Consider the following 40536-nt stretch of genomic DNA (forward strand, 5'->3'; position numbering starts at 1 on the left):
TTGAACCGAAAATATGGCGGCATTCGCTTCGAGCAGATCCTTGCGCTCCATGCCCGGGCCGCGAGGGCGGGCGCCGACAAGTAAGGCATAATCAGTGTCTTTGAAGCCGGCGTTCGGGTCGTCGGTGCACTCGACGCCCGCGAGTAGAGGAAAGGCACAGTCTTCTAATTCCATACGCACACCCTCCAGCGCTTCAAGTGCTGGTGTGATGTCCAGAAGCTTTAAAATCACGGGCTGGTCGTCGCCCAACATGGCGCCAGAAGCGATTCTAAAGAGCAGAGCGTAACCGATTTGACCGGCGGCTCCCGTTACCGTAACGCGTACAGGTTGTTTCATGCTGATTTCCTTTACAAGGTGAATGGAGTTAACGGCCGTTATTGTCTTGTTTTGGGGGCGAAATTACAAGGCGCAACATCCTTTTGGCTAGACCTTGGATGGACCAAATGCGTAAAATAGCGCCCGCGTCTGAATAAGGAGTCGTGCAGCCCATGTCTGCCAAGCCAAAAACTCAGTATGACTTTAATAAGTTGCAAAAACGTTTGCGGCGTCTAGCGGGAGAAGCCATCGTCGATTACAACATGATTGAAGACGGCGATCGGGTTATGGTCTGTCTGTCTGGTGGCAAAGACTCTTACACGATGCTCGAGTTATTGATGAGCCTGCAGAAAAGCGCTCCGATATCATTTGAGTTAGTGGCGGTAAACTTAGACCAAAAACAGCCAGGCTTTCCTGAACATATCCTGCCGCAGTACCTCGATGCCTTGGGCATTGAATATTACATCCTTGAGCGCGACACCTACAGTGTGGTGAAGCGGGTGATTCCCGAGGGCAAGACCACCTGTGGGCTTTGCTCACGATTGCGGCGTGGTACCCTGTACGGTTTTGCCGAGGAGATCGGGGCGCAAAAGATTGCGCTTGGGCACCATCGAGATGACATCGTTGAAACCCTGTTTTTGAATATGTTTTTTCAAGGTAGTTTAAAAGCCATGCCGCCGAAACTTCTGAGTGATGACGGTAAAAACGTTATTATTCGGCCATTGGCGTACTGCAAAGAATCCGATATTGAACGCTTCGCACAAGCCCGAGCCTTTCCGATTATTCCTTGCAATTTATGCGGTTCCCAAGATCACCTGCAGCGGGTTCAAGTGAAGGAAATGCTGGCTCAATGGGAACGCGACTACCCGGGCCGCGTCGAAACCATTTTTAAAGCGGTGGGCAACATCAGCCCCTCGCAGTTAGCTGACCGTGACTTATTTGATTTTGCCTCACTCAAAGGCACTAACACCATTAAGCCGCTGAGTGATATCCGTATGGTGAATCTCTAAATGTCTAAAGCGTACCTATTGCGATGTACGGATCTCGCCGTCATTCGAGGTACGCGATGCTTGTTGTCGCAGCTAAATTGGCAGGTAAAAGCGGGGGAGCTCTGGCAAATAAGAGGCGATAACGGTGCGGGTAAAACGAGTTTAATGCGAGCGATTGCCGGTCTTGCGCCACAGAGTCTCGAGGGCTCTCTCGATTTGCCCAGCGATTTTTTATTTTTGGGTCACAAAACGGGCGTCAAAAGCGATTTTACCGCACTCGAGAATCTACGTTTGCATCTCGGGCATACGCAGAATTACGATGACCAAAGTCTTCATCATGCTTTGGATGAGGTGGGCTTGGGCGATTATCACGACGAGTACGCCTATCGACTGTCGGCGGGGCAGCAAAGACGTATCGCGCTGGCGCAATTGTTCTTGTCGAAGTCGTCTCTGTGGTTTCTGGATGAACCTCTCACGGCGATCGATGTTGATGGCGTGGCGGTAATCGAAGCTTGTATCGAGAGACAGGTACGTAGCGGAGGCAGTGTGGTGTATACCTCGCATCAATCTCTTAAGCTTGAGCTAAGCACGCGTACTTTACACTTGCGTGGTAGAGGACAAGTTCCCGATGTATCGTAGTGTGTTTGGCAAAGTCTTGGCTCGGCAGTTATTGTTGGCCTATCGACGTCCGGCAGCGGTATTTAATCCGCTGTTTTTTTATGGTGTTGTTGTTTTGCTAATGCCGTTAGGATTAGGCCCAGAACAGCGTGTCTTGGGTGAGTTCGCCCCCGGATTGTTGTGGATTACAGCTCTGTTGGCGGCATTGTTATCGTCCGAGACTTTGTTCCGAAGCGACTACGATGACGGTGGTTTGGAGCAGTTGGTGGTATCGGGCGACTCGCTGTATCTAGCTTCACTCGGTTATGTTGTCGCTCATTGGTGCCTAACCGGATTGCCGCTGGCGATTTTTTCCCCGGCCTTTGGACAGCTACTTTCCTTGCCAACGCAGGGTTTAGGGACGCTTGCCCTGAGTTTGGCTTTGGGAACGCTCATACTCAGTGCATTTGGATGCATAGGTGCGGCTTTAACGATGGCCTTACGGCGTGGCGGGATGCTGTTAAGTCTTCTATTATTACCCCTCGAGGTTCCTGTATTAATTCTGGGTGCCGGTGTGGTGGAACGAGCCGTGAGCGGTATGCCGATTGATTCTTTGATCAGTATTTTGAGTGGCTTGGCTCTATTGGCTTTGGCACTTACACCGCTCGCGATAGGGGCATCGATCAAAATTAGTTTGGAGGTGTAGTCCAGTGTATGTTGTGCGCCGAAGGAGAACTACCTAATGGCTTGGACATGGTTTCACCGTTTGGGGTCGTCCCCGTGGATTTATCGATTCTCGGGTCAGCTGTTAAGATACCTACTGCCTCTGGCCGTCCTTTTAGTCATCGCTGGCTCCGCTTGGGGCTTGGCTTTTGCGCCTCCAGACTTTCGTCAAGGAAACAGTTACCGAATCATTTACATTCATGTACCGGTCAGCGTTGTTTCGCTGGCGGGTTATTATGTGATGGCCATCGCTGGCGCGATCAGCTTGATCTGGCGCCTCAAGGTGGCGGACATGGCGATGCGAGTGGCTGCACCCGTCGGCGCAGCGATGACATTTTTGGCGTTGCTAACCGGTGCCGTGTGGGGTAAACCGACATGGGGTACCTATTGGGTGTGGGATGCTCGTATTACGTCTATGGTCGTCTTGTTGTTTTTGTACTTGGGTGTTTTCGCCCTATATGAAGCTTACGATAATAAAGCCTTAGCATCGAAAGCTTGCGCTATCTTGGCTCTGGTCGGCACCGTCAACATCCCGATTATCTACAAATCCGTCGATTGGTGGTACAGCCTGCATCAACCCGCCTCGATCAAGTTCACAGGTGGTTCGACGATCGACCCCAGTATGTTTTATCCATTACTTCTTATGATCGTCGCGGTGTATTGTTTGTATACCTGTCTGTTGCTGATGGGTTTGCGACTAGCACTGTTAGAAACCGAGTCCAAAACGGCGTGGGCCCGAAAAGAAATCATGGGAGGTCGGTAATGTATTTCGATTCATGGTCTGACTTGTGGGAAATGGCTGGCCACGGACCCTTTGTCTGGTTTAGCTACGCCGCATTTTTTGTTGTTATTAGTCTGCTCGTCATCATGCCTTTGTGGCGTTTAGCAAGCCTGAAACGTCGATTGCGGCAGCGATATCTAGCACTTGAAAAGACCCAATCCGCAGAGGAGTAGTGTTATGCATCCAAAACGAAAAAAACGGTTGATTGTTGTTTTAGCCGTGGTCGTTTTATCCAGTCTTGGCGTTGGTTTGGTCACTTATGGTTTGCGCGGCAACATCAATTTATTTTATCCCCCTGCAGATGTGATTGCGGGTAAGGCGCCGGTGGGGCAACCGATTCGCGTGGGAGGAATGGTGGTGGAAGGCAGTATCGTGCGCTCGGAGAGTTCTCTCGATGTCCGCTTCGAAGTGACCGATTATGCGGGCACGGTGCCGGTCATGTATTCGGGGATTTTACCCGACTTGTTTGACGAGGGGCAGGGTGTCGTCGCTGCCGGTAAATTAGATGAGCGAGGTCTTTTTGTGGCACATGAAGTGCTCGCCAAACACGATGAGAATTACATGCCGCCAGAAGTCGCCGAAGCATTGGAAGCCGCAGGTAAAAAGATATGATCGCTGAGTATGGTGTTTTTGCACTTATAATGGCGCTGATTAGCGCGTGTGGATTAACTGTGTTGCCCATGTGGGGAAGCTTTTCGGGTAACGGCTCCGCAATGAATTCTGCCAAGCCACTTGCCGCCGCACTGTTCCTATTCGGTGCCATCAGTTTTGGATTTTTAACAGCCGCTTTCTTGCAAGATGACTTCTCTTTGGTCGTAGTTGCCAATAACAGCAACTCCTTGCTACCGATGTTCTATAAGTTTTCAGCTGTGTGGGGCAATCACGAGGGATCGATGCTGCTGTGGGTCCTCGTGCTCTGCGCCTGGACTTTTGCGGTCGCTTTGTTTAGCTCCGATTTACCGCAGATTCTCTATGCCAGAGTGCTTTCTGTGATGGGCATCATAAGTGTCGGTTTTATTGCATTTTCGCTCTTTACGTCTAATCCATTCGCACGAAATTTGCCCGATATTCCTGCTGACGGTCGAGATCTTAACCCTCTGTTACAAGACCCGGGCTTGATTATTCATCCGCCTATTTTATACATGGGGTACGTCGGGTTTTCGGTCGCTTTTGCATTCGCCATCGCCGCCTTATTAGGTGGGCGATTAGATGCGGCTTGGGCGCGCTGGTCAAGACCTTGGACCAATGCCGCATGGGCATTTTTGACACTGGGAATCATGCTTGGTAGCTGGTGGGCTTACTACGAGCTTGGATGGGGCGGATGGTGGTTCTGGGACCCTGTCGAGAATGCCTCATTTATGCCTTGGCTTGCAGGTACGGCGCTAGTTCATTCGCTGGCGGTTACCGAGAAACGAGGCGTGTTTAAAAGCTGGACGGTACTACTTGCGATCGCCAGTTTCTCTCTGTCTTTGCTGGGCACGTTTTTGGTGCGCTCAGGGGTGTTGACGTCAGTTCACGCATTTGCGGCAGACCCCGAGCGCGGTATGTTTATTTTAGTGTTTTTGCTGATCGTGGTCGGCGGTTCTCTGATCCTTTATGCCTTGAGGGCACCTGCCGTAAACAGCGGTATTCGCAATGCTTGGCTGTCCCGAGAGACCTTGCTCTTGTTTAACAACGTGGTGTTTTTGGTGGCGACGTTGACGGTGTTGTTCGGCACGCTGTTCCCTTTGTTAATGGACGCCTTGGGGCAGGGTAAATACTCGGTGGGTCCACCGTATTTTAATGCAGTGTTTGTTCCACTTATGGCCCTGCTTATTCCTGTTATGGGTATCGGGCCTTTCACGCGCTGGCGCCAAGACCACGCTGACCGCTGGTCCAAGCATGTGTCAGTCAGCGCTGTCAGTGCGCTTATCGCAGGCATTGCTCTACCTTTTCTGGGGCAGGGTTTCAATCTTTGGGTGGCCTTGTCGGTTCTTCTGGCGGCTTGGATTGTAGGAGGCCTTGTCATAGATTTGCGCTTGAAGAAGGGTGGGTCACAATCGTGGGCACAGGTCGTGGGCCGACAGACGCCGAGTTATTGGGGTATGGTGCTGGCCCACTTCGGGTTTGCAATGTGCGTGATCAGTGTTGTCGTCGTAACTCAATGGAATGTTGAGAAGGATCTCAGGATGGCGCCTGGCGACAGCGCGGAGCTTGCCGGATACCGCTTTGAATTTCACGGCAGTGGCCCGGTAACTGGCCCTAACTACAAAGGCGATGAGGGCGTGTTTAGCGTTTACTATGAGGGCCGTCGACTGGCTGAGTTACGTCCCCAAAAACGACAGTATGTTGCGTCCGGGCAAGTCATGACCGAAGCGGCGATTGACGCCGGTTTTACTCGAGATCTATATGTTGCGATGGGCGAAGCTTTGGGCAAAGAGGGTGCTTGGTCAGTGCGTTTGCACTACAAACCGCTCGTCCGTTGGATGTGGATCGGCGCAACGCTTATGGGTTTGGGGGCGTTCATTACCTTGACTGATCGCCGTTATCGTCGCGTCAAGGCGTGTGCGACGCAAGGCCGCGAGGCGCTAACCCATGCGTAGACTGCTTCTGTTCATCCCTGCGGCTGTCTTCGTCGGTCTGGCTGCCTTGCTGTACCGAGGGTTGTCGCTGGATCCGACGGATCTTCCTTCCGCTTTGATCGATCGCAGCTTGCCGGAGTTCCGCTTGCGAGCACTCGGGACCGAAGAGTACCTTGAGCGAGACGACATTGTTGGTCGCGCGAGCTTGTTAAATGTGTGGGGTACGTGGTGCCCGACCTGTGTCGCCGAGCACCCCTACCTAATGAAACTCGCGGAGGAGGGAGTGCCTATTATTGGGCTGAACTATAAAGATGAAGACAGCAAAGCGCTCTCGTGGTTAGCGCGTCTGGGTGATCCTTACAGCGTGAACATTACCGACCCTCAGGGTGATTTTGGCTTAGATTTAGGCGTCTATGGCGCTCCGGAGACCTATGTGATTGATGCCCAGGGCATTATTCGTTATCGCCACGTCGGAGAGGTGAACGAGCGAACGTGGTCCGGGGCCTTAGGTCAGGCATACAGAGAGGTGAGCAAGTGAGGCTCTGTATCTATATTGTTACCCTGTTATTGTCGCTACCGGTATCGGCTGTCATCGAAACGTATGAATTTAGTCGACCAGAGCTAGAGGCACGTTATCATCGCCTAGTCGACGAACTGCGTTGTCCTAAGTGTCAAAATCAAACGATCGCGGATTCTAATGCGCCCATTTCGGAAGACTTGCGACGTCGTCTGTATGAGGAGCTAGAAGCTGGTCTCACTGACGAAGAAATAATCGACGGCATGGTGGATCGATATGGCGAGTTTGTGCGCTACAACCCGGCCTCCGATGGTGCAACACGTTGGCTCTGGTTGGCGCCTTGGATATTTCTCGGCATAGGTGGTGTGGTGTGGGCGGCGGTTACCTCAGGTCGCAGCAAAGTTAACGCAACCTCGAATGAACACGCTAACGACATTGCTGAGCTGTTACAGGAAAAATCCAAATGAATTTTATTATTGCCGTATTGGCGGCTGCGTGCGTCATGCTCCTGTCGTTTTTGTTGTTTGGTCGCAGGCCCAGACCCGTAGTGGGGACGAAGCAGGCCAACCTTGAATGGCTGGAAATGCGCAAGCAAGAGCTCTTGGCGGACGATCCAACACTCTCCCAAGAAGCGGCCCTAAGATTGCTAGAGGAAGGCTTGAAAGAACTGCCCGAACAAGACGCCAAAACAGGAATGGCGGGCATAAAAACGGTGCTTTTGGGTGTCTTATCGGCCTGCGCTATCGGTTATGTGGTCTACACTCAGGTCGGTGCGTACGAGGACCTAACGATTGCCGAACGTTTGCAGACGCTCACAGAAAACAGCTCTGATGCAGACGTGCAAGAGTTGGTTGCGCAAATCGAGGCGCGACTAGAACATCGCCCCGACAATGCCACCTATCTTGGACTGCTTGGCAGTTATTACATGGGACAAGCTGCATATCCGAAAGCGGCCCAAATTTACGCCCATATGGCTGAATTGATGCCCGAAGCGCCCCAAATACTAGCCTATGCGGCGCAAGCGCGATATTTAAGTCGCAACCGTCAGTTAGATGAGCGTGGTCGTTTGTGGGCGGAGCAAGCGGTGAGCTTAAACCCAAGACAGGCCACTGCCCTCGGCTTGCTGGGGATGGTCGCGTTTGAGCAAGGCGCGTACGCCGATGCGGTTAAGCACTGGCGCGCGCTGCGTGCGATGAATGGTAGTGGCAGTTCGGAAGCTGCTGTGTTGGATGACCTGTTGAGGCAAGCTGAGCAAGCACTGGGTATTGACCATACCACGTCGGCACCCAGCGACTCTGGCTCGTTGGTGCTGACCGTGGAATTTACCGAAGAGCCACAACAGACCTCAGGAACCGTTTTCGTCGTGGTGAGGCCTGAAGGAATGGATAAAGGCATGCCCCTTGCCGTAAGACGCATGGCGGTTTCCGATTTACCCGCGACAATCACTCTAACCGATTCGGATTCGATGGCTGGGCAACAGCTGTCGGCGCAAACCGCGGTATCAGTATCAGCTCATTTGTCGCTAAGCGGAAGCGCTTCAAGCGTGGATGCCCCCTACAAAGCTCAAAGCGTGCTGTCGGTCCCGATTGGCGCACAAGAGCCTATTGCAGTGCGGTTAGCACCAACCCAATAAATCGCGGGGTTCAAGCCATAGGCGAACTGCTAGAAAGCGGGTACACTAAACGCTTTTCATAAATAGTTTGGTGTACCGGTGAACCGGTAGCGATAAGTGCGAGAAGCATGCGATTAAAGTCTATAAAATTGGCGGGATTTAAATCTTTTGTGGATCCCACCACCGTGCAGTTTCCACATAATATGAGTGCGGTCGTTGGCCCCAACGGGTGCGGCAAGTCCAACATTATTGACGCTGTGCGCTGGGTCATGGGGGAGAGTTCCGCCAAAAACCTGCGCGGCGAGTCAATGACCGACGTCATTTTTAACGGCTCTGGTGGGCGTCAGCCTGTCGGCCAAGCGTCTATTGAATTGGTGTTCGACAATCAGGACGGTACGGTCGGCGGCGAGTACGCCCGTTTTTCTGAGATAGCCATCAAACGCTTGGTCACTCGAGCGGGTCAATCGGACTATTTTTTGAATGGCGCTCGATGTCGCCGTCGCGATATCACCGATATTTTCTTGGGTACCGGGCTTGGGCCAAGAAGTTACGCCATTATCGAACAGGGTATGATTTCCCGTTTGATTGAATCGAAGCCAGAAGAACTGCGGGTCTTTATTGAAGAAGCCGCGGGGATATCGAAGTACAAGGAGCGGCGCCGTGAGACTGAAAGTCGAATGCGCCGCACGATGGAAAACCTTGAGCGTTTGCAGGATATCCGCGACGAGCTGGGGCGACAGATCTATCACTTAGAACGCCAGGCTCAGGCCGCCGAAAAGTACCGCGAATTTAAGCAACAAGAACGCGAGTCGAAAGCCTTGCTCGCCGGCATGCAGTGGCGGGAGTTGTCACAGCAGGTTGAGAAATTGGCCTTCTCTATTAATGATATCGAGGTCCAACGCGAAGGAATAATCGCAGAATACAGAGCACTCGAGGCCGATCTGGAAGAGAAACGCGTAGCTCAAACTGAGGCGGCAGAGCATTGTAACCGCGTGCAAGCGGACTATTACGCGATTGGTGCAGAGGTGACGCGTTTCGAACAAGCGATCAACTTTCAAAATCAGCGCCATAGTCAATTACTACAGCGCTTAGCGCAAACTGACGCATCGATGGGGCTCGCTACCGAATCTTTACAAAGCGACTTAGAGTCGCTTGCCGAGGCAAAAGAAACACTCGAGACGGTTTTGCCCAACCGTGTTGAGGCAGAGGCCCGCGTAGAGCAGTCTGCCGAAGAACTTGCGATGGCTGAGGAAGCCATGCAACTTTGGCAACAATCATGGGATGGTTTTAACCAATCGGCGTCTTCAGCTCGACAGCAAAGCGAGGTTCAGCAGTCTCGCATCAAACATTTAGAACAGGTCCTTTCGAGATTAGCTCGGCGTTCTGAGGCCCTGAAAGCGGAGCTCGCGGCGCTTGCGCCAAGCTCAGATTTGGGCGATCAGCAAGCCATGCAGGCTCAATTGGAGGCTTTGCGAGAGCGCCAGGCAGGCCTTGAAGACGCTCGACAACAGGCGTTACAGAAGCGCGATGACGCGAGAACTGAAGTTGGGGCTCTGAGGCAAAGGCTCAGTGAAATGCAGACGCTCGCGCGTGAGAAGCGGGGGCGAGCTTCATCCTTAAACGCGCTGCAAGAAGCCGCCCAAAATCAATCGCAAGTACAAATCGATGACTGGGTTTCCACTCTGCAGAATATTAAGCTGCGCCCGCTGTTGGAAGAGCTGTCTGTAGAACAGCAATGGCAGGTTGCGGTAGAGCGTGTTTTGGCGGAAGACATTCATGGTTTTGTGACGGATTCAGCCTCTTTAACCCCTGAGCAGATTCAATGCTTCCCGGCTGCTAAGTTTTATCTTCAAGGGCGGAATGAGCTTCACAAGCCTGTCGGGAGTCTGGCGGAACAAGTGAACACATCTTGGGTGCCCAGTGTGTTAACGACAGTACGCGTCGCTCAAACGTTGGACGAGGCTTTGGATTTGCGCTCTAGCTTACAGCCCGGGGAGTCGGTTATCACGCCCGAGGGTGTTTGGATGGGGCTGGATTGGGTGCGCCTGTCTCAATCCATACGTGGCGAAGACAGTGTGCTGTTCCGCCAGCAGGAGATAGACCTTTTAGAATCGGAAATTGCGGAAATCGATGAATCGGTTGCCGCTGCCGAAAACGCACTGAACGAGTTGGAAGGCGATGTTCAGTCGCAGGATCGGTTAGCGGAAGACGCTCGGGTGTCAATTCAAGCATTGAGTGCCGATGAAAGTCGCATCAATGCGCAAATATCGGCGAATACAGCAAAATTTGCGAAAGAACACGAGCGCAAAGAACAGATTTTAGTCGAGCTCGAGGACGTCAAAACCGAGTACGAACAAGAGCAAGAGAGTATCGCCCAGGCTCGTCGCGAGTTAACCGAGGCGATCGAAACTATGGAGGCCGACGCTATACAGCGAGAGGCCTTAATCTCGGATCGAGACAGCATACGCGTCAGGCTGGATGAGTTGCGTCAGTCGGCTCGAGAACAGCGCGACGCCCTGTACAGTGTGACTCTGCAAGAACAACAATTGCTCGCGCAAGTAACTTCGACGGAACAAGCCATAGAACGATTGCGCCAACAGACGCAAGAATTGGCCGAGCAGCGCGAGCAAATTATGGAAGAGCTTGCCGCCAACGACGACAGCGCCATTCAAACGTTACAGGCTCAGCTGGATGAGCAGCTCGAATTGCGTTTGCAAACGGAAGAAAAGCTCAGTCAAGCCCGAGACGCTCTCGGCGCGTTAGAGCAGGCCATGCGAGCGGCTGAGCAGACGCGCTTAAGTATTGAGCGTCGCCGCGATGAATGTTCGACAAAGCTTGAATATGAACGCCTGCAGCGCCAAACGTTAACCGTGCAGCAGCAGGCGCTCGTCGATAGACTAAAAGAGGACGAGTGGACGGTTGATGCGGCGCTTGAACTCATTCGTGATGAGCATACGATTGGGCAGGTGCAGCTATTACTGGAGGAGTTAGGTCGCAAGATTGGGCGTTTAGGTGCCATTAACCTCGCAGCGATCGATGAATTTGCCTCTCAGTCAGAGCGCAAAACCTATCTCGATGCGCAGCATGAAGATTTGACCTCTGCGCTGGAAACGCTTGAATCCGCGATTCGCAAAATTGATAAGGAAACGAGGAGTCGCTTCCGCGATACATTCGAAGAGGTGAATGCTGGCTTGCAAGCTTTGTTCCCGAGAGTCTTTGGCGGAGGCTCTGCGCATTTGGAAATGACTGGGGAGGATTTGCTCGATACAGGCATTGCGATTATCGCGAGGCCTCCCGGCAAGAAAAACAGTACGATTCATCTTTTATCGGGTGGTGAGAAAGCGCTGACTGCGATAGCTTTGGTGTTCTCGATCTTTCAGCTCAACCCCGCGCCGTTCTGTATGTTGGATGAGGTCGACGCTCCGCTTGATGACGCTAACGTGGGACGATATGCGCGCATGGTAAAAGAGATGTCCGAGAAAGTGCAGTTCATTTACATTACCCACAACAAAATTTCGATGGAAGTCGCCGATCAACTTCTCGGTGTCACTATGCACGAGCCAGGCGTATCGCGCTTGGTGTCCGTAGACGTTGAAGAAGCAGCAGAGCTTGCAGCCAACTAGCGAAGTAAGGGAGATCAGAGGCCTATGGGCTTGGAATTAGGCATGAGAGAGTGGATGTTGCTTGCGGGCATCGCTCTGGTCGTGGTGATTTTATTGGATGCTATACGCCGAGCGCTCAAACAGCGGGCTGAAAATGAGCGTTTGATGCGTGCGAAAAAAACCGCTCGCCAAGAACCCCATGCTGACTTCGATTGGTTGAAAGAATTGCCCAACGGCGGCGCGCGAGTCGTTTATCGTGCGGATGAAACAGACGACAACGCTACGCAACGGCAAGCGATAGACATTGATGAACTTGTCCCAGACGCAGCGCATAATGAGCTGACTGAAGCGAAAGAAGATCCGGGTCAAGCGGTTGAGCACCGAGAGCCCCCCAGTACCGCTGTTGAAGACCATTCGGAACGAGCGTTAGACCCGGTTATGGAAGAAGCCCTCGAGAGTACCTCAACGGGCAGTGAATCGACCGTCGCAGCAACTCGAGCAACTTCAGCCTCCGCTGGGCAGACCGTAGATTGGCTAGAAACCCTGGACACGGAAGAGGAGCCTGTAGAAGAGGCACAAACTCTAATTGAGGATACACCGCCAGAGCATGTGCTGCTTATCCACCTAAAGGCGGATGAACACAAGCCCTATCAGGGTGACACATTGCTGCAACTGTTATTGGCCTGCGATTTGCGTTTCGGTGATTTGGGTTTTTTTCATCGACACGAGCAGAGCGGTGGACGCGGTCCGATTCAATTCAGTGTAGCGAATCTTCTGAAACCGGGCGTATTTGATATCGATTCAATGAGCACCCTTCAAACGGCGGGGGTCGTATTTTTTATGCGCGTCCCAGGCCCCAAAGATTTACTGACAGCCTATGAAGCGATGCTGGAAACTGCGCGCGCGGTGGTGCAGCATTTAGGCGGCACTCTTCTCGATCATTCCCACAGCGTTTTAACCAAGCAGGCGATCGAGCACGATAAGACGCTGTTGCGCGAGTATGCCAGAAAACAGCTGCTACAAAAGCGTTCGTGAGTCTGATGCCTGTAGATCCAGCCAAGCGTATTGCTGAACTTATTGCTCTAATCGAGCGTTACAGTCGAGAGTATTACGAGCAGGACGCGCCCACAATTTCTGACGCTGAGTACGATCAGCTGTTCCGAGAATTGCAAGCATTAGAAGTTGAAAATCCTCAGTGCGCTCGAAGAGATTCACCGACTCAAAGGGTTGGTGGGAAACCGGCAGAGGGCTTTGCGCCAGTGACGCACGTCATACCAATGCTGTCGCTTGACAACGCTTTTTCCAATGACGAGCTGCTCGATTTCGATCGCAGAGCGCGCGAACGACTCGGGTTGCTTGAGATGGCGACTATCGACTATGTCTGTGAGCCTAAACTCGATGGCATTGCGGTTGCTATCCGTTACGAACGAGGGATGCTCGTTCAGGCAGCGACCCGAGGTGACGGTCAAACGGGTGAGGATATCACCCACAATGTCAAGACCGTTAAAAATATACCGCTACGGTTGCATGGCGCTGACTCGATTGACGTCCTTGAAGTGCGAGGCGAAATTTTTATGCCAAAGCGGGGTTTCACGCGTCTTAATCAACGCGCCGAGGCTCAGGGTGAAAAAACATTTGCTAATCCGCGTAACGCTGCTGCAGGTAGTTTGCGCCAGCTAGATCCCACGATCACAGCCAAAAGGCCGCTCGCGTTTTACTGTTATGGCGTTGGTGTGACCCAAGGTGTGGATATCCCCGATAGCCAGTATGGGTTGCTACGGTGGTACGAATCGCTCGGGCTACCCGTTAACGATGAAGTGCAAGCCGTCTCGGGCATTCAGGCCTGCATTGATTACTACGAGCAACTGTCTCGGCGCCGGAGCGGCTTAGACTACGACATTGATGGTATTGTATACAAAGTGAATTCATTGGCCGAGCAGGCCGAGCTGGGCTTTGTGTCGCGGGCACCACGTTGGGCAATCGCTAGGAAGTTTCCCGCTGAAGAGGCTTTAACGCATTTGCTGGATGTTGAATTTCAGGTGGGTCGAACGGGTGCGATAACACCTGTGGCGAGACTCGAGCCGGTATCGGTGGGCGGTGTCGTCGTCAGTAACGCAACTCTGCATAATGCAGACGAAATCGAACGTCTGCAGGTGGAGATTGGTGACTTAGTGGTCGTTCGGCGCGCTGGTGATGTTATCCCTCAGGTGGCGAGGGCGTTGCCGGAAGAGCGGCGAGGGGAGCTGAGGAAGATTGTTTTTCCCTCGCAATGTCCCGTGTGCGGATCCGCAATCGTGCGCGAAGAGGGTGAGGCGGTACAACGCTGCAGTGGGGCGCTGACGTGCTCTGCACAGCGTAAGGGTGCGATTATTCATTTTGTGTCGCGCAAAGCCATGGATATCGAGGGCTTTGGTGAGAAGTTAGTGGAACAGCTAGTGGACATAGGGCGGTTGAAGGACCCCAGCGATATCTATGGTCTAACTCTCACTGAGCTTGCCGCGTTGCCAAGAATGGGCTCCAAGTCGGCTCAAAATCTCATTGATGCGATAAACCGATCTAAACGGACGACGTTCGCCCGTTTTTTGTATGCGTTGGGCATTCGCGAAGTTGGCGTAACAACGGCCGAGCGGCTGGCGGACTATTTTGGCGAGATTCAGTCGCTATTAGCGGCGTCTGTTGATAATTTGCTGGCTGTGCCGGATGTCGGTCCGATCGTTGCAAGCCACATTCGATCATTCCTAAACTCATCGACTAACTTAGATGTGATCAGCACGCTATTGCAAGCGGGGCTCTCATGGCCTGAGGTAGCGCCGATTGATGTCGACAACGCACCGCTTGTTGGAGAGACTTGGGTGGTAACAGGCAAACTCGAGCAGTTTTCTCGCGAAGAGGCGACCGAGTTGTTGAAATCTTTGGGTGCAAGTGTGGCAGGGAGTGTGTCTAAAAAGACCACAGTGTTGCTTGCAGGCCCTGGGGCAGGGAGTAAGCTCACAAAAGCGCAAGCTTTGGGTGTGGAGGTAATAAACGAAGATGAATTTCTCGCGCGTAAGTCGGCTTGGATTTAGCTTAGCACTTATCGTCATCGCGGGGTGTACGACTGCACCTCCAAGCGATTTGGACAACATTTGCGCTATTTTTGACGAAAAAAAAGGCTGGTACAAGAGCGCAAAAAAATCAGCAAAACGTTGGGATGCGGATATTCCCACTATGATGGCGATTGTCCACCAAGAGTCAAAGTTTGAGGCGAAGGCAAAGCCTCCACGCAAAAAGATTCTTGGCTTTATCCCCGGTTTTCGGCCGTCAAATGCCTACGGTTATTCTCAGGCACTGACGGGTACTTGGGAGCGATATAAACGTGATGCGGGCGCCTACGGCGCCGACCGCGACGAGTTCGATGACGCCATTGATTTTATCGGCTGGTACAACAAGCTGTCGTATAAAGAGAACGGCGTTTCAGCGACCGATGCGAGAGCGCTGTATCTTAATTATCATGAGGGGCAGGGTGGCTACGCGAGAGGAACTTATAAATCTAAATCGTGGCTGGTCGGTGTAGCCAATAAAGTTCACGCTCGCGCTGGGCGGTACAGGACGCAACTGCAAGGGTGCAAGAGTCGTCTCGATGCTGCGAATAAGGGCTGGTTCGACTGGTTTTAACGCAACAGTCATTTTTATTTCACTTTGTCACAGAATTGTCATGCCTTGCACGCGATAATGTTGCAATATTACAGTATCCGCGCAAGGAGTTGTTGCCGTGAAAAATTGTTCAGTATTGGTTGTTGAAGACGAGGTCGCTATCCGGGATATGTTGCGCATGGCCCTAGAAATCGCCGATTTGCGCTGCATAGAAGCCGATAACATCATGGACGCTCACGCAATTATCATTGATCGTCGCCCTGATATTGTCCTGCTGGATTGGATGCTACCAGGTGGCAGCGGTATTGAACTGCTTCGACGGCTCAAACGCGATAAGCTCACTGAAGAAATTCCGGTGATCATGCTAACGGCAAAGACCTCGGAAGACAATGTCATTCAGGGGTTAGACGTCGGCGCGGATGACTATATCACTAAGCCCTTTGCCCCACGTGAGCTCATTGCAAGAATCCGAGCATTGCTACGTCGCAGTGGCGCCATGCCTTCGTCCGAGAGGATTGAGGCGGGCGAGTTGGTCTTAGATATGAGTAGCCATCGTGTGTTCCTCGCGGGTGAGCCGCTCGCGATGGGACCGACTGAATTTAAACTACTGACTTTTTTTATGTCACATCCAGAACGCGCCTATACACGCAGTCAGCTACTCGATCAGGTATGGGGCGGTAATGTCTATGTTGAGGAGCGTACGGTTGATGTCCACATTCGTCGCTTACGTAAAGCGTTGCAAAACGACATGGGTGATTGCAGCCACTTTATTCAGACCGTACGCGGTACGGGTTATCGCTTTTCTCCGCCTGGGATTTAGACCTTATGCGTGCAGTAGGGCGTTGGTACAAAGAACTTCAAACCATTGTTCTGTTGCTACTGATCGCCGCGGCGATTGGTTGGGTGATTGGCGCGACGGCCGAAGCGTTGACGGTCGTATTGCTGTTTTTTGTGTTCGGTTACTTATGGCAGCTCCGCAGGGTACTGCAATGGATTGACCACCCCGAATCTGAGCCTCCTGAGGGCTCGGGTATTTGGGGAATGATGCTGGATCAGATGTACGCAATACAACGCCACAATCGAGATGCGCGATCGCGCCTACAGCATACTGTTGATTACCTTCGTGATTCTTTTCGCTCTTTGCGTGATGGTGCACTCCTCATCGACCAGAAAGGTTTGATCGAGTGGAGTAATAGCTCTGCGGAATACCTATTGGGTTTACGGTATCCGCAAGATAAAGGTCAAAACTTGTTAAGTTTGGTGCGCTATCCTGAGTTTTCGAGTTACATGATCGTGGGTGACTATACTGAACCCCTGACGTTCAGCACCAACGATTTTCCTGCGCGACATCTGCAAGTGGAAGTGAGTTCTTTCGGTATCGGGGATCGTCTTATACTGGTGCGGGACGTCACACAGCTGGTGCAAATAGAACAGACGCGTCAGGACTTTGTCGGCAATGTATCACATGAGCTTCGAACGCCACTTACGGTGATATCGGGTTATCTGGATACGCTGTTATCGCAATCGGAGATGCTGCCCGCGGCGTTGATAAAACCCCTTGAACAGATGGCTCAGCAGTCACAGCGCATGGAAAACTTAGTGCGTGATTTGTTGTGGCTGTCAAAGATTGAGGCGACAGCAACAAAAAAACGAGTGCGTGAGCAGGTGGACTTAGCCGCCCTATGCGGCGAAGTGGTGGAAGATTTGAGGGGAGGGTATCCATCTCGAGCCATCGAGTATCGGTGCGCCGTTCCAAATGCGAAAATTGAGGGAGACTACAGGGAGTTGTTTAGTGCGCTCAGTAATCTGGTTGTCAATGCGCTGAAGTATTCGCCAGAGGGAAAGCCGGTATCCTTAACCTTAAGTGAAACAGACAAAGCGCTCTGCATTGAGGTCTGCGATCAAGGTTTGGGGATTGCGGAGGAACATATTCCGCGTCTTACCGAGCGTTTTTATCGTGTCGATGAATCGCGCTCCTTTGCCGGAGGTGGCACGGGGCTAGGACTTGCGATCGTGAAGCATGTCGCAGCCAGCCACGAGGCGCAACTGAAAATCGAGTCAGAGCTCGGTGCAGGCAGTTGTTTTAGTTTGAGCTTTCATAGAATGAGTCGCGACCTCTGATTTTATGACACGTGCCATGTTCGCTTATCGCAATACTTTCGCTAGCAAGTTCATTGCATTACTGGTCTTAGCTTTGTGCGTCGAGGCTGTTCATGCGGCCAGTCCAGCGGTCAAACTTTCAAGTGTAGGCTCTGATACCTTGGGTGGTGTCATGACTCGCCTGGCGAGGGTTTTTAATCAGCAATACCCCGATGTTGTGATGCAGGTGCAGGCCAATGGTTCAAGTACGGCGCCGCCCGCATTACAAGAAGGCACCGCAAGTCTCGGACCTATGAGTCGGCGCATGTCGCCTGCGGAGAAGCTGAGGTTTCGGCAAGAATACGGCTACGACGTAACCGAGGTTGTTATTGGAGTGGACGCTGTAGCGGTGTTCGTCCACTGGCAGAACCCCTTGGCGCAACTCAGTCTTGAGCAAGTCGATGCGGTCTTCTCGGCGACCCGTCGGTGTGGCGCTGATCAGGCTATCAACTACTGGTCGGAGCTGAGTGCTGAGTCATTCGATAAACAAAAAATCACGACCTTTGGACGCAATTCCGCTTCGGGTACTTACAGCTATTTCCGACAAGTCGCCTTGTGTGGTGGCGATTTCGATACAGGCGTTGGTGAGCAGCCAGGATCGAGTTCAGTGGTTCAGTCCGTCGGCAGCTCGGTTCGCGGCATAGGATACAGTGGTGTGGGGTATCAATCGCCCCTAGTCAAAATCCTTGCAATCAGCGCAGATGAGAATTCTAAAGCCTATATGCCAGAGCCGGAGGCCAGTTTAAAGGGCGATTACCCCTTGGCAAGACCTCTCTACTTGTACGTTAATCAAGCTGCAGCGTCGCCCTTGAGAGGCGCTGAGCGAGACTTTGTTGACCTCGTTCTGTCGGGTCGAGGACAGGAGGTTATTAAACGCTCGGGGTTTATCCCGCTCCCCGAGGACGTGCGCACGAAGATTCGAATAGAGTTGGGCTTATGAAATCTCGCTATACCGACGCTAGATCCGCACTGGCTCCCTCTCGTCGATGGATCGATCGTATTGTTACGGTGGCTGTGACCACTGGAGCAACCTTAGTATTGCTGGCAATCGCCTCTATTTTCCTATTCTTGATTTGGGCGTCTTGGCCGCTATTTTGGGCTGATACTCGCTCAGAGATAATCACTTATAACCTTGATACGCACAGCCCTGTTGTTGCTGCGCTGGGTGAGACCGAGTATCTATCGCAAGACACTGCGTCCGGCGACTTCAAGGTTTTCACGCTCGGCAACCCTGGCGAGCAAAAGTATGAAGATAACCTTGGCAATGTCGTCAGACTTGCGGTAGACGAGCAAAGCGCATCCGTGCTTGTGACGGTAACGAGCGATAGAGTGCTCAGGCTTTACAGTGATTACGACTGGTTTTTAGGCAAATCTTCAGCGCAAAAAGTTCAGCAACCCATCGTCTCCCAGCAACTGGCGGAGCTGCCAGAGGCTATGCGAGTCCAAGCCCAGAACGAGGATGTGTTCCATATTTTGCTGCACTACGAAGATCGAGTTGAGTGGCTCGTCGCTCGATCTGAGCGTGGCCCAGTATCAACGTCGACGCAGGTCATCCTGCAACAACAATTAAGCCTCGACACAGCTCATGAGATTTCCAGCGTTCATTTTATTGGCCAAGGCGCAATGCTTTTATCGGTCGCTGAAGACGGGCGGTATTGGATTTATAAGAGCGATTCAAGCATGATTGCGGGACGATTTTCGGATGTGTCTGAGCTCACATTTGTCAGGGTACTTCGCTCATCTTATGGAATTGCGCTAATCGATAGCAACACATTAGTCCATATCTACGGCATCTCTTTTGATGAACAAGGCCCTGCGCTGAGTCTCTTAGATCAATATCCGCTGACAGATACCGATATAGCTGAGGTGTTCGCGCCACCTTTTGGAGGATTAATTGTCGCAAGCAGTAGCGGAAACCTTGAGTGGCTTGATACGGACTTTCAGAGCCAGCAATATTTCTCGCTACGGGAACCACCGCTGTCACATGCGGCTCAACCCGCTTGGTATATGACTCCTGACGGTGTCATAGTTCGCGCAACGGGCAACGAGCTTATGAGTCTGAAGGTCGATACGCGCGAGCGGAGCTTACGTATTTTAAGTCTGTTTGAACGTCGGATGTACGAGGGTTACGAAAGTCCCCAATACATTTGGCAGAGCATGCCTTTGACGCCTACTGCGGAATCGAAGTTTTCTATCACACCTCTTATACTCGGTACTGTGAAAGCCGCATTTTACAGTCTCTTGTTTGCTGCACCTCTGGCGATAGCTGCGGCAATTTTTACTTCTTACTTTTTGACAGCCGATCTGCGTGCTCGTATCAAGCCTCTGGTCGAGCTATTAGCGGCGATTCCAACCGTGATACTTGGTCTGGTTGCAGGGCTTTGGCTTGCGCCTTGGCTGGAACAAAATTTAGGCTTGATAGTTTCTTTTGTTATAGCGGTTCCGTTGTGCTTGTATCTAGCCTCAAGAATCTGGAGATTGCTGCCAGGTAACCGGACTGAGGCACGTTTGTCGGGCTTTGAATTGCTGTTCAGTGCGGCTGCTATTGCCTTTGCACTCCTAATTGCCAGCGCTCTTTCGGAATTTACAGCGAGCGGCACGTCACACAGTTTGGTGTCGTATTTAGCCCATAACTGGGGCATTGAATACGAGCAACGTAACGCCATTGTGGTCGGCCTAGTCATGGGTTTTGCCGTCATTCCAACGATCTACTCGATTGCAGAAGATGCCTTGGCGGCGGTGCCACCCTACTTACGTGAGGGCGCGCTCGCGATGGGTGCTAGTGAGTGGCAGGCGGCAAAATCGGTTGTATTACCGACAGCGGCGCCCGGTATCATTTCAGCAGTGATGATGGGTTTTGCAAGGGCGGTTGGTGAAACGATGATTGTACTTATGGCGACGGGAAATACCGCCACCATGGATCCCAGTCTCTTCACGGGCTTGCGGACCTTGTCGGCCACCTTAGCCCTTGAAATGCCCGAGGTTGTGCCCGACTCAGTACATTTTCACGTGCTTATGTTTATCGCCTTGTTGCTTTTCCTGTTCACCTTCGTGCTGAATTCAGTTGCCGAGTGGGTTCGAGTCAGGCTGCGCGAACGAGTTGCGCAATTATGACAAGTCCGCTTGCCAGGCAAAGGTCTCTATGGCGTTTTGATGATGCCGTGATGTTCTTCTGCGCGGGAGCTTTAGTTCTGGCACTGTCGGGTTTGGGCGTTATGCTCGCTTTGCTATTGCAGCAAGCCAAGCCCCAATGGTGGCCGATGCCCATCTATCAATGGACCTATACGGCGACCGACACTGCTGTGCTGGGGCTACCGATTTACCGCGACGACTCCGCGCTACTTGTCGATCAAGGCGCGCTAGAGCCGGCTGAGGGCCGGCTGATACGGTTAGATCGAAAGGGCCGAGATGTTGTTAGAAGTAAGCCCGAATCGGCAATCCTGTTGCAACACAAGATAGAAGGCAGGATTCTGGGCCATTATAAGTCACTCGATGTTGATACGCTGGAACTTGCGACTCGCCATGGCGAATCTTATCGCTATGCTTTGAGTGATTTGGACTACTGGTACTTGCCTAACCAGCTTTCTAGCATTGAGCAGTGGTCCATCGCTTCGAAAAATGTACTACGGTTCCTGACGCAAGGACTTGAGCCGAACTCAGAGGCAGGTGGCGTTTATCCCGCTGTTGTCGGTACGGTGGTTATGGTATTTCTCATGACGGTTTTTGTCATGCCTTTGGGGGTCTTGGCCGCGGTGTATTTACATGAATACGCGGGTGACGGCTATTTAACCCGATTGATTCGTACAGGGGTTCACAACTTGGCGGCCATCCCCAGTGTTATCTACGGCGTGTTCGGTCTGGGTTTGTTCGTTTACGGGGTAGGCGGCGAGTTAGATCGTCTCTTTTATAACGAATCCTTGCCGGCTCCAACCTTTGGTGAGCCTGGATTGCTGTGGGCCTCACTGACTTTAGCTCTACTGACTTTACCTGTGGTGATTGTCGCGACCGAGGAGGGGATCTCGCGCATTCCTAGGTCGATCGTGGAAGCAAGCTTTGCTTTGGGTGCCACACGTGCAGAAACCCTTATCAGGTTGGTGCTGCCGTTGACCGCACCAGCAATGATGACGGGCTTAATTCTCGCTATTGCCCGAGCAGCGGGCGAGGTTGCGCCATTGATGCTAGTCGGTGTAGTCGAGTATGCGCCGACGTTGCCGCTCAAGTCCGAGTTTCCATTCTTGGCTTTGGATCAAAAATTCATGCACTTGGGGCACCAGATATACGACCTGGGATTCCAAAGTCTTGATAGTAGCTTGGTGCAGGCGAGGGTCTATGCGACGGCTGTTGTGTTATTCGCGATAGTGGTTGCACTCAATGCGCTGGCGGTTGCTTTGAGAAATCGATTAAACCGTCGTTATCAGAATTTACTGCGTTAATGTAAGGAATGTCATGAGTCAACCGATCATAGAGATCAAAGATTTAGCGCTAAGTTACGGACCCGGGCGAGCCGTTCTGAATAATGTGCAGCTCTCTCTGGAACGAAACGCAGTGACAGCCATTATTGGGGCGTCTGGTAGTGGCAAATCCAGTTTACTACGCTGTCTGAATCGTTTAGTTGAATTGACCCCTAAAGTGCGAATTACGGGGGATATTTTGTTTGAGGGTGAGTCTATTTTTGGGGCTCGGATAGATCCCACCGTCCTACGTCAGCGTATCGGAATGGTGTTTCAAAAGCCGAATCCTTTTCCGATGTCGATCTTCGAGAACGTGGCCTATGGCCTGCGCTTGTTGGGTGAGAAATCGCCACGCGTTCTGCAAGAGAAAGTCGAGCAAGCGCTGATTGCCGCGGCCTTATGGGATGAAGTGCGGGATAGGTTGGACGTGCAGGCAGCGGTGCTGTCGGGCGGACAGCAGCAACGTTTGGTGATAGCTCGCGCTATCGCCGTTGAGCCAGAAGTACTATTGCTTGACGAGCCCGCTTCCTCACTCGATCCAATTTCAACGCTGCGTATCGAAGAGTTGATTTACCGTCTAAAGCAAAATTTCACCATTGTCGTTGTGACGCACAACATGCAGCAGGCGGCCAGAGTGTCGGACTGGGCTGCATTCATGCACGACGGCACAATTGTCGAGTACGACAATACCACGACATTGTTTACGAACCCTCGAGAGGTTCGTACAGAAGACTATATAACCGGCCGATTCGGTTAATTGGAGCACTCCATGCTAGGATATGATCATCAGAAGCAACATATTTCCGGACAGTTCAACAGCGAGTTAGAAACGCTTAAAAGTGATATACTCGCCATGGGCGGGTTGGTGGAAGCTCAACTCACACTCGCGATGGCGGCATTGCTGGAAAAAAACAGTGCGAAAGCGTTGGAAGTCATTGCTAACGATAAGTTAGTGAACGAGCTTGAACGCCAGATTGATCAAGAGTGCGCGAGGATTTTGGCACGACGACAGCCTGCCGCGAGTGACCTGCGGTTGGTCCTAGCGGTACTGAAAATCAACCTTGATTTAGAGCGGGTAGGCGATGAAGCTGCTAAAATAGCACGCCAGGCTAAAGTAATCGTCGAGAGTAGTGATTCCGGCAGCCAATTCGTGCAGTTGCGGCAGCTTGCGCGACCAGTCATCAAAACCTTGCGACAATCTCTGGATGCGCTCGCAAGGTCTGATGTGGCGCTTGCAGTGCAAATTGTGCGAGAAGATGCCTCGCTGGACTCTCTCTATGCCGAGGCAATGCAGGCGTTAATTAAGCATATGCAGGAAGCGCCTCACTCGATTAGCACCATTGTCAATGAGCTTTGGGCCTTGAAGGCTCTTGAGCGCATCGGCGACCATGCAAGTAACGTTGGTGAGCAAGTCATCTACATGGTAAAAGGCCAAGATGTGCGCCATTTGGGCGCGGGTGAAATGCCCGCATTGTCTTAGTGATAGGAAGATAGGAAACACAATGAGTCGTTTTTGGAGTGAGGGTGTGGATGCTTTACACCCCTATGTGCCGGGCGAACAGTCGAACCGTGAGGGCATGTTAAAGCTCAATACCAACGAAAGCCCATATCCTCCCTCGCCCATGGCGTTGCAAGCCATGAAAAACGTCAGCGGGGATCAGCTTCGGCGCTATCCCGATCCAGAGTCAAATGCGCTTCGACAAGCGCTTGCGGCCTACCACGGGGTCAATCGAGATCAAGTATTCGTCGGAAATGGTTCTGATGAAGTTCTTGGTTTTGCGTTTAAGGCGTTTTTTTGCGGTAGGGGAGCGTTATGTTTCCCTGATATTTCTTACAGCTTTTATCCGGTGTGGGCGCAATTGTTCGAGATCGAAACCCACGTGTTAGCGGTGGATGACGCCTACCAGATACCCCTCGACACGATGCCATCAGACCTCGGGGGGATCATCTTTCCAAACCCAAATGCGCCAACCGGTATCGCGACCTCGCTCGCGCAAATTGAGGCACTCTTGCGTCGTTTTCCTGATTCTGTAGTGGTTGTAGACGAAGCCTATGTAGACTACGGAGCAGAAACAGCCATCGACTTATTGCACGCGTTTAACAATCTACTGATCGTCCGAACGATGTCAAAGTCTCGAGGGCTGGCAGGTTTGCGCGTGGGCTATGCTTTGGGGAGCGCGGAACTTATCGAGGGCTTGGTCAGAATCAAAGACTCTTTTAACTCCTATCCTCTAGATGCTATTGCGCAGGCAGGGGCGCTGGCTTCGGTGCAAGACGACGTGTATTTTCGAGAAACGGTTAGCGCCGTCATCGATGCGCGACAACAACTTACACAAGGGCTTACGGAACTGGGTTTCGACGTCCTACCGTCATCTGCGAATTTTGTATTCGCTAAAAACAGTCGAAAGTCTGGCCAAGAGTGGCAGGCATTATTGCGAGAACAGAATATTTTGGTTCGACACTTTGCCAAGCCAAGGTTAACCGATTGGCTACGAATTACGGTGGGCACCCCCGAAGAGGTGCGCAAGTTGCTGCAGACGCTAGCGCTTCTGTAGTACGACGCTGCCGATACTGTAGCCAGCGCCGAAGGAGCACAATATCCCCAGATCGCCGCTCTGCAAATTGGACTGGTGTTTGTGGAAGGCGATTACTGACCCGGCAGAGCTCGTGTTTGCGTACTCATCAAGTATGACTGGTGCCTCGTCAACCGTAGGTTGGCGCCCCAAGACTTTGCGTGCAATCAGATCGTTCATGTTGAGATTGGCTTGATGGAGCCACATACGCCGAAGCTCGCTGGCGGGCGTACCGAGCAAGTCGAGCTGCTCCGATATAAGAGCGGCTACCGCTGGGCACACTTCTTTGAAGACTTTTCTCCCTTCCTGAATAAACAGTTTGTCGGGCTGTCCGATACCGTTTTCATCGGCGCGATTCAAGAAACCAAAATTATTGCGAATGTTGTTGGAGAACATCGTTTTCAGTTTGATGTCCCGCACCAAAAATCCACCGGTGCTCAGCGAGGCGTCCTCAACGATAACCGCCGTACATACATCACCAAATATAAAATGGGAATCTCGATCCGTGAAGTTCAGATGGCCGCTGCAAATTTCTGGATTAACCATCAAAACACGCTTTGCCAAACCATCGCGAATGACTCCGCTGGCTTGGGCGATGCCAAAGGTCGCGCTCGAACACGCCACGTTCATGTCAAACGCGAAGCCTTCTATATTCAGTGCCGCTTGCACCTCTATCGCGATTGCAGGGTAGGGGCGCTGCAAATTAGAACAGGCAACAATGACAGCGTCGATGTCTCCCGGTCCGCAGTTGGCTGCGGACATGGCTTGCCTGGCGGCGATTACCGCCATCTCACACTGCAACGAAGGTTCATCATTGGACCGCTCCGGTATGTGCGGAACTAAGCGTGTCGGATCTAATATTCCCGATTTGTCAATGACATAACGTGAGCGTATTCCTGATGCTTTGGCAATGAATTCGGGGGACGAGTGTGCGAGGGGGGCAAGCATACCCTCGGCGATCGCGTTTGCATTTTCTTCGTTATACAGGTCGACGTATTGGTTGAATGCGGCGACAAGTTCTTCGTTGGAAATAGCTTGCGACGGGGTGTATAACCCCGTCCCAGTGATTGCGACCTGCTGCATACAAGATCCTTATTGTTGTTTTACATCGTGTCTTGCTTAGCGACTTGCCATATCCGGATAATCGCGTTGGGCGTAGCCTGTGTACAGCTGGCGCGGACGACCGATGCGGTAGCTACCGCTGATCATCTCGTTCCAGTGTGCGATCCATCCCACGGTGCGACCTACCGCAAAAATCACAGTGAACATGCTCGTCGGAATCCCCATAGCCTTGAGAATGATACCCGAATAGAAATCTACGTTCGGATACAGCTTTTTGTCGATGAAGTATTCGTCTTCTAAGGCGATTTCTTCCAAGCGTTTGGCGATCGCTAGCAAGGGGTCATTGACGCCGAGCTCTTTTAAAACTTCGTCGGCAGTTTGCTTCATAACTTTCGCACGGGGATCGAAGTTCTTGTACACCCGATGACCGAAGCCCATGAGCCGGAATGGGTCGTCTTTATCCTTGGCGCGTGCCACAAACTCATCAATGCGTGAAACGTCACCAATCTCGTTGAGCATATCCAGCACCGCCTCGTTTGCACCGCCGTGGCTCGGGCCCCACAATGCGGCAATGCCAGCGGCAATACAAGCGAATGGGTTTGCGCCCGAGGAGCCCGCTAGCCGTACCGTAGACGTAGAGGCATTTTGCTCGTGATCCGCGTGCAATAAGAAAATCTTATCCATGGCCTTCGCAAGTACTGGACTTATATTGCTAGGTTCGCAAGGGTTGCCAAACATCATGTGCAAAAAGTTTTCGGAGTAGCTCATGCTGTTGTCTGGATACATGAAGGGCATTCCGATTGAGTATTTGTAGCTCATTGCCGCAAGCGTTGGCATCTTCGCTATCAGGCGAAACGCCGCGATTCGACGATGATGTTCGTTGCTGATTTCAAGCGAGTCGTGGTAGAACGCCGACAGTGCACCAACGACTCCACACATGATGGCCATAGGATGCGCGTCGCGTCGGAAGCCCTTGAAAAATGTGGAGACCTGATCGTGGACCATGGTGTGGTTTTTGACGGTGTTTACGAACTCTTCGCGCTCTTGTTGAGTGGGAAGCTCGCCGTTGAGGAGCAGGTAGCATGTTTCTAGGTAATCTGACTGCTCTGCCAGTTGCTCGATTGGGTAGCCGCGGTGCAACAGCACTCCTTTGCCGCCATCGATGTACGTGATCGCCGACTCGCAAGCTGCCGTCGATACAAAACCGGGGTCATAAGTAAAATAGCCTTTGCCCGTTAACTGGCCCACGTCTATGACATCGGGGCCTATAGTGCCAGTGTAAATTGGTAGTTCAATACTGTCTGTGGCCCCATCAATAGATAAAGAGGCTTTCTTCTCACTCATAGCGAAGGTCCTAAGTGCAAAACTGTGGAGGACTAACTATAGAGACTGCCCCAGATTTGTCAATTCGAGATCAGCAATATCGACTAAAGTTCAATCGCATTTCACGTCACGCTGAGGTGGTATGATTTGTAATTGATTGCGTATATACCTATAATTCACGCGCTTTTTTTGGGGTCCGCCTTTGAGTCAGTGACGCCCGTCACTTCCTGCTCGAATCGCGGACATAGCTCAGTGCCTGCAAAGGCATCCAGGGGGATTCGTTAGTGAAAGATACTCGTCCGGTCAATCTCGATATTGCCACAATTAAACTGCCAATCACCGCATACGCGTCAATTTTGCACCGAATCTCTGGTGTGTTCTTGTTTATCGCGATCGGTATCATGATTTACGCGCTCGATCTCAGCCTGAGCTCAGCGGAGGGTTTTGCGTCGGTTGTTTCCGCGCTCGATTCGCTTGTCGCAAAGCTGGTCGTTTGGGCGGTGCTTTCTGGCTTAATCTACCACTCGGTTGCTGGTGTAAAGCACTTGATCATGGATATGGGTTACGGCGAGACCTATGAAGGCGGTGTTTTGGGTTCGCGAATTACCTTTTTAGTGTCAGCGGTGATGATCGCTTTAGCGGGGTTTTGGGTATGGTAAAGTCAGTAACAAATTTTGGCCGAAACGGCCTGTCGGATTTTTTGGTTCAGCGCATTACCTCAGTGGTTTTGCTGGCATATTTTGCGTGGCTGGCTTACGTCTTAGTAGCCGGTACTGACTATGCGCAGTGGCAGGCCTTGTTTGCAACCACGTGGATGCGTATCTTCAGCGTAGCCGCGCTACTGTCGCTTGTGTTTCACGCTTGGATTGGCATGTGGGGCGTTCTCTCAGACTACGTCACTGAGCGACTCATGGGTCCCAAGGGAAATGTGCTGCGTTTTCTACTACAGTTGGCAATTGGTGCTGCGTTATTCATTTATTTGGTCTGGGGCTTCCAGATCTTGTGGGGTTAAACAGACATGGCTTTACGTACGATTTCTTTTGATGGTGTGATTGTAGGCGGTGGCGGCGCGGGCATGCGTGCGGCTTTGCAGTTGGCTCAGTCAGGCTACAAAACCGCGGTAATCTCCAAAGTATTCCCAACTCGATCGCACACTGTGTCAGCGCAGGGTGGAATTACCTGCGCAATTGCGAGCGCAGACCCGAACGATGATTGGCGTTGGCACATGTACGATACGGTCAAGGGCTCAGATTACATCGGCGACCAAGACGCCATTGAATATATGTGTAGCGTGGGTCCAGAGGCGATATTTGAGTTGGAGCACATGGGTCTGCCGTTCTCGCGCACGGAAGAAGGGCGTATTTATCAACGCCCCTTCGGCGGGCAGTCAAAAAATTTCGGTGAAGGTGGGCAAGCGGCACGCACGTGTGCCGCGGCAGACCGCACTGGTCACGCGCTCTTACACACTCTTTACCAGGGTAACATGAAGAACAACACTGTGTTCTTTAATGAGTGGTTCGCGGTAGATCTTGTAAAAAACCAAGACGGCGCGGTAGTCGGTGTAATTGCGATTTGCATGGAAACAGGCGAGACCGTGTTCGTTAAATCAAAGGCGACTGTGTTTGCGACCGGTGGAGCAGGGCGTATTTATGCGTCTACAACGAACGCGCACATCAACACCGGAGATGGTGTCGGCATGGCGCTGCGCGCGAATGTGCCTGTGCAAGACATGGAAATGTGGCAGTTTCACCCAACGGGCATTTACGGCGCTGGTACGCTGGTAACCGAGGGTTGCCGTGGCGAGGGTGGTTACTTAATCAATAAGGATGGTGAGCGCTTCATGGAGCGTTACGCACCCAACGCAAAAGATTTGGCGGGACGCGACGTGGTTGCGCGTTCTATGGTGCTCGAGATTCTTGAAGGTCGCGGCTGCGGCCCAGAAGGGGATCATGTATTCCTCAAGCTTGATCACCTGGGTGAGGAAGTGCTCGAGAGTCGTTTGCCCGGAATCTGTGAATTATCAAGAACTTTTGCTCACGCAGACCCAGTGAAAGTACCGATTCCTGTGGTGCCGACTTGCCACTACATGATGGGTGGTATTCCAACCAACGTTCACGGCCAAGCGATTACCGTTGATGCACAAGGTAATGATCAAATCATTCCCGGGTTGTACGCTTGCGGTGAGGTTGCTTGTGTGTCGGTGCACGGAGCCAATCGCTTGGGGGGTAACTCCTTGCTTGATTTGGTTGTTTTTGGACGCGCCTCTGGTCTCTTTATTGAGTCTGCGCTGCGCGATGGTATCGAGATGCGTGACGCCTCTGAGACGGATTTTGAGCAGGGGATGTCGCGTTTGAACCGCCTGAATGCGTCAACTGGCGGCGAAAAAACCGCGGACCTGCGCAAAGAAATGCAGGGTATCATGCAGAATTATTTCGGCGTATTTCGTCGTGGCGATTACATGCAAGAGGGCGTTAAAAAGCTCCAAGAGTTGCGCCCTCGCGTTGAGAACGTGCGTCTTGACGACAAGTCAAATGCGTTCAACACCGCTCGCATTGAAGCCCTTGAACTCCAGAACCTATTCGAGGTTGCCGAGGCGACAGCTATTTCGGCAGAAGAGCGAAGAGAGAGCCGGGGCGCCCACGCTCGCGAAGATTTTCAAGATCGAGATGACGCGAACTGGTTGTGCCACTCGATGTACTTCCCAGAATCCAAATCTGTTGGCAAGCGCGGCGTGAACTTCAAGCCCAAGACGGTGCCTACCTTTGAACCTAAGATCCGAACTTACTAGAGGGCCACATCAATGTTAGAAGTTAGTATCTATCGCTACAATCCAGAGACGGACAGCGCTCCGTTTATGCAAGAATTTCAAGTGGATACCGGTGGTAAAGACTTGATGGTCCTGGATGTTTTGGAGTTGATCAAAGCGCAACAAGACACGTCAGTGACCTACAGACGGTCTTGTCGCGAGGGTGTGTGCGGCTCCGACGGTCTAAATATTAATGGCAAAAATGGTCTGGCTTGCATCACGCCTCTCTCTGAGACGGTCAAGAAGAACAAGCTTGTGCTGCGTCCGCTACCTGGCCTGCCGGTCATTCGAGACCTTATCGTCGACATGAGTATGTTTTATGCTCAGTACGAGAAAGTGCAGCCCTATTTGATGAATAATACGCCAGCACCAGCCATTGAGCGCCTGCAGTCACCTGAGGATCGTGCCAAGCTAGACGGACTGTACGAGTGTATTTTGTGCGCCTGCTGCTCTACGAGCTGCCCATCATTTTGGTGGAATCCTGATAAGTTCATCGGTCCTGCGGGCTTGCTCCAGTCTTATCGATTCTTGGCGGATTCGCGTGACACGGCCACCGAGGAACGTCTCGCGAATCTCGATGACCCGTTCAGTGTGTTCCGCTGCCACGGCATTCAGAACTGCGTTAACGTTTGCCCTAAAGGCTTAAACCCCACGCGTGCCATTGGTCATATCCGCAATATGTTGCTGTCCCGAGAAATCTAGTTCTCAAAGCTCTGACAAAGCCGCGTCATTGCGGCTTTGTCATAATATTTTCTCGGTTTATACCTCCCTTATCTACAGTATTTCTGCTAAACTCTCGCGCATTCACAGTTATTCATTCCACCACTCCTTTGGCGGGTTAAAATGCGCGATCACTCGATGGAGCAATTCTGGCTAAGCTCCCACATAGCGGGCGGTAATGCCGCCTATGTTGAAGATTTATACGAGTCTTTTTTACTGAATCCCGAAAACGTATCCGAGCAGTGGCGTTTATACTTCGAGCAGTTGCCTCAAGTTCAAACTAAGCACATTTCTGTGCTCGATACGCCACACTCTGCGGTTCGCGACCAGTTCGCCAAAATTTCCAAGATGCGTGTGCGCACGGAGGCAACGGTTGCACACGACGCACAAGCCACTGAGTTCGAGCGAAAGCAAGTCAGAGTCGTGCAATTGATCTCGGCATACCGGCAACGGGGCCATCAGCACGCAAAGCTTGACCCTCTTGGGTTGGCTAAGCGCGAAAATGTGCCTGATTTGGCGTTACAGTTTCACCAGCTCTCCACGGCCGACTTAGACACCGTTTTCCAGACGGGCAGTCTATATATTGGCTCGGATAGCGCAACGCTCGGCGAAATCTTGCAGAGCTTGGAGAGCACTTACTGCGGTACGATAGGTGCGGAGTTTATGCACATCGTCGATACCGATGAGCGTCACTGGGTTATGCAACGCATGGAGTCTGTGCGTTCACGGCCTGACTACAGCGCTGCAGTGCGGCGCCAGTTGCTCAGTGAGTTGACCAAGGCGGAAGGATTAGAAAAATCGCTGGGGTCTAAATACCCGGGCACCAAACGCTTTGGCTTGGAAGGCGGTGAGTCTTTGATTCCGGCGCTGACAGAGATGATACAACGTTGCGGTGCTTATCGCGCCAAGGAGATCGTCATTGGCATGGCGCACCGTGGCCGTCTCAATGTACTGATCAACATTCTGGGTAAAAAACCCTCCGAACTGTTCGCTGAATTTGAGGGGCGCGTCTCTTACCAAAGCTCTGGCGACGTCAAATACCATCAGGGCTTTTCGTCTAACATCATGACGCCAGGCGGCGAGCTACACTTGGCTTTGGCATTTAACCCCTCCCACCTAGAAATTGTCTCGCCGGTTGTTGAGGGGTCTGTTCGGGCTCGGCAAGATCGCCGCAACGATCAAACGGGAAGCATGGTAGTACCCATTGTGATACATGGTGATGCAGCGTTCGCTGGTCAGGGTGTTGTCATGGAAACCTTCCAGATGTCTCAGACGAGGGCATATAAAACCGGCGGCACGATCCATATTGTGTTAAACAACCAGGTCGGCTTTACGACCAGTTTGCGCGAAGATGCACGCTCCACTGAGTACTGCACCGACGTCGCAAAGATGGTGCAAGCACCTATTTTTCATGTCAATGGCGACGACCCTGAAGCTGTTTTATTCGTCACTCAGATGGCGGTAGATTACCGCAATGAGTTCGGCAAAGATGTGGTTATCGACCTGGTTTGTTACCGTCGTCGCGGGCACAACGAAGCGGACGAGCCATCGGTCACTCAGCCCGTGATGTATGCGCAGATTAAGAACCAAGAGTCGACACGAGATCTCTATGCTAAGAAGCTGATTGCCGAGGGTGTGTTGACCCAGGAGCAAGATGGTGACCTAGTCTCGGCTTATCGCGATTCACTTGAGCGTGGCGAGCCCTTGGTGTCTTCTTTGGTTTCGGAGCCCAACACTTCTTTGTTTGTCGATTGGACGCCCTACCTGAATCATCCTTGGGATTTACCCAGCGATACGCGTATCGATCTTCAGACATTACAGAGCTTGGCGCTGGAGATTAACCAGACCCCCGAGGGTTTGCCGCTGCAACGACAGGTTGGAAAGATTTTAGAGGATCGACGCAAGATGGCAGCGGGCGCGTTACCCCTTAACTGGGGAGCGGCCGAAACTCTTGCTTACGCGACCCTATTAAAGGCGGGTTACCCTGTACGTTTAACCGGTCAGGACGTCGGTCGGGGCACCTTCTCGCACCGACACGCGGTTCTGCACAACCAGAAAGATGCCTCATTGTATGTGCCTTTGCAGCGTCTTGGACAAGATCAAGCACCTTTTACAATTCACGATTCGCTACTGTCAGAAGAAGCGGTGCTGGCTTTTGAATATGGATACGCGACAACCGCACCAACAGGTTTGGTTATCTGGGAAGCCCAGTTCGGTGATTTTGCGAATGGCGCCCAGGTGGTCATTGATCAGTTTATCACATCAGGCGAGCATAAATGGTCGCGTTTGTGTGGATTGACCATGCTATTACCCCATGGCTACGAGGGACAGGGGCCAGAGCACAGCTCTGCGCGCTTAGAGCGGTTCATGCAGTTGTGTGCAGAGAAGAACATTCAAGTCTGCATCCCAACCACACCGGCACAAGTCTTTCATATGATCCGACGCCAAGCGATCAGACCCTTGCGTAAACCACTGATTGTGATGTCGCCAAAGAGTTTGCTGCGTCACAAAGAGGCTGTTTCAACCTTAGAAGAGCTGGCAAATGGCCAATTCCAACTCGTTATCCCTGAAATCGACAATGTGAGTCCAAAGGCTGTAAAACGAGTAGTTTTGTGTGCCGGCAAGGTGTACTACGAGCTGCTTGCAGAGCGACGCGCGCGCGGAATCGAAGACATTGCCTTGGTTCGCATCGAACAGATGTACCCCTTCCCGGAGCAAGAGTTGCTCTCTGTCTTGAAGGAATACCCCAATCTGAGCGACGTCGTTTGGTGTCAGGAAGAACCGATGAACCAGGGCTGCTGGTACGCATCACAACATCATATGCGGCGTGCACTCGATCAGCTGGGTAGCGGTTTAGGCGTTCGGTACGTTGGACGAGAGGCTTCGGCTGCGCCCGCCGCGGGCTACATGGCTCTGCACCTAAAACAACAAGAGGCGCTGATCAATCAAGCGCTTGAACCCACTCAATGAAAGATAAGATAGCCTAAAAGGAACTGTTAATGACTATCGAAATAAAAGCCCCCGCGTTCCCCGAGTCTGTTGCTGACGGTGAGGTAGCTACTTGGCATAAGCAAGAAGGTGAGGCTGTTGCTCGCGACGAGCTAATTGTGGAAATCGAAACCGACAAGGTTGTTATGGAAGTTGTCGCTCCAACAGATGGGGTGATTTCAAAAATTCATGCTGCCGAGGGGACGATTATCGAGAGCGAACAGCTGTTGGCCACGATCGAGGCGGGTGCAGTCGCGGCGTCGAGCTCTTCAGATGAATCAGCTAGCCCGGAGCTCCCAGCTGAGGCGACGGCTACAGCCGTTGGCGCCGGACCAGCGGCCCGAACTCTGATGGAAGAGCACGGTCTTAAGGCATCTGATATAAAAGGCAGTGGTAAGGGCGGACGGATTACCAAAGAAGATGTGGTTGCACACGTGCAGTCATCGTCTAGCCAAGCAGAGCGAGTGGTGGCACCGAGTGTGGCAGCACCGACAACCGAAGCGACGGCAGCTCCAAGTGGACCGAGCGGAGAGCGCGTAGAACGCCGGGTGCCCATGACCCGTATGCGAGCTAAAATCGCCGAGCGCTTGTTGGATGCGACTCAGCAAACAGCAATGCTCACGACCTTTAACGAGGTGAATATGGCACCTCTGATGGAGCTTAGACGCAAATATAAGGATCAGTTCGAGAAAACACACAACGGCACTCGGCTCGGCTTTATGGGCTTTTTTGTCAAGGCAGCTTGTGAGGCTCTGAAGAGATTTCCTGAAGTCAATGCGTCCATCGATGGTAATGACGTTGTGTACCACGGCTACCAAGACATCGGTGTGGCGGTATCAACCGATAACGGTTTAGTGGTGCCGGTACTTCGCGATGCAGACTTTATGAGTATCGCTGACGTCGAGGCAAAAATTAAAGAATTAGGTCTGAAAGCGCGCGGCAACAAGCTCACCATCGATGATATGACAGGCGGCACTTTCACGGTAACCAATGGTGGGGTATTTGGTTCGCTAATGTCGACGCCGATCTTGAACCCGCCTCAGACAGGCATCCTAGGTATGCACAAAATACAAGAGCGCCCAATGGCCGTTAATGGTCAGGTCGTGATTTTGCCTATGATGTACTTGGCGTTGTCGTATGACCATCGATTAATCGACGGCAAGACTGCTGTACAGTTTTTGGTTGCTGTCAAAGATCTTATTGAAGATCCCGCAAGAATTCTCTTACAGCTTTAGAAAGCTTGCGTAACTTACCGATTTTAAAGGGATTGATATGTCGAAAAAGTTTGATATTGTGGTCATAGGAAGTGGACCCGCCGGGTACGTTGCTGCGATTAAAGCCGCTCAGCTTGGTTTCTCTACGGCTTGTGTAGAGCGCTGGGTCGACGAGTCTGGGGTTGTTAAGTTAGGGGGTACCTGCTTGAACGTTGGTTGTATCCCGTCGAAAGCGCTGCTGGACAGCTCTCACAAGTTCTCGATGGCACAGTCAGAGCTATCACAACACGGGATTCAGGTTTCGAAACCCAAAGTCGACGTAGCAGCCATGTTGGCAAGAAAAGATGGCATCGTAAATCAGTTGACCTCTGGTATCGCCGGTCTGTTTAAGCACAACGGCGTCACCAGTATTGCGGGTAGTGGTAAAGTTTTGGCGGGGCACAAAGTTGAGGTCACCGCACCTGATGGTGAGGTATCAGTCCTTGACTCCGAACATGTCATCATTGCGGCCGGGTCAAAGCCAATTGAGATTCCGCCTGCACCCACCGACGGTAAGCTTATTGTTGATTCGACAGGCGCACTCGAGTTTGACCAAGTGCCGAAACGTCTGGGCGTTATTGGTGCTGGCGTTATTGGTCTTGAACTCGGAAGCGTTTGGGGTCGTCTAGGCGCCGAGGTGGTTGTGCTTGAAGCGATGGACACCTTTTTGCCGATGATGGACCAGGCGATTGCCAAGGAATCAGCGAAAATCTTTAAGAAGCAAGGGTTAGACATTCGTTTAGGGGCCCGTGTTACAGGAACCGAAGTCAAAAAGAACAAGGTCGAAGTCACATTTCAAACAGGTGACGCGACGCATACGGAAGTATTCGATAAGTTGATTGTTGCTGTCGGCCGGCGCCCGGTCTCAGACGAGTTGCTCGCGTCGGACAGTGGCGTCACGCTTGATGAGCGCGGTTATATTTATGTTGACGAACATTGCGCTACTGAGGCGCCGAACGTGTACGCCGTAGGCGACGTTGTCAGAGGCCCAATGCTGGCTCATAAAGGTTCCGAAGAGGGCGTTATGGTCGTTGAACGGATTGCCGGCAAGCCTGTTCAAATGAACTACGATTGCATTCCAAGCGTCATCTACACGCACCCCGAAATCGCTGCTGTTGGCAAAACGGAGCAAGAGCTCAAGGCCGAGGGTGCCAACTATAAAGTCGGTACTTTCCCGTTTGCTGCCTGTGGCAGAGCCCTGGCGTCCAATGATTCCGAAGGCTTAGTCAAGATGATCGCGTGTGCCGATACCGATCGCGTGCTGGGTTGTCACATTGTGGGACCAAGCGCGGCAGATCTAGTTCAGCAAGTCGTCATTGCGATGGAGTTTGGTTCTAGCGCTGAAGACTTAGCGCTTACTGTGTTTGCGCACCCAACGGTTTCCGAGGCTGTCCACGAAGCGGCGCTGGCTGTCGATGGTCACGCGATACACATCGCTAATCGCAAAAGACGGTAACATGTCTTTTTTGGCACGGAATAACGGATAATAACATCGCAGAAACGAGGCGAAGTGCGCTTCGCCAAACTATAGACGAGTAAGGATAGTGAAACTATGAATCTTCACGAATACCAAGGTAAACAGCTGTTTGCACAGTATGGTTTGCCCGTGTCAACTGGCTATGCGGTTGACACACCCGAGGAAGCCGTTGCCGCTGCTGAGAAAATTGGTGGCGACATGTGGGTGGTCAAAGCGCAAGTACATGCTGGCGGTCGCGGTAAAGCCGGTGGCGTTAAATTAGTCAAGACGACAGATGAAATCGCAGCGTTCGCGAAGCAATGGTTGGGGCAGCGTTTGGTCACCTACCAGACGGATGAGAATGGTCAGCCAGTGTCAAAAATTCTGGTTGAATCATGCACTGACATCGCTGAAGAGCTTTACTTGGGCGCCGTGGTAGATCGTAGTTCGCGCCGCATCGTCTTCATGGCTTCAACCGAAGGTGGCGTAGAGATTGAGAAGGTCGCCGAGGAAACGCCAGAGAAAATCCTGCGAGCGATTATCGATCCACTGGTTGGCCCGCAGCCATTTCAAGGGCGAGAGCTCGCCTTTAAGCTCGGTTTGCAAGGTGACCAAATCAAGCAATTTGTGAAAATCTTTATGGGCTTGGCGACAATGTTCCAAGAGAAAGATTTGGCGCTTATCGAAATCAACCCGCTGGTTATTACTGAGCAAGGCAACCTCCACTGTTTGGACGCAAAGCTTGGGGTCGACAGCAATGCGATGTATCGTCAGAAAGCCTTAGCAGAAATGCATGACCCCAGCCAGGAAGACGAGCGCGAAGCCCACGCGGCAAAGTGGGAACTGAATTATGTGGCTCTCGATGGCGATATCGGCTGCATGGTCAATGGCGCGGGTTTGGCGATGGGCACCATGGATATCGTTAAGCTACACGGTGGCGCTCCTGCTAACTTCCTTGACGTAGGTGGCGGTGCGACCAAAGAACGCGTATCCGAGGCGTTCAAAATCATTCTGTCAGACGAAAATGTTAAGGCCGTGCTGATTAATATCTTTGGTGGCATTGTGCGTTGCGACCTTATCGCTGAGGGTGTCATTGGTGCTGTCGAGGAAATTGGCGTTAAAGTACCTGTGGTTGTTCGCTTAGAGGGCAACAATGCGGAACTGGGGCAGCAGGTTTTGGCGGAGTCTGGTTTGAATATTATTGCGGCTACGAGCTTGACCGACGCCGCAGAACAAGTGGTTGCTGCAGCGAAAGGGGTTGCCTAATGAGTATTTTAATTAACAGTGAAACCAAAGTGATTTGTCAGGGCTTCACGGGCTCGCAAGGTACATTCCACTCAGAGCAAGCTATCGCTTACGGCACCAAAATGGTTGGTGGCGTGACGCCAGGTAAAGGCGGACAAGAGCATCTTGGCCTACCTGTATTTAACACAGTGGCTGATGCTGTCGAAGCTACTGGTGCTGAAGCTTCCGTAATTTACGTGCCTGCAGCTTTTTGCAAGGACTCTATCCTTGAAGCTGCCTTTGCGGGAATCAAGCTCATCGTGTGCATCACCGAAGGGATCCCGACCTTAGACATGCTGGATGCCAAGGTCAAATGCGACGAGTTAGGCGTTCGTTTAATTGGGCCTAACTGCCCCGGTGTAATTACACCCGGGGAGTGTAAAATCGGCATCATGCCCGGTCATATTCATTTGCCCGGCAAAGTGGGTATCGTGAGTCGTTCCGGCACATTAACTTATGAAGCCGTTAAGCAAACCACGGATGCAGGTTTTGGCCAATCGACGTGCGTTGGTATCGGAGGGGATCCTATCCCTGGGTCTAACTTTATCGACATCCTCGAGATGTTCGAAAAAGATCCAGCAACGGAAGCGATCGTCATGATCGGCGAGATTGGCGGTACGGCGGAGGAAGAAGCTGCTGCCTATATCAAAGCCAACGTGACCAAGCCCGTCGTGTCATATATCGCGGGTGTTACTGCACCTAAAGGTAAGCGTATGGGTCACGCTGGAGCAATCATCAGTGGCGGTAAAGGAACTGCTGATGAAAAATTTGCCGCGCTTGAAGATGCAGGTGTGACTACTGTCCGCTCGCTCGCAGATATTGGTGTCGCCCTGAAAGAGCGCACCGGCTGGTAAGCCACGCATAATCCAGAAGCCGACCTTGTGTCGGCTTTTTTTTTGCTTGAAGTTTCTGGGATTGGCCCCATATCTACAGCACCTACAAAAGCTGAATAAGGAAGTCACACCATGTCCGAAACCACGAAAGAAACCTTGGGTTTTCAGACCGAAGCCAAACAACTGTTGCAGTTGATGATTCACTCTTTGTATTCGAACAAAGAGATTTTTCTGCGCGAACTGATTTCCAATGCTTCGGACGCGATTGATAAGTTGCGCTTTGAATCACTGGACCAGGAAAGCCTGCTGGAAGGGCTTGGCGATTATGCGATTCACGTCAGCGTGAATAAAGACGCCAAGACCTTAACTATCGCAGACAACGGTATCGGAATGTCTCGCGAAGAGGCGATCGAGCATCTTGGGACCATTGCGAAATCGGGTACTGCAAATTTCATGGCGTCGCTGACCGGCGACCAAAAAAAGGACGCCCAGCTGATTGGGCAGTTCGGCGTTGGCTTTTACTCGGCCTTTATCGTGGCAGACAAGGTGGAGGTCCATACGCGTCGCGCCGGAAGCGCAGCGACAGAGGGCGCCTTGTGGACCTCTCATGGTGAAGCGGATTTCACCATTGAAACCAAAGAAAAAGAATCTCGTGGTACTTCGATCACGCTTTATTTAAAAGACGATTGCGCTGACTTTGCTGACGATTGGCGAGTGCGTAGCGTCATCAAAAAGTACTCTGACCATATCTCTGTTCCCGTGATGATGCCGGCGGCGCAGACTGCTGACGATCAGAGTGACACCGAGACGCCCACCTGGGAGGCGATTAACGAAGCGACAGCGCTTTGGACTCGCCCCAAGGCAGACATCGCGGATGATGAATATCAATCGTTCTACAAACATATTTCACATGATTTTGACGATGCCTTGACTTGGAGCCACAACAAAGTCGAGGGCAAACTGGAATACACAAGCTTACTGTACGTGCCTAAGAACGCGCCTTTCGATCTGTGGAATCGTGATATGGCGAGAGGATTGAAACTCTATGTGCAGCGTACGTTTATCATGGACGAAGCCGAGCAGTTTTTGCCTTTGTATCTGCGTTTTATTAAGGGCGTGGTGGACTCTAACGATTTACCCTTAAATGTATCGCGCGAGATTTTGCAAAAAGACGGTGCAGTGGAAAGCATGCGTTCAGCACTAACGAAACGAGTGCTGGACATGTTGTCTAAGTTGGCAAAAGGCGATGACTACCAACCGTTTTGGTCGACGTTTGGGCCGGTCATAAAAGAAGGGCTCGGTGAGGATTTTGCGAACAAAGATAAAATCGCTAAGTTGTTGCGTTTTAGCAGCACTCACAGTGATTCTGATGTGCAGGATCAATCCTTTGATGACTACCTTGGTCGCATGAAGCCCGAGCAAGAGAACATTTATTACGTCTTCGCGGAAAATCACAACACAGCAAAACGCTCTCCTCACCTCGAGTACTTCCGTAAAGAGGGTATAGAGGTCTTAATCTTGAGCGACCGCATCGATGACTGGGCGATGATGCAGTTAGGCGAATATGAGGGTAAAAAGCTCCAAGACGTGGCTAAAGGTGACTTAGCTCAGCAAAGTGAGGAAGCGAAACAGGCCCAGGAGGCTCTGGAGCAATCGTCTGAAAGTTTGGTGGAGCGCATGAAAGCGGTCTTGTCTGAGCAGGTAGAGTCGGTCCGCCCATCGGTAAGGTTAACCGAATCACCGACCTGTTTGGTTGTAGGCGACTTTGACATGGGCGCTCAAATGCGACGAATCATGGAGGCTGCTGGTCAAGCGGTCCCAAAAACCAAGCCCGTGCTGGAGATTAATCCGGAGCACCCCCTGCTAAAAATGCTCGATGCTGAGTCGGATGAAGATAAGTTCAGCGATCTCGCGTTAGTTCTATTCGATCAGGCCCAACTGGCAGAGGGTGGTCAGCTAGAAGATCCCGCAGCTTACGTTCAAAGACTTAACGCTCTCCTATTGAAGCTGAGTGTTTGACGACAGTCAAACCAGTGGCCATCCGGCGTCTAATCGCTCGGATGGTCCTTTGGTGATTTCGTCCTGAGTGCATTACACTGTGGTCACTATTGCGTTGGATTGGGTATGCATAAATTACTAGGCGTGTGTGTCATGATGTTCGCGTCACTTACTGGCGCAAACGAGAGCGAATTCATCGATCTTTCGTCGTCACCTCACGCCATACTGATTCGGCAGGTCGATAGCGACGCTAACGATCGTGAGATTGGCTTGGATGCGCTGCAAAAGCGCCTCGGCCACTGGGGCTTCGAACAGAGCAT

The 40536-nt window shown here is 51.9% G+C and carries 36 protein-coding genes; 33 read left to right on the forward strand and 3 right to left on the reverse strand.

Annotation, left to right across the window (positions count from 1 at the left end; genetic code table 11):
- The coding region (locus tag ACTF5Z_RS04035) for a lactate/malate family dehydrogenase (protein WP_438984593.1) at positions 1–336 on the reverse strand (336 nt) is incomplete at its 3' end.
- Positions 337–488: 152 nt separating this feature from the next.
- Between ACTF5Z_RS04035 and ttcA the strand changes: the two genes are divergently transcribed.
- From ttcA to hisC, 22 genes are all read left to right on the forward strand, one after another.
- The gene (gene ttcA / locus ACTF5Z_RS04040; protein WP_438984594.1) at positions 489–1325 is read left to right on the forward strand and encodes a tRNA 2-thiocytidine(32) synthetase TtcA; all 837 of its coding nucleotides are present in this window, start codon (positions 489–491) and stop codon (positions 1323–1325) included.
- Positions 1326–1943, forward strand: a complete 618-nt coding sequence (gene ccmA / locus ACTF5Z_RS04045; RefSeq protein ID WP_423848737.1) for a cytochrome c biogenesis heme-transporting ATPase CcmA — start codon at positions 1326–1328, stop codon at positions 1941–1943. It begins immediately after the preceding gene.
- Positions 1933–2607 (forward strand): heme exporter protein CcmB, encoded by a 675-nt coding sequence (gene ccmB / locus ACTF5Z_RS04050; protein ID WP_423848738.1) that lies wholly within the window; start codon positions 1933–1935, stop codon positions 2605–2607. Before ccmA ends, ccmB begins: the two co-directional genes overlap by 11 nt.
- Positions 2608–2643: 36 nt before the next feature.
- Positions 2644–3387 carry a heme ABC transporter permease gene (locus ACTF5Z_RS04055; RefSeq protein WP_423848739.1) on the forward strand — a complete coding sequence of 248 codons (744 nt, stop codon included), beginning with the start codon at positions 2644–2646 and terminating at the stop codon, positions 3385–3387.
- A complete protein-coding gene (gene ccmD, locus ACTF5Z_RS04060) occupies positions 3387–3578 on the forward strand; it encodes a heme exporter protein CcmD (protein WP_438984595.1) in 192 nt (63 codons plus the stop codon). The genes ACTF5Z_RS04055 and ccmD overlap by 1 nt, the downstream gene beginning before the upstream one ends.
- A gap of 4 nt (positions 3579–3582) precedes the next feature.
- Entirely contained in the window at positions 3583–4017 is a 435-nt protein-coding gene (gene ccmE / locus ACTF5Z_RS04065) for a cytochrome c maturation protein CcmE (protein ID WP_423848741.1), read from the forward strand.
- Positions 4014–5987, forward strand: coding sequence for a heme lyase CcmF/NrfE family subunit (locus tag ACTF5Z_RS04070; RefSeq protein ID WP_438984596.1), 1974 nt, complete (start codon positions 4014–4016; stop codon positions 5985–5987). The genes ccmE and ACTF5Z_RS04070 overlap by 4 nt, the downstream gene beginning before the upstream one ends.
- Positions 5980–6504, forward strand: coding sequence for a DsbE family thiol:disulfide interchange protein (locus tag ACTF5Z_RS04075; RefSeq protein ID WP_423848743.1), 525 nt, complete (start codon positions 5980–5982; stop codon positions 6502–6504). The genes ACTF5Z_RS04070 and ACTF5Z_RS04075 overlap by 8 nt, the downstream gene beginning before the upstream one ends.
- Positions 6501–6950 (forward strand): cytochrome c-type biogenesis protein, encoded by a 450-nt coding sequence (locus tag ACTF5Z_RS04080; protein WP_438984597.1) that lies wholly within the window; start codon positions 6501–6503, stop codon positions 6948–6950. The genes ACTF5Z_RS04075 and ACTF5Z_RS04080 overlap by 4 nt, the downstream gene beginning before the upstream one ends.
- Complete coding sequence (locus ACTF5Z_RS04085) at positions 6947–8116, forward strand: tetratricopeptide repeat protein (protein WP_438984598.1); 1170 nt, start codon at positions 6947–6949, stop codon at positions 8114–8116. Before ACTF5Z_RS04080 ends, ACTF5Z_RS04085 begins: the two co-directional genes overlap by 4 nt.
- Positions 8117–8223: 107 nt before the next feature.
- Positions 8224–11718, forward strand: a complete 3495-nt coding sequence (gene smc, locus ACTF5Z_RS04090) for a chromosome segregation protein SMC (protein WP_438984599.1) — start codon at positions 8224–8226, stop codon at positions 11716–11718.
- Between the two features lie 42 nt (positions 11719–11760).
- On the forward strand, positions 11761–12732 hold the full coding sequence (gene zipA, locus ACTF5Z_RS04095) for a cell division protein ZipA (protein WP_438984600.1): 972 nt from the start codon (positions 11761–11763) through the stop codon (positions 12730–12732).
- Positions 12733–12737: 5 nt separating this feature from the next.
- Positions 12738–14762 carry an NAD-dependent DNA ligase LigA gene (ligA, locus tag ACTF5Z_RS04100; RefSeq protein ID WP_438984601.1) on the forward strand — a complete coding sequence of 675 codons (2025 nt, stop codon included), beginning with the start codon at positions 12738–12740 and terminating at the stop codon, positions 14760–14762.
- Entirely contained in the window at positions 14728–15351 is a 624-nt protein-coding gene (locus tag ACTF5Z_RS04105) for a hypothetical protein (RefSeq protein WP_438984602.1), read from the forward strand. Before ligA ends, ACTF5Z_RS04105 begins: the two co-directional genes overlap by 35 nt.
- 97 nt (positions 15352–15448) lie before the next feature.
- Positions 15449–16150, forward strand: a complete 702-nt coding sequence (phoB, locus tag ACTF5Z_RS04110; protein ID WP_438984603.1) for a phosphate regulon transcriptional regulator PhoB — start codon at positions 15449–15451, stop codon at positions 16148–16150.
- Positions 16151–16155: 5 nt separating this feature from the next.
- Positions 16156–17451 (forward strand): phosphate regulon sensor histidine kinase PhoR, encoded by a 1296-nt coding sequence (gene phoR, locus ACTF5Z_RS04115; RefSeq protein WP_438984604.1) that lies wholly within the window; start codon positions 16156–16158, stop codon positions 17449–17451.
- A 16-nt stretch (positions 17452–17467) separates the two neighbouring features.
- Positions 17468–18409, forward strand: coding sequence for a PstS family phosphate ABC transporter substrate-binding protein (locus ACTF5Z_RS04120; RefSeq protein WP_438984605.1), 942 nt, complete (start codon positions 17468–17470; stop codon positions 18407–18409).
- On the forward strand, positions 18406–20583 hold the full coding sequence (locus ACTF5Z_RS04125; protein ID WP_438984606.1) for an ABC transporter permease subunit: 2178 nt from the start codon (positions 18406–18408) through the stop codon (positions 20581–20583). Before ACTF5Z_RS04120 ends, ACTF5Z_RS04125 begins: the two co-directional genes overlap by 4 nt.
- Positions 20580–21902: a phosphate ABC transporter permease PstA gene (gene pstA / locus ACTF5Z_RS04130; protein WP_438984607.1), complete on the forward strand. Its 1323-nt coding sequence runs from the start codon at positions 20580–20582 to the stop codon at positions 21900–21902. Before ACTF5Z_RS04125 ends, pstA begins: the two co-directional genes overlap by 4 nt.
- Before the next feature lie 13 nt (positions 21903–21915).
- Positions 21916–22677, forward strand: a complete 762-nt coding sequence (pstB, locus tag ACTF5Z_RS04135; protein ID WP_009576841.1) for a phosphate ABC transporter ATP-binding protein PstB — start codon at positions 21916–21918, stop codon at positions 22675–22677.
- Positions 22678–22689: 12 nt separating this feature from the next.
- On the forward strand, positions 22690–23400 hold the full coding sequence (phoU, locus tag ACTF5Z_RS04140; protein WP_009576840.1) for a phosphate signaling complex protein PhoU: 711 nt from the start codon (positions 22690–22692) through the stop codon (positions 23398–23400).
- A gap of 22 nt (positions 23401–23422) precedes the next feature.
- Positions 23423–24475 (forward strand): histidinol-phosphate transaminase, encoded by a 1053-nt coding sequence (hisC, locus tag ACTF5Z_RS04145; protein ID WP_438984608.1) that lies wholly within the window; start codon positions 23423–23425, stop codon positions 24473–24475.
- Here the strand turns inward: hisC and ACTF5Z_RS04150 are convergent.
- A complete protein-coding gene (locus ACTF5Z_RS04150) occupies positions 24461–25576 on the reverse strand; it encodes a beta-ketoacyl-ACP synthase III (RefSeq protein WP_438984609.1) in 1116 nt (371 codons plus the stop codon). The two genes, hisC and ACTF5Z_RS04150, sit on opposite strands and share 15 nt — an antisense overlap.
- Before the next feature lie 36 nt (positions 25577–25612).
- The gene (gene gltA / locus ACTF5Z_RS04155) at positions 25613–26899 is read right to left on the reverse strand and encodes a citrate synthase (RefSeq protein WP_438984610.1); all 1287 of its coding nucleotides are present in this window, start codon (positions 26897–26899) and stop codon (positions 25613–25615) included.
- A 263-nt stretch (positions 26900–27162) separates the two neighbouring features.
- Here gltA and sdhC point away from each other — a divergent pair, with 263 nt between their 5' ends.
- From sdhC to ACTF5Z_RS04210, 11 genes are all read left to right on the forward strand, one after another.
- Positions 27163–27537 carry a succinate dehydrogenase, cytochrome b556 subunit gene (gene sdhC, locus ACTF5Z_RS04160; protein ID WP_438984611.1) on the forward strand — a complete coding sequence of 125 codons (375 nt, stop codon included), beginning with the start codon at positions 27163–27165 and terminating at the stop codon, positions 27535–27537.
- Positions 27531–27890, forward strand: coding sequence for a succinate dehydrogenase, hydrophobic membrane anchor protein (gene sdhD, locus ACTF5Z_RS04165; protein ID WP_423848760.1), 360 nt, complete (start codon positions 27531–27533; stop codon positions 27888–27890). The genes sdhC and sdhD overlap by 7 nt, the downstream gene beginning before the upstream one ends.
- A gap of 6 nt (positions 27891–27896) precedes the next feature.
- A complete protein-coding gene (gene sdhA / locus ACTF5Z_RS04170; protein WP_438984612.1) occupies positions 27897–29666 on the forward strand; it encodes a succinate dehydrogenase flavoprotein subunit in 1770 nt (589 codons plus the stop codon).
- A gap of 12 nt (positions 29667–29678) precedes the next feature.
- Positions 29679–30386 carry a succinate dehydrogenase iron-sulfur subunit gene (locus tag ACTF5Z_RS04175; protein ID WP_423848762.1) on the forward strand — a complete coding sequence of 236 codons (708 nt, stop codon included), beginning with the start codon at positions 29679–29681 and terminating at the stop codon, positions 30384–30386.
- A 141-nt stretch (positions 30387–30527) separates the two neighbouring features.
- On the forward strand, positions 30528–33374 hold the full coding sequence (locus tag ACTF5Z_RS04180; protein WP_438984613.1) for a 2-oxoglutarate dehydrogenase E1 component: 2847 nt from the start codon (positions 30528–30530) through the stop codon (positions 33372–33374).
- Positions 33375–33403: 29 nt separating this feature from the next.
- Entirely contained in the window at positions 33404–34627 is a 1224-nt protein-coding gene (odhB, locus tag ACTF5Z_RS04185; protein ID WP_438984614.1) for a 2-oxoglutarate dehydrogenase complex dihydrolipoyllysine-residue succinyltransferase, read from the forward strand.
- 37 nt (positions 34628–34664) lie between these two features.
- Positions 34665–36101, forward strand: a complete 1437-nt coding sequence (gene lpdA, locus ACTF5Z_RS04190; protein ID WP_423848765.1) for a dihydrolipoyl dehydrogenase — start codon at positions 34665–34667, stop codon at positions 36099–36101.
- 96 nt (positions 36102–36197) lie between these two features.
- A complete protein-coding gene (sucC, locus tag ACTF5Z_RS04195) occupies positions 36198–37367 on the forward strand; it encodes an ADP-forming succinate--CoA ligase subunit beta (RefSeq protein WP_423848766.1) in 1170 nt (389 codons plus the stop codon).
- A complete protein-coding gene (sucD, locus tag ACTF5Z_RS04200; RefSeq protein WP_009577373.1) occupies positions 37367–38239 on the forward strand; it encodes a succinate--CoA ligase subunit alpha in 873 nt (290 codons plus the stop codon). The genes sucC and sucD overlap by 1 nt, the downstream gene beginning before the upstream one ends.
- A 111-nt stretch (positions 38240–38350) precedes the next feature.
- Positions 38351–40237 carry a molecular chaperone HtpG gene (htpG, locus tag ACTF5Z_RS04205; protein ID WP_438984615.1) on the forward strand — a complete coding sequence of 629 codons (1887 nt, stop codon included), beginning with the start codon at positions 38351–38353 and terminating at the stop codon, positions 40235–40237.
- A gap of 105 nt (positions 40238–40342) precedes the next feature.
- Positions 40343–40536, forward strand: a 194-nt coding sequence (locus ACTF5Z_RS04210) for a hypothetical protein (RefSeq protein ID WP_438984616.1), incomplete at its 3' end; no start/stop codon positions are given.

Source organism: Aequoribacter sp. (assembly GCF_965659035.1).
Taxonomy (GTDB): Bacteria; Pseudomonadota; Gammaproteobacteria; order Pseudomonadales; family Halieaceae; genus Aequoribacter.

What these genes read in the sequence shown, in the direction of transcription:
- ttcA (WP_438984594.1), top strand. Translation starts at nt 489, where the DNA reads ATGTCTGCCAAGCCAAAAACTCAGTATGACTTTAATAAGTTGCAAAAA.
- ccmA (WP_423848737.1), top strand. Translation starts at nt 1,326, where the DNA reads ATGTCTAAAGCGTACCTATTGCGATGTACGGATCTCGCCGTCATTCGA.
- ccmB (WP_423848738.1), top strand. Translation starts at nt 1,933, where the DNA reads ATGTATCGTAGTGTGTTTGGCAAAGTCTTGGCTCGGCAGTTATTGTTG.
- ACTF5Z_RS04055 (WP_423848739.1), top strand. Translation starts at nt 2,644, where the DNA reads ATGGCTTGGACATGGTTTCACCGTTTGGGGTCGTCCCCGTGGATTTAT.
- ccmD (WP_438984595.1), top strand. Translation starts at nt 3,387, where the DNA reads ATGTATTTCGATTCATGGTCTGACTTGTGGGAAATGGCTGGCCACGGA.
- ccmE (WP_423848741.1), top strand. Translation starts at nt 3,583, where the DNA reads ATGCATCCAAAACGAAAAAAACGGTTGATTGTTGTTTTAGCCGTGGTC.
- ACTF5Z_RS04070 (WP_438984596.1), top strand. Translation starts at nt 4,014, where the DNA reads ATGATCGCTGAGTATGGTGTTTTTGCACTTATAATGGCGCTGATTAGC.
- ACTF5Z_RS04075 (WP_423848743.1), top strand. Translation starts at nt 5,980, where the DNA reads ATGCGTAGACTGCTTCTGTTCATCCCTGCGGCTGTCTTCGTCGGTCTG.
- ACTF5Z_RS04085 (WP_438984598.1), top strand. Translation starts at nt 6,947, where the DNA reads ATGAATTTTATTATTGCCGTATTGGCGGCTGCGTGCGTCATGCTCCTG.
- smc (WP_438984599.1), top strand. Translation starts at nt 8,224, where the DNA reads ATGCGATTAAAGTCTATAAAATTGGCGGGATTTAAATCTTTTGTGGAT.
- zipA (WP_438984600.1), top strand. Translation starts at nt 11,761, where the DNA reads ATGAGAGAGTGGATGTTGCTTGCGGGCATCGCTCTGGTCGTGGTGATT.
- ligA (WP_438984601.1), top strand. Translation starts at nt 12,738, where the DNA reads ATGCCTGTAGATCCAGCCAAGCGTATTGCTGAACTTATTGCTCTAATC.
- ACTF5Z_RS04105 (WP_438984602.1), top strand. Translation starts at nt 14,728, where the DNA reads ATGAATTTCTCGCGCGTAAGTCGGCTTGGATTTAGCTTAGCACTTATC.
- phoR (WP_438984604.1), top strand. Translation starts at nt 16,156, where the DNA reads ATGCGTGCAGTAGGGCGTTGGTACAAAGAACTTCAAACCATTGTTCTG.
- ACTF5Z_RS04120 (WP_438984605.1), top strand. Translation starts at nt 17,468, where the DNA reads ATGTTCGCTTATCGCAATACTTTCGCTAGCAAGTTCATTGCATTACTG.
- ACTF5Z_RS04125 (WP_438984606.1), top strand. Translation starts at nt 18,406, where the DNA reads ATGAAATCTCGCTATACCGACGCTAGATCCGCACTGGCTCCCTCTCGT.
- pstA (WP_438984607.1), top strand. Translation starts at nt 20,580, where the DNA reads ATGACAAGTCCGCTTGCCAGGCAAAGGTCTCTATGGCGTTTTGATGAT.
- pstB (WP_009576841.1), top strand. Translation starts at nt 21,916, where the DNA reads ATGAGTCAACCGATCATAGAGATCAAAGATTTAGCGCTAAGTTACGGA.
- phoU (WP_009576840.1), top strand. Translation starts at nt 22,690, where the DNA reads ATGCTAGGATATGATCATCAGAAGCAACATATTTCCGGACAGTTCAAC.
- hisC (WP_438984608.1), top strand. Translation starts at nt 23,423, where the DNA reads ATGAGTCGTTTTTGGAGTGAGGGTGTGGATGCTTTACACCCCTATGTG.
- ACTF5Z_RS04150 (WP_438984609.1), bottom strand. Translation starts at nt 25,576, where the DNA reads ATGCAGCAGGTCGCAATCACTGGGACGGGGTTATACACCCCGTCGCAA.
- gltA (WP_438984610.1), bottom strand. Translation starts at nt 26,899, where the DNA reads ATGAGTGAGAAGAAAGCCTCTTTATCTATTGATGGGGCCACAGACAGT.
- sdhD (WP_423848760.1), top strand. Translation starts at nt 27,531, where the DNA reads ATGGTAAAGTCAGTAACAAATTTTGGCCGAAACGGCCTGTCGGATTTT.
- sdhA (WP_438984612.1), top strand. Translation starts at nt 27,897, where the DNA reads ATGGCTTTACGTACGATTTCTTTTGATGGTGTGATTGTAGGCGGTGGC.
- ACTF5Z_RS04175 (WP_423848762.1), top strand. Translation starts at nt 29,679, where the DNA reads ATGTTAGAAGTTAGTATCTATCGCTACAATCCAGAGACGGACAGCGCT.
- ACTF5Z_RS04180 (WP_438984613.1), top strand. Translation starts at nt 30,528, where the DNA reads ATGCGCGATCACTCGATGGAGCAATTCTGGCTAAGCTCCCACATAGCG.
- odhB (WP_438984614.1), top strand. Translation starts at nt 33,404, where the DNA reads ATGACTATCGAAATAAAAGCCCCCGCGTTCCCCGAGTCTGTTGCTGAC.
- lpdA (WP_423848765.1), top strand. Translation starts at nt 34,665, where the DNA reads ATGTCGAAAAAGTTTGATATTGTGGTCATAGGAAGTGGACCCGCCGGG.
- sucC (WP_423848766.1), top strand. Translation starts at nt 36,198, where the DNA reads ATGAATCTTCACGAATACCAAGGTAAACAGCTGTTTGCACAGTATGGT.
- sucD (WP_009577373.1), top strand. Translation starts at nt 37,367, where the DNA reads ATGAGTATTTTAATTAACAGTGAAACCAAAGTGATTTGTCAGGGCTTC.
- htpG (WP_438984615.1), top strand. Translation starts at nt 38,351, where the DNA reads ATGTCCGAAACCACGAAAGAAACCTTGGGTTTTCAGACCGAAGCCAAA.